At 73.6% G+C, this 49,412-nt stretch carries 46 protein-coding genes and 7 tRNA genes; 26 read left to right on the plus strand and 27 right to left on the minus strand.

Annotated elements, in window-relative coordinates:
- Positions 1-43 precede the first annotated feature (43 nt).
- The 4 genes from AC3EVP_RS09985 to pgsA form a co-directional block, all read right to left on the minus strand.
- Positions 44-592: a LemA family protein gene (locus AC3EVP_RS09985; RefSeq protein ID WP_435128180.1), complete on the minus strand. Its 549-nt coding sequence runs from the start codon at positions 590-592 to the stop codon at positions 44-46.
- A 61-nt stretch (positions 593-653) separates the two neighbouring features.
- On the minus strand, positions 654-1,793 hold the full coding sequence (locus AC3EVP_RS09990; RefSeq protein WP_335975747.1) for a glycosyltransferase family 4 protein: 1,140 nt from the start codon (positions 1,791-1,793) through the stop codon (positions 654-656).
- Positions 1,790-2,800, minus strand: coding sequence for a phosphatidylinositol mannoside acyltransferase (locus AC3EVP_RS09995; RefSeq protein ID WP_435128182.1), 1,011 nt, complete (start codon positions 2,798-2,800; stop codon positions 1,790-1,792). Before AC3EVP_RS09995 ends, AC3EVP_RS09990 begins: the two co-directional genes overlap by 4 nt.
- A complete protein-coding gene (gene pgsA, locus AC3EVP_RS10000; protein ID WP_335975738.1) occupies positions 2,797-3,474 on the minus strand; it encodes a phosphatidylinositol phosphate synthase in 678 nt (225 codons plus the stop codon). The genes AC3EVP_RS09995 and pgsA overlap by 4 nt, the downstream gene beginning before the upstream one ends.
- Before the next feature lie 185 nt (positions 3,475-3,659).
- Between pgsA and AC3EVP_RS10005 the strand changes: the two genes are divergently transcribed.
- Positions 3,660-5,903 carry an elongation factor G-like protein EF-G2 gene (locus AC3EVP_RS10005; protein ID WP_435128184.1) on the plus strand — a complete coding sequence of 748 codons (2,244 nt, stop codon included), beginning with the start codon at positions 3,660-3,662 and terminating at the stop codon, positions 5,901-5,903.
- Between the two features lie 57 nt (positions 5,904-5,960).
- A complete protein-coding gene (locus AC3EVP_RS10010) occupies positions 5,961-7,670 on the plus strand; it encodes a hypothetical protein (RefSeq protein WP_435128186.1) in 1,710 nt (569 codons plus the stop codon).
- Between the two features lie 213 nt (positions 7,671-7,883).
- Here AC3EVP_RS10010 and AC3EVP_RS10015 read toward each other — a convergent pair whose 3' ends face one another.
- A complete protein-coding gene (locus tag AC3EVP_RS10015) occupies positions 7,884-8,441 on the minus strand; it encodes an HIT family protein (RefSeq protein WP_335975724.1) in 558 nt (185 codons plus the stop codon).
- A gap of 66 nt (positions 8,442-8,507) precedes the next feature.
- On the opposite strand from AC3EVP_RS10015, the gene AC3EVP_RS10020 reads away from it, so the two are divergent.
- Positions 8,508-9,167, plus strand: coding sequence for a potassium channel family protein (locus AC3EVP_RS10020; protein ID WP_435128187.1), 660 nt, complete (start codon positions 8,508-8,510; stop codon positions 9,165-9,167).
- 43 nt (positions 9,168-9,210) lie between these two features.
- On the opposite strand, the gene thrS is transcribed toward AC3EVP_RS10020, so the two are convergent.
- On the minus strand, positions 9,211-11,193 hold the full coding sequence (gene thrS / locus AC3EVP_RS10025) for a threonine--tRNA ligase (protein WP_435128188.1): 1,983 nt from the start codon (positions 11,191-11,193) through the stop codon (positions 9,211-9,213).
- A 276-nt stretch (positions 11,194-11,469) separates the two neighbouring features.
- Between thrS and AC3EVP_RS10030 the strand changes: the two genes are divergently transcribed.
- Positions 11,470-11,907, plus strand: a complete 438-nt coding sequence (locus tag AC3EVP_RS10030) for a nuclear transport factor 2 family protein (RefSeq protein WP_435128189.1) — start codon at positions 11,470-11,472, stop codon at positions 11,905-11,907.
- A gap of 75 nt (positions 11,908-11,982) precedes the next feature.
- On the opposite strand, the gene AC3EVP_RS10035 is transcribed toward AC3EVP_RS10030, so the two are convergent.
- On the minus strand, positions 11,983-12,588 hold the full coding sequence (locus tag AC3EVP_RS10035; protein WP_435128190.1) for a TetR/AcrR family transcriptional regulator: 606 nt from the start codon (positions 12,586-12,588) through the stop codon (positions 11,983-11,985).
- A 144-nt stretch (positions 12,589-12,732) separates the two neighbouring features.
- Here AC3EVP_RS10035 and AC3EVP_RS10040 point away from each other — a divergent pair, with 144 nt between their 5' ends.
- The gene (locus AC3EVP_RS10040) at positions 12,733-13,446 is read left to right on the plus strand and encodes an SDR family NAD(P)-dependent oxidoreductase (protein ID WP_435128191.1); all 714 of its coding nucleotides are present in this window, start codon (positions 12,733-12,735) and stop codon (positions 13,444-13,446) included.
- Between the two features lie 39 nt (positions 13,447-13,485).
- On the opposite strand, the gene AC3EVP_RS10045 is transcribed toward AC3EVP_RS10040, so the two are convergent.
- The 3 genes from AC3EVP_RS10045 to AC3EVP_RS10055 form a co-directional block, all read right to left on the minus strand.
- Positions 13,486-14,106, minus strand: a complete 621-nt coding sequence (locus AC3EVP_RS10045; protein WP_435128193.1) for a GNAT family N-acetyltransferase — start codon at positions 14,104-14,106, stop codon at positions 13,486-13,488.
- A gap of 79 nt (positions 14,107-14,185) precedes the next feature.
- Positions 14,186-14,407 carry a DUF397 domain-containing protein gene (locus tag AC3EVP_RS10050; RefSeq protein ID WP_335975690.1) on the minus strand — a complete coding sequence of 74 codons (222 nt, stop codon included), beginning with the start codon at positions 14,405-14,407 and terminating at the stop codon, positions 14,186-14,188.
- Positions 14,404-15,228: a helix-turn-helix domain-containing protein gene (locus AC3EVP_RS10055; protein WP_435128196.1), complete on the minus strand. Its 825-nt coding sequence runs from the start codon at positions 15,226-15,228 to the stop codon at positions 14,404-14,406. The genes AC3EVP_RS10050 and AC3EVP_RS10055 overlap by 4 nt, the downstream gene beginning before the upstream one ends.
- Positions 15,229-15,355: 127 nt before the next feature.
- On the opposite strand from AC3EVP_RS10055, the gene AC3EVP_RS10060 reads away from it, so the two are divergent.
- On the plus strand, positions 15,356-16,039 hold the full coding sequence (locus tag AC3EVP_RS10060; RefSeq protein WP_435128198.1) for a hypothetical protein: 684 nt from the start codon (positions 15,356-15,358) through the stop codon (positions 16,037-16,039).
- Positions 16,040-16,072: 33 nt separating this feature from the next.
- Here AC3EVP_RS10060 and AC3EVP_RS10065 read toward each other — a convergent pair whose 3' ends face one another.
- Positions 16,073-16,672, minus strand: a complete 600-nt coding sequence (locus tag AC3EVP_RS10065) for a TetR/AcrR family transcriptional regulator (RefSeq protein ID WP_435128200.1) — start codon at positions 16,670-16,672, stop codon at positions 16,073-16,075.
- Between the two features lie 162 nt (positions 16,673-16,834).
- Here AC3EVP_RS10065 and AC3EVP_RS10070 point away from each other — a divergent pair, with 162 nt between their 5' ends.
- Positions 16,835-17,998: an epoxide hydrolase family protein gene (locus tag AC3EVP_RS10070; protein WP_435128202.1), complete on the plus strand. Its 1,164-nt coding sequence runs from the start codon at positions 16,835-16,837 to the stop codon at positions 17,996-17,998.
- Positions 17,999-18,095: 97 nt separating this feature from the next.
- Here the strand turns inward: AC3EVP_RS10070 and AC3EVP_RS10075 are convergent, their stop codons facing one another.
- A complete protein-coding gene (locus tag AC3EVP_RS10075; RefSeq protein WP_435128204.1) occupies positions 18,096-19,625 on the minus strand; it encodes an MFS transporter in 1,530 nt (509 codons plus the stop codon).
- Positions 19,626-19,651: 26 nt separating this feature from the next.
- Between AC3EVP_RS10075 and AC3EVP_RS10080 the strand changes: the two genes are divergently transcribed.
- The 4 genes from AC3EVP_RS10080 (at position 19,652) to AC3EVP_RS10095 (ending at position 24,494) form a co-directional block, all read left to right on the plus strand.
- Positions 19,652-20,041, plus strand: coding sequence for a winged helix-turn-helix transcriptional regulator (locus AC3EVP_RS10080; protein WP_335975672.1), 390 nt, complete (start codon positions 19,652-19,654; stop codon positions 20,039-20,041).
- A gap of 76 nt (positions 20,042-20,117) precedes the next feature.
- Complete coding sequence (locus tag AC3EVP_RS10085) at positions 20,118-20,861, plus strand: class I SAM-dependent DNA methyltransferase (RefSeq protein ID WP_435128207.1); 744 nt, start codon at positions 20,118-20,120, stop codon at positions 20,859-20,861.
- Between the two features lie 170 nt (positions 20,862-21,031).
- Entirely contained in the window at positions 21,032-22,144 is a 1,113-nt protein-coding gene (locus tag AC3EVP_RS10090; RefSeq protein WP_435128209.1) for a patatin-like phospholipase family protein, read from the plus strand.
- The gene (locus AC3EVP_RS10095; protein WP_435128211.1) at positions 22,131-24,494 is read left to right on the plus strand and encodes a protein kinase family protein; all 2,364 of its coding nucleotides are present in this window, start codon (positions 22,131-22,133) and stop codon (positions 24,492-24,494) included. The genes AC3EVP_RS10090 and AC3EVP_RS10095 overlap by 14 nt, the downstream gene beginning before the upstream one ends.
- A 112-nt stretch (positions 24,495-24,606) precedes the next feature.
- On the opposite strand, the gene AC3EVP_RS10100 is transcribed toward AC3EVP_RS10095, so the two are convergent.
- The 3 genes from AC3EVP_RS10100 to AC3EVP_RS10110 form a co-directional block, all read right to left on the minus strand.
- A tRNA-Val gene (locus AC3EVP_RS10100) sits at positions 24,607-24,678 on the minus strand.
- Positions 24,679-24,715: 37 nt separating this feature from the next.
- Positions 24,716-25,177 carry an SRPBCC family protein gene (locus AC3EVP_RS10105; protein ID WP_435128213.1) on the minus strand — a complete coding sequence of 154 codons (462 nt, stop codon included), beginning with the start codon at positions 25,175-25,177 and terminating at the stop codon, positions 24,716-24,718.
- A 102-nt stretch (positions 25,178-25,279) separates the two neighbouring features.
- Positions 25,280-25,351 (minus strand) — tRNA-Val (locus AC3EVP_RS10110).
- A gap of 343 nt (positions 25,352-25,694) precedes the next feature.
- Between AC3EVP_RS10110 and AC3EVP_RS10115 the strand changes: the two genes are divergently transcribed.
- A complete protein-coding gene (locus AC3EVP_RS10115) occupies positions 25,695-26,108 on the plus strand; it encodes an SsgA family sporulation/cell division regulator (RefSeq protein WP_003959770.1) in 414 nt (137 codons plus the stop codon).
- 193 nt (positions 26,109-26,301) lie between these two features.
- Complete coding sequence (locus AC3EVP_RS10120) at positions 26,302-26,877, plus strand: CGNR zinc finger domain-containing protein (protein WP_435128215.1); 576 nt, start codon at positions 26,302-26,304, stop codon at positions 26,875-26,877.
- Between the two features lie 56 nt (positions 26,878-26,933).
- Here the strand turns inward: AC3EVP_RS10120 and AC3EVP_RS10125 are convergent, their stop codons facing one another.
- Together AC3EVP_RS10125 and AC3EVP_RS10130 are read right to left on the minus strand one after the other, a co-directional pair.
- Entirely contained in the window at positions 26,934-27,590 is a 657-nt protein-coding gene (locus AC3EVP_RS10125) for a hypothetical protein (protein ID WP_435128217.1), read from the minus strand.
- Positions 27,591-27,705: 115 nt separating this feature from the next.
- A complete protein-coding gene (locus AC3EVP_RS10130; protein ID WP_335975646.1) occupies positions 27,706-28,188 on the minus strand; it encodes a hypothetical protein in 483 nt (160 codons plus the stop codon).
- A 184-nt stretch (positions 28,189-28,372) separates the two neighbouring features.
- Between AC3EVP_RS10130 and AC3EVP_RS10135 the strand changes: the two genes are divergently transcribed.
- Positions 28,373-28,873 carry a DsbA family protein gene (locus tag AC3EVP_RS10135; protein WP_435128219.1) on the plus strand — a complete coding sequence of 167 codons (501 nt, stop codon included), beginning with the start codon at positions 28,373-28,375 and terminating at the stop codon, positions 28,871-28,873.
- 50 nt (positions 28,874-28,923) lie between these two features.
- Here the strand turns inward: AC3EVP_RS10135 and AC3EVP_RS10140 are convergent, their stop codons facing one another.
- The 3 genes from AC3EVP_RS10140 to AC3EVP_RS10150 all read right to left on the minus strand — a co-directional run bounded on the left by AC3EVP_RS10140 (position 28,924) and on the right by AC3EVP_RS10150 (position 31,821).
- The gene (locus AC3EVP_RS10140; RefSeq protein ID WP_435128221.1) at positions 28,924-29,760 is read right to left on the minus strand and encodes a GNAT family N-acetyltransferase; all 837 of its coding nucleotides are present in this window, start codon (positions 29,758-29,760) and stop codon (positions 28,924-28,926) included.
- A 17-nt stretch (positions 29,761-29,777) separates the two neighbouring features.
- A complete protein-coding gene (locus AC3EVP_RS10145) occupies positions 29,778-30,599 on the minus strand; it encodes an aminotransferase class IV (protein ID WP_435128223.1) in 822 nt (273 codons plus the stop codon).
- 82 nt (positions 30,600-30,681) lie between these two features.
- Positions 30,682-31,821 carry a chorismate-binding protein gene (locus AC3EVP_RS10150; protein ID WP_435128225.1) on the minus strand — a complete coding sequence of 380 codons (1,140 nt, stop codon included), beginning with the start codon at positions 31,819-31,821 and terminating at the stop codon, positions 30,682-30,684.
- 223 nt (positions 31,822-32,044) lie between these two features.
- Here AC3EVP_RS10150 and AC3EVP_RS10155 point away from each other — a divergent pair.
- The 5 genes from AC3EVP_RS10155 to AC3EVP_RS10175 all read left to right on the plus strand — a co-directional run bounded on the left by AC3EVP_RS10155 (position 32,045) and on the right by AC3EVP_RS10175 (position 32,502).
- Positions 32,045-32,117: transfer RNA gene (locus AC3EVP_RS10155), tRNA-Gly, on the plus strand.
- A 32-nt stretch (positions 32,118-32,149) separates the two neighbouring features.
- Positions 32,150-32,223: transfer RNA gene (locus AC3EVP_RS10160), tRNA-Cys, on the plus strand.
- Between the two features lies 1 nt (position 32,224).
- Positions 32,225-32,296, plus strand: a tRNA-Val gene (locus AC3EVP_RS10165).
- A 42-nt stretch (positions 32,297-32,338) separates the two neighbouring features.
- Positions 32,339-32,410, plus strand: a tRNA-Val gene (locus AC3EVP_RS10170).
- 20 nt (positions 32,411-32,430) lie between these two features.
- Positions 32,431-32,502 (plus strand) — tRNA-Val (locus tag AC3EVP_RS10175).
- A gap of 780 nt (positions 32,503-33,282) precedes the next feature.
- Here the strand turns inward: AC3EVP_RS10175 and AC3EVP_RS10180 are convergent.
- Positions 33,283-33,531: a hypothetical protein gene (locus AC3EVP_RS10180; protein WP_335975628.1), complete on the minus strand. Its 249-nt coding sequence runs from the start codon at positions 33,529-33,531 to the stop codon at positions 33,283-33,285.
- 270 nt (positions 33,532-33,801) lie between these two features.
- Between AC3EVP_RS10180 and AC3EVP_RS10185 the strand changes: the two genes are divergently transcribed.
- From AC3EVP_RS10185 to AC3EVP_RS10195, 3 genes are all read left to right on the plus strand, one after another.
- Positions 33,802-35,019 (plus strand): serine/threonine-protein kinase, encoded by a 1,218-nt coding sequence (locus AC3EVP_RS10185; RefSeq protein ID WP_435128227.1) that lies wholly within the window; start codon positions 33,802-33,804, stop codon positions 35,017-35,019.
- Positions 35,020-35,341: 322 nt separating this feature from the next.
- Positions 35,342-36,559 (plus strand): acyl-CoA dehydrogenase family protein, encoded by a 1,218-nt coding sequence (locus AC3EVP_RS10190; RefSeq protein WP_435128229.1) that lies wholly within the window; start codon positions 35,342-35,344, stop codon positions 36,557-36,559.
- The gene (locus tag AC3EVP_RS10195; protein WP_435128231.1) at positions 36,538-37,770 is read left to right on the plus strand and encodes an acyl-CoA dehydrogenase family protein; all 1,233 of its coding nucleotides are present in this window, start codon (positions 36,538-36,540) and stop codon (positions 37,768-37,770) included. The genes AC3EVP_RS10190 and AC3EVP_RS10195 overlap by 22 nt, the downstream gene beginning before the upstream one ends.
- Positions 37,771-37,825: 55 nt before the next feature.
- On the opposite strand, the gene AC3EVP_RS10200 is transcribed toward AC3EVP_RS10195, so the two are convergent.
- Positions 37,826-38,533: an SDR family oxidoreductase gene (locus AC3EVP_RS10200; RefSeq protein ID WP_435128233.1), complete on the minus strand. Its 708-nt coding sequence runs from the start codon at positions 38,531-38,533 to the stop codon at positions 37,826-37,828.
- 60 nt (positions 38,534-38,593) lie between these two features.
- Between AC3EVP_RS10200 and AC3EVP_RS10205 the strand changes: the two genes are divergently transcribed.
- The gene (locus tag AC3EVP_RS10205; RefSeq protein ID WP_435128235.1) at positions 38,594-38,965 is read left to right on the plus strand and encodes a MerR family transcriptional regulator; all 372 of its coding nucleotides are present in this window, start codon (positions 38,594-38,596) and stop codon (positions 38,963-38,965) included.
- 39 nt (positions 38,966-39,004) lie between these two features.
- Here the strand turns inward: AC3EVP_RS10205 and AC3EVP_RS10210 are convergent, their stop codons facing one another.
- The 5 genes from AC3EVP_RS10210 to AC3EVP_RS10230 form a co-directional block, all read right to left on the minus strand.
- Complete coding sequence (locus AC3EVP_RS10210) at positions 39,005-39,820, minus strand: TrmH family RNA methyltransferase (protein WP_435128237.1); 816 nt, start codon at positions 39,818-39,820, stop codon at positions 39,005-39,007.
- Positions 39,813-41,141, minus strand: a complete 1,329-nt coding sequence (gene cobA, locus AC3EVP_RS10215) for a uroporphyrinogen-III C-methyltransferase (protein ID WP_435128239.1) — start codon at positions 41,139-41,141, stop codon at positions 39,813-39,815. The genes AC3EVP_RS10210 and cobA overlap by 8 nt, the downstream gene beginning before the upstream one ends.
- 189 nt (positions 41,142-41,330) lie before the next feature.
- Positions 41,331-45,107: a nicotinate-nucleotide--dimethylbenzimidazole phosphoribosyltransferase gene (gene cobT, locus AC3EVP_RS10220; protein WP_435128241.1), complete on the minus strand. Its 3,777-nt coding sequence runs from the start codon at positions 45,105-45,107 to the stop codon at positions 41,331-41,333.
- Positions 45,108-45,458: 351 nt separating this feature from the next.
- Positions 45,459-46,685 (minus strand): precorrin-6y C5,15-methyltransferase (decarboxylating) subunit CbiE, encoded by a 1,227-nt coding sequence (gene cbiE / locus AC3EVP_RS10225; protein ID WP_335975589.1) that lies wholly within the window; start codon positions 46,683-46,685, stop codon positions 45,459-45,461.
- 103 nt (positions 46,686-46,788) lie between these two features.
- Positions 46,789-47,439, minus strand: coding sequence for a GNAT family N-acetyltransferase (locus AC3EVP_RS10230; protein WP_335975585.1), 651 nt, complete (start codon positions 47,437-47,439; stop codon positions 46,789-46,791).
- A 210-nt stretch (positions 47,440-47,649) separates the two neighbouring features.
- On the opposite strand from AC3EVP_RS10230, the gene AC3EVP_RS10235 reads away from it, so the two are divergent.
- From AC3EVP_RS10235 to AC3EVP_RS10245, 3 genes are all read left to right on the plus strand, one after another.
- Positions 47,650-48,456, plus strand: coding sequence for a class I SAM-dependent methyltransferase (locus AC3EVP_RS10235; RefSeq protein WP_335975579.1), 807 nt, complete (start codon positions 47,650-47,652; stop codon positions 48,454-48,456).
- An 82-nt stretch (positions 48,457-48,538) separates the two neighbouring features.
- A complete protein-coding gene (locus AC3EVP_RS10240; RefSeq protein ID WP_435128244.1) occupies positions 48,539-48,907 on the plus strand; it encodes a hypothetical protein in 369 nt (122 codons plus the stop codon).
- On the plus strand, positions 48,900-49,397 hold the full coding sequence (locus AC3EVP_RS10245; protein ID WP_435128246.1) for a hypothetical protein: 498 nt from the start codon (positions 48,900-48,902) through the stop codon (positions 49,395-49,397). Before AC3EVP_RS10240 ends, AC3EVP_RS10245 begins: the two co-directional genes overlap by 8 nt.
- Positions 49,398-49,412: the final 15 nt, after the last annotated feature.

A 49,412-nucleotide genomic window follows, 5' to 3' on the forward strand; every position in this document is an offset into this window, starting at 1 on the left:
CCGAAAAGGGCCAATTCGGCGCAGGTGGCTCCCGCGGATGCTCCTATGCGGTGGTGGCGCCCTCCGCGGTGAGCAGGACCGGCGGCTCGTCGTCCATCTCGAAAGCGAGCGGGAACGGGGCGTGGCCGGCCAGTCGCAGCCAGCGCACCACGCGGTGGCGGCGCAGGGCGCGCGCGGCGCGCACCGCGTCGTTGTGGAAGCGCCGGGCCATCGGCACGCGGCGCACCGAGCGGGTCAGCTCGCCGACCGCCTCGGCGCCCCCGGGCGCCGCCTCGACCGCCGCGAGCGTGTCCGGCTCGGCGAACACCGCGCGCAGCGCCTGGCTCAGCTCGCTCTCGGCGACCTCCCGCCCGTCCGGCTCAGCCTGGCGGGCGGCGTGCGCGGCCTCGTACAGCACGATGGAGGCGGCCGGGTCCAGGACGCCCGCGGTCGCCAGTTCCTGGGCGACCGAGGCGCGGCGCAGCAGTTGCGCGTCGAGCGCGGCGCGCGCCGCGTCGATCCTGGCGTGCAGGCGGTCCAGGCGACCCGCGGTCCAGCTGAGGTAGAGCCCGAGCAGGATCAGTGCGGCTACGACGCAAATCACGGTGGTCACCGCGGCACCCTATTCCCCCGGGTGGCCGCGATCCGCCGCGACGGCGCCGTGCGGCGGGCGGTCAGGTGGCGGGGAAGCCCGGGCGGTCGGGGTGGACGGACTCCGTGCCGACCGTGACCGTTTCGTAGACCGAGAGGATCTCCGCGGCGACCACGGACCAGTCGAAGCGCCGTACGTGCGCCGAGGCGCGGCCGCGCAGCTCTTCGCGGCGGGCGTCGTCCCCGAGGAGGCGTACCGCGGCGTCCGCCAGCGCGGCGGCGTCGCCGTTGGGGAACAGTTCGCCCGCGCTGCCCTGTCCGAGCACCTGCGCGAAGGCGTCGAGGTCGGTGGCGAGGACCACCGCGCCCGCGGACATCGCCTCGACGAGGATGATCCCGAAGCTCTCGCCGCCGAGGTTGGGCGCCACGTACAGGTCGACGCTGCGCAGCAGCCGCGCCTTGTCCTCGTCGCTGACCATCCCCAGGAACTCGACGTGGCCGTGGAGTTCGGGCGGCAGCGGCTCCAGGGCCTCGCGCTGGTCGCCGCGCCCGGCCACCAGGAGGCGGGCGCCGGGGCGGCGCTCGATGATCCCGGGCAGCGCCCGCATCAGGACCTGGAGCCCCTTGCGGGGCTCGTCGATCCGCCCGATGAACCCGATGGTGTCGCCCTGCCAGTCGGGCCGGGGCCGCGCGGCGGCGAAGAAGCCGACGTCGACGCCGTTGGGGATGACGACCGCGTCGCCGCCGAGGTGCTCGACCAGGGTGCGGCGGGCGTACTCGCTGACCGCGATCCGCGCGCTGATCTTCTCCAGCGCGGGCTGGAGGATCGGGTAGGCCGCGATCATGGCCCGCGAGCGGGGGTTGGAGGTGTGGAAGGTCGCCACGATCGGGCCGCGGGCGGCCCAGCAGGCGAGCAGCCCGAGCGAGGGCGAGGTGGGTTCGTGGATGTGGATGACGTCGAACCCGCCGTCGTGCAGCCAGCGCCGGACCCGTGCGGCCGACAGGAAGCCGAAGTTCAGCCGCGCCACGGAGCCGTTGTACGGCACGGGCACCGCGCGGCCGGCGGAGACCGCGTACGGGGGCAGCGGCGTCTCGTCATCGGCCGGGGCCAGCACGGACACGTGGTGCCCGAGCGTGATCAGGTGCTCGGCGAGGTCGCGGATGTGGAACTGGACGCCGCCTGGGACGTCCCAGGAGTACGGGCAGACGATCCCGATCCTCAAGGCCGCTCCGTCCCGGGGCTCTCGTCCGGCGCGGCGACTGCCGGGTCGGTGGCGGTGGCCGCGGCCGTCTCGACGGTGACCGTCCCGGCAGCGGGCTCGGCAGCGGGTTCGGCGGCGGCGCGCTGCGGCAGGTCGCTCAGCCAGAGCCGTTGCAGCATGTGCCAGTCCTGGGGGTGCTCGGCGATCCCGGACTCGTAGGTGTTCGCCAGCACCTGGGTCATCACCGCGGTGCGGCTCGCCCGGTCGCCGTCGGCCGGGACCTCGACCGGCGGGTGCACCCTGCCCTGCATGACCGGCGACTGGTCGTACCAGAGGGTGACCGGCAGCAGCAGCGCGCCGGTCTGCTGGGCGAGCATCGCCGGCCCGGCGGGCATCCGGGTCTTCTCGCCGAAGAAGTCGACCTCGACCCCGCTCTTGGACAGGTCCCGGTCGGCGACGAGGCAGACCAGGCCGCCCGCGCGCAGCCGCCGCGCGAGGGTGCCGAACGCGGCGCCGCCGGTGTGCGGCAGGACCTCCATGCCCAGGCCCTCGCGGTAGGCGACGAACCGGTCGTAGAGGGTCTCGGGCTTGAGCCGTTCGGCGACGGTGGTGAACGGGGTCTCCAGCTTGGTGGTGACCCAGGCGCCGGCGAGGTCGTAGTTGCCCATGTGCGGCAGGGCGAGGATGACTCCGCGCCCGGCGGCGAGCCCGTCGGTGAGCCAGTGCACGTCCTGCGGGGCGAAGCCGGTGCGGATGCGGTCCTTGCTCCAGGCCGGCAGCCGGAAGGACTCCATCCAGTACCGCAGGTAGGAGCGCATGCCCTGGCGGGACAGCGCGCGCAGCCGCTCCGGGCCGGCGCCGGGCACCACGCGGGCGAGGTTCGCCTCCAGCCGCTGCACGCCCTTGCCGCGCTGCCGCCACGCGGCGTCGGCGACGGTCCGGCCGAGCGCGCGTGCCGCCGGCTCCGGCAGGGTCTTCACCGCGCTCCAGCCGAGCCCGTACAGGCCGTCGGTGAGGCGCTCCTTCACACGCTGCTCCCCTGGCTGACCGCCCGCTTCTCCGCCTCGGCGGCGTCGGCCTCCGCGGCCTCGCGGTGCACGGTGACGACCCGCTGGATCAGCGTGACCAGGCTGCCGACGGCGACGACCCACAGGGCGATCGGCAGCACCCACTGGATGCCGGGCACCCCGAAGGTGCGGTGGAAGCCGGCGAAGCCGCACAGCACCAGGGTGATGACGAGCCGCTCGGAGCGCTCGACCAGGCCGTTGACCGCGACCTTCAGGCCGATCGCCTCGCCGCGCGCCTTGGTGTAGGAGACCACCTGGCCGCTGGCGAGGCAGAAGATGGTGACCGCGCACAGCACGAGGTTGTCGCCGCCGCCGGCGTACCAGAGCGCCAGGCCGCCGAAGACGGCGCCGTCGGCGACCCGGTCCAGGGTGGAGTCCAGGAACGCGCCCCAGCGGCTGGAGCGGCCCGCCTGGCGGGCCATGTTGCCGTCGACCAGGTCCGAGAAGACGAACAGGGTGATGACGACGGTGCCCCAGAAGAACTCGCCCCTGGGGTAGAAGGCCAGTGCGCCGGCGACGACACCCGCGGTGCCGATCAGGGTCACCGTGTCCGGCGACACCCCCTTGCGCAGGAGGAATCCGGCGAACGGCGTGAGAACACGCGTGAAGAACGCACGCGCGTACTTGTTCAGCATGGCCTTCCCGACAGGTCGGTGGAGTTCGGAACGGGGACGGGCTGCTCGACAGTCCCCGCACGCGGCGGCCAAAACGGCCGCCGGATGGCCCATCGTAGCCAGACAGGTCCCCTGGTGCCCGGACGGGCGTACCGTCGAAGGGGAACTGTACGCACCCGCGGAGTGAACCTCGGGAGGCGGGACGCATGAGCGGTGGCGGTAGGAAGGACGCGGCACCTGGGGCCGCGGGAGGCGTAGCGGCGGCGGCTCCCGGCGGGAGCCGCCCGCGGCAGGTGCGCAATGTGGTGCTGGTCGGCCACAGCGGCGCGGGCAAGACCACCCTGGTGGAGGCGCTGGCCCTGGCGACGGGGGCGGTCGGCCGGGCCGGGCGGGTGGAGGACGGCGGGTCGCTCTCCGACCACGACGAGATCGAGCAGCGCCGGCAGCGCTCCGTCCAGCTCTCCCTGGTGCCGGTGGAGTGGGAGGGGGTCCGGATCAACGTCCTGGACACCCCCGGGTACGCCGACTTCGTCGGGGAGCTGAGGGCCGGTCTGCGAGCGGCGGACGCGGCCCTCTTCGTCGTCTCGGCGGCGCAGGACGGCGAGGGCGTCGGCGGCGCGACCCGGATGGTGTGGGAGGAGTGCGCCGCGGTCGGCATGCCGCGCGCGGTGGTGGTCACGCACCTGGAGTCGGCGCGGGCCGGGTTCGAGGAGACCGCCGCGCGGTGCGCGAGCGAGCTGGGCGGCGACGACCCGGACGCGCTGCTGCCGCTGTACCTGCCGGTGCACGGCCCGGCGGGCCCCGACGGGCACGCCCCGGTCACCGGCCTGGCCGGGCTGCTGACCGGCCGCGTCCACGACTACTCCGGCGGCGAGCGGGTCGAGGCCGACCCGGACCCGGCGCAGGCCGAGCGGATGGCGCGGGCCCGCGACCGGCTGATCGAGGGGATCATCGCCGAGAGCGAGGACGAGACGCTGATGGACCGCTACCTCGGCGGTGAGGACATCGACGTCGGCACCCTGATCGCCGACTTGGAGCGGGCAGTGGCCCGCGGCACCTTCCACCCGGTGCTGGCCGCCGCGCCCGCCGCCGGCGGCGCCCGGCAGGGCCTGGGCACCGTGGAACTCCTCGACCTGGTCACCCGGGGCTTCCCCACCCCGCCGGAGCGCGCCGTCCCGCCGGTCACCGACCCGGCCGGCCGCCCCCGCCCGCCGCTGGCCTGCGACCCGGACGGGCCGCTGGCCGCCGAGGTGGTCAAGACGACCTCCGACCCGTACGTGGGCCGGCTCAGCCTGGTGCGGGTCTTCTCCGGCACGCTGCGGCCCGACGCGGCCGTGCACGTCTCCGGGCACGGCCTGGGCGACCGCGGCCATGAGGACCACGACGTGGACGAGCGGGTGGGCGCGCTGTCGTCGCCGTTCGGGCGGCAGCAGCGCCCGGTGCCGTCGGCGGCCGCCGGCGACCTGGTGTGCGTGGCGCGGCTGACGCGGGCGGAGACCGGGGACACGCTCTCCGACCCGGACGACCCGCTGCTGATGGCGCCCTGGCGGCTGCCCGACCCGCTGCTGCCGGTGGCGATCGAGGCGCACGCCGACTCCGACGAGGACAAGCTCTCCCAGGGGCTGGCCCGGCTGGTCGCGGAGGACCCGACGATGCGGCTGGAGCAGAACCCGGACACCCACCAGGTGGTGCTGTGGTGCATGGGCGAGGCGCACGCCGAGGTGGCGTTGGAGCGGCTGCGCGGCCACTACGGGGTGCGGGTGGACGCGGTGGCGCACCGGGTGCCGCTGCGGGAGACCTTCGGGCGGGCCGCCAGTGCCCGCGGCCGGCACGTCAAGCAGTCCGGCGGGCACGGCCAGTTCGCGATCTGCGAGATCGAGGTGGAGCCGCTGCCGGTGGGTTCGGGGCTGGAGTTCGTCGACAAGGTGGTGGGCGGGGCGGTGCCGCGCCAGTTCGTGCCGTCGGTGGAGAAGGGCGTCCGCGCGCAGGCCGAGCGCGGGGTCACCGCCGGCTTCCCGCTGGTCGACGTGCGGGTCACGCTCTTCGACGGCAAGGCGCACTCGGTGGACTCCTCCGACGCCGCCTTCCAGACCGCGGGCGCGCTGGCGCTGCGCGAGGCCGCCGCCGGGTGCCCGATCCAGCTGCTGGAACCGGTCGACGAGGTCGGGGTGTCGGTGCCGGACGCCTACGTGGGTCCGGTGATGGGCGACCTGTCCGCGCGGCGCGGCCGCGTGCTGGGCTCCGAACCGGACGGTACGGGGCGGTCGTTGGTGCGTGCGGAGGTGCCCGAGATCGAGATCGGCCGGTACGCGGTGGAGCTGCGCTCGCTGTCGCACGGCACCGGCCGGTTCAGCCGCCACTACGCCCGCCATGAGCCGATGCCAGCGCAACTCGCGGCGAAAATGCACCACTTGGACCAGCCGGAACAGCAGACGGCGCGCGCGAGGTGACGCCCCGCCGGTAATGTGGTGACTGCTCCGAACGTGTGATGCGGCCTGTTACGGGGAATGGGCCGGTCGGAGCCGGTTGGCGCGCAGGGTGCGGTCGGATGGCGAGTGGGGGCTGCGGTGACAGACGGGTTCGACTTCAGCCCGGGGGCGCAGGTCCCGCTCCTGGGCACCGATGGCGAGACCGCGGCGACCCAGGCGCTCGCCTCGGCGGCGTACCGGGACTCCTCGATGGCGGCCCTGATCGAGATCAGCGACGGCGCGAAGGTGACGCCGCCGCGGCTGTCGCTGTTCGAACCGAACCTCGGTGAGGCCTTCGCCCGGGCCGTGCAGGTCAGGATGCTCGGCGCCGCGCGCGGCGAACTGGTCCAGTCCTTCGGCATCGAGCCGCAGACCGTCGTCGAGCACTGCCTCGCGGCCAGCCGGATCAGGCAGGAGCGCGACGACAAGCTCAGCATCGTGATGGGCGTGTGCGGGGTGCTGTTCCTGCCCGGCACCCTGCTGTGGCTGGGCGCGTTCCAGCTGCGCAGGTCGCTGGCCGCTCTGAAGGCGAAGGGCAAGCGGGCCGGCGCGCTGGGCGGCGCGGTGCTCGCGGTCGCCGCGCTGCTGGCCGTGCTGCTGGCGATCAGGCCGCCGCTCAGCGGGTTCTGGCAGCAGTACCTCCGCGTGATGATGATCGTGCCGGTGATCGGCTGGTTCCTCGCCCGCCGGATGTGCGAGCGCACCGCGAAGGACCTGCGGGCCCGCTGGGGCGACCTGGCCGGCGGCTCCGGGGTCGGTGCGAAGATCCCCGAGGCGGTGCCGCGCAACCCCAACCAGCTGCGGGCGGAGTCGCTGCGGCAGAGCCTGGCGAAGCTGTCCGCCGAGCAGAACAGCAACGTGGTCTTCTACGCCGGCCCCAAGGGGATACTCGGCATGGGCACCCGCTGGTGCAACTGGCAGATGGCCGAGGAGCTGGTCCCCCGCGAGGACATGAAGGAGATCAACCCGTTCCGCAGCTGGGACGTGGTGCGGGCGATCCACGACCGGCTGCGGATGCTGGAGCGCGGCCCCCTGCACACCGGCGGCTTCCCGAAGCCGTCGATACGGCACTGGGTGGTGGCGCCGATCAGCGCGGGCGCCGGCAGCATCTCCCGGCCCACCGGCACCGAGGTCGAGGCGTACACCGTCAAGGACTTCGAGGTGCAGCGGATCTGCAACACCCAGCAGTTCGGCAAGGGCAACCGGCACTACCTGGGCATCCAGTTCGTGCTGTGGGACGGCAACCTGGTACTGACCGTCATGGTCACCGTCACGGTGCTCGCGCAGACCCTCCGGGTCGAGATCACCGGCTACGCGCTCGGCCCGATCAAGGGGCTGTTCACCTCCAAGCCGTCGGCGCCGACCAAGACGGTCAGCAAGCAGGTGAAGTTCTGGGAGACCAGGACCATCTCGCTCCCGGTCGTCACCGCCGGCGAGGTCGTCCGGCTCACCGCCCGCGCCCCCTTCACCCGCTTCCCGGCGATCCTCGACCACCTCGGCGGCTCCCTGAAGCTCCCCGAGCCGTTCGGGCTGCGCCACACCTGGGCCGACCAGCCCTGGCAGCACCGCTTCATGGCCGACGACGCGCTGCGCGCCGTCACCCCCGTCGTCCGCGCCGTCCACGCCGCCGCGATCCAGGTCATGGACGAGAACGGGGTCGACGTCTCCCAGTTCACCAGCCGCTCCATGGCCCTCAGCGGCATGGTCCAGTCCGTCGAACCAAAGAAGGCGGACGCGTACGACGCCTAACGGGACCCTCCGGGGTGCCCCGTCCGCGGAGTTACGGGACCTTGCGGTCCGCTGTGGCTTGTCGCGCAGTTCCCCGCGCCCCTGGGTAAGTGCGGCCACCACGCGGGCTCGCCCCTGGACGAAGCCGAGCACATACAGGGGCGCGGGGAACTGCGCGACCAGCCCCCACCGGCAGGTGGTCCCGGAGCCGACAGAACCACCCACCCCGGAGGGTCAGTGCGGCCAGGCGTCAGCCAGAAGCTTGCGGGTGTCCGCGAGAAGCTGCGGCAGCACCTTCGTGTTGCCGACGACCGGCATGAAGTTCACGTCGCCGCCCCAGCGGGGCACCACGTGCTGGTGCAGATGCGCCGCGATGCCGGCCCCGGCCACGCCCCCCTGGTTCATCCCGATGTTGAACCCCTGCGCCCCGGACGCGGCGCGCAGCGCCGTCATCGCCTGCTTCGTCAGCCGCGCGACCTCCGCCGTCTCGCCCTCGTCCAGCTCGGTGTAGTCCGCGACGTGCCGGTAGGGCACGAGCATGAGGTGCCCGCTGTTGTACGGGTAGAGGTTGAGCACCGCGTACGCCCGCTCCCCGCGCGCGACGACCAGCCCGTCCTCGTCGGTCTTCGACGGGATCACGCAGAAGGGGCACCCGTCCCCCGCGTCGGGCCCGCTCGGCTTGTTCTCGCCCTGGATGTACGCCATCCGGTGCGGAGTCCACAGCCGCTGGAACGCGTCCGGACCCCCCGCCCCGCCCCGCTGCTCCGGCTCACTCGTCATGCCGTTCAGCATATGGCCAACCCCCTGGTCCGCGTGTCGCCGGGGCCGGGGCGCATCGCCGCCCGCGATCCTGGCGGAATGGCCGCCGACCCCCGCCTGACCCGCTGGGAGGACCGCAGCGAGCTGCCCCTCTTCGCGGTGGCGCTGCTCTTCCTGACCGCGTACGCCGTGCACGTGCTGGCCCGCGGCATGCCTGCGGCGGGGCACGAGGTGTGCCTCGGGGTGGTGTACGGCGCCTGGGCGGTGTTCCTCGTCGACTATGTGGTGCGCTGGCGGCTGGGCCCGTACGCCTCGCTGCTCGCGCATCTGCGCCACCACCTGCTGGACACCGCCGTGCTGGTGCTGCCGCTGCTGCGCCCGCTGCGTTTCGTGGACACCTACCAGGCGGTGCAGCAGCGCCGGGACGTGCCGAAGCTGAGCCTGTACGGGCGGGTGATCGCCTACACCGGGATCACCGCGGCGCTGCTGGGCTTCTCGGCGGCGCTCGCGGTCTACCAGGCGGAGCGGGGCGCGCACGGCGCGACGATCCGTACCTTCGGCGACGCGGTGTGGTGGATGTGCTCGACCATCACCACCGTCGGCTACGGGGACGTCACCCCCGTGACGGCGCTGGGCCGGACCGTGGCGGTGGGGCTGATGGTGTGCGGTGTGGCGCTGCTGGGTGCGGTGACGGGCGCGTTCTCGTCCTGGCTGTTCCAGGTCTTCGCGCGGGAGGACGAACGGCCCCCGGCCCGCTGACGTGGTGTCGGCGGGCCGGGGGGCGGGGTACGGGTTGAGCGGCTCAGACCTGCACGCGGCGCTCCACGACGTCCACGAGCTTCGCGAGCGCGTCCTCGCGCGGGATGTTGTTCTCCTGCGAGCCGTCGCGGTAGCGGAAGGAGACCGTGCCCTGGGACATGTCGTCGTCGCCGACGATGATCATGAACGGCGGCTTCTGCCGCTGCCAGGTCCTGATCTTCTTCTGCATCCGGTCGGAGGAGGCGTCGACCTCCACCCGCAGCCCCTTGCGCTTGGCGTCGACCGCGAACTCCTGGAGGTAGGGCACGTGGGCGTCGCCGACCGGGATGCCGACCGCCTGGACGGGGGCGAGCCAGGCCGGGAAGGCACCCGCGTAGTGCTCCAGCAGCACCGCGAAGAACCGCTCGATGGAGCCGAAGAGCGCCCGGTGGATCATCACCGGCTGCTGCCGGGTGCCGTCGGCCGCGGTGTACTCCAGCTTGAAGCGGGCCGGCTGCTGAAAGTCGACCTGGATCGTGGACATCTGCCAGGTCCGGCCGATCGCGTCGCGCGCCTGGACGGAGATCTTCGGGCCGTAGAAGGCGGCGCCGCCCGGGTCCATCACCAGTTCCAGGCCCTGCTTGCCGGCGGCCAGCCGCAGCTGCTCGGTGGCCTCGGCCCACTCCTCGTCGGTGCCGATGAACTTCTCGGAGTCGCCGCGGGTGGACAGCTCCAGGTAGAAGTCGCTCAGACCGTAGTCCCGCAGCAGGTTCAGCACGAAGGTGAGCAGCGAGTCCAGTTCGTCGGGCACCTGCTCCTTGGTGCAGTAGATGTGCGAGTCGTCCTGGGTGAAGCCGCGGGCGCGGGTCAGGCCGTGCACGACGCCGGACTTCTCGTACCGGTACACGGTGCCGAACTCGAACAGCCGCAGCGGCAGTTCGCGGTAGGACCGGCCGCGGGCGTCGAAGATCAGGTTGTGCATCGGGCAGTTCATGGCCTTGAGGTAGTAGTCCTGCCCCTCGAACTCCATGGGGGGGAACATGCCCTCGGCGTAGTGCGGCAGGTGGCCGGAGGTCTCGTAGAGCTTCGCCTTGGTGATGTGCGGGGTGTTGACGAACTCGTACCCCGCCTCCTCATGGCGGCGGCGCGAGTACTCCTCCATCTCCTTGCGGATCACCCCGCCCTTGGGGTGGAAGACCGCCAGGCCCGAGCCCAGCTCGTCGGGGAAGGAGAACAGGTCCAGCTCGGCGCCGAGCTTGCGGTGGTCGCGCTTCTCGGCCTCGGCGAGGAAGTCGAGGTGGGCCTTCAGCTCTTCCTTCGTGGGCCACGCGGTGCCGTAGATCCGCTGGAGCTGCGGGTTCTTCTCGCTGCCGCGCCAGTACGCGGCGGCGTTGCGCATCAGCTTGAAGGCCGGGATGGCGCGGGTGGTGGGCAGGTGCGGGCCGCGGCACAGGTCCTTCCAGCACAGCTCGCCGGTCTTCGCGTCGAGGTTGTCGTAGATGGTCAGCTCGCCGCCGCCCACCTCGACGTCCGCGCCGTCGTCGGCGCCGGCCGCGGCGCCCTTGAGCCCGATCAGCTCCAGCTTGTACGGCTCGTCGGACAACTCCTCGCGGGCGGCGTCGTCGGTGACCGCGCGCCGGGAGAAGCGCTGGCCGCGCTTCTGGATCTCCTGCATCCGCTTCTCGATGGCCTTGAGGTCATCGGGGGTGAAGGGCTGCGGGACGTCGAAGTCGTAGTAGAAGCCGTCCTTGATCGGCGGGCCGATACCGAGCTTGGCCAGCGGGAAGAGGTCCTGCACGGCCTGCGCCATCACGTGCGCGGTGGAGTGCCGCAGGATGTTCAGCCCGTCGGGGCTGGTGATCTCCACGGCCTCGACCTCGTCGCCGTCCGCGAGCGGGTACGCGAGGTCCTTGAGCACGCCGCCGACGCGGGCGGCGACCACGGAGCGCTCGCCCTCGAACAGATCGGCCGCGGTCGTGCCCGTCGTGACCAACCGCTCTTCCGGTTCGGCGGAATCGCGTCTGATGACCACACGGAGGTCTGACACCGGTCTGCTCCTGACTTGTCGCTTACGGGCGCGGGCGGGTCGTCCGCCGCCGCTGCGCTGAATCGTACCGAGCCGGGGCGGGCGGGCGCGAAGCCGCGGGTGTGTGGCGCCGGGGGCGGGGGGCAGGGAGGTGGGCGCTCGGGGTCGACGCGGCCGACGGCCGTGCCGCATCCTACTCAGGACCGCGAGTACGCGATCCGATGCGTGCTCGATCCGATGGGTACTCCCCGCTGAGTACCCCCCGCCCGGGACCCCAGGACCAGGAGCGCCGCCGCCATGACGTCGACCGACACCGCAGTGGACCGTTTCCGTACCGCCGTCGAGCAGCGCGACCTCGGGGCGATGACCGACCTGTTCACCGAGGACGTGCGGCTCTACAGCCCGGTGAAGTTCCGCCCCTTCGAGGGCCGGGACCAGGTGCTGGGCCTGCTCGGGGTCCTGCTGCGCACGTTCGAGGACTTCCGGTACGTCGGCCGGCTCGACGGCTCCGCCCTCACCCTCACCGACGACGGCGACACCCCGGCCGCGGTGCTGCTCTTCCGCGCCACGGTCAACGGGCGCGACATCAACGGCATCGACCTCATCCACCTCGACGACGCGGGCCGCATCCGCGAGTTCACCGTCATGGTCCGGCCGCAGTCCGCGGTCCACACCCTCGGTGAGGCCGTCCTCGCCGGCCTCACCGCCGCCGGCCTCACCCCGGCCCAGCCCTGACCGGGCCCTGACCCAGACCTCGACCCCGACCCCGACCCCGACCGGCCCTGACTCCGCTGCCGCCCTGCACTCGCGTCAGGTGCGGACGGCGGTCAGGCATTCGTCGTAGAGGTCGATGATGTCGCCGCGGCCGTTGTCGGCGACCCAGGCCATCGAGGCGGCGTCCAGGCAGGCGAAGGCCGTGGCGATCACCGCGCGGGCCTTGGCGCCCTTGTTGCCGGCGCCCATCCGGGGCTCGATGAGGGGCAGCAGGTCCTCCTGGAACCGCAGCCCCTTTTCGAGCCAGCCGGCGCGCAGCGACGCCGTGTTGTGCAGCAGGCGGAAGCGCCGCAGAGCCTGTTCCCGGCTGTCGTGCAGCGCCAGGAGGGCGGCGATCCCCGCGCGCAGGACCTCCCAGGCGTCGGCGTCGGCGGGCTGCGCGCCGACCGCGGCCGTCAGGACCTGCCCGAACCGCTCCTGGCCGCCGCCGCCGAGCAGGTCCTCCTTGGTGCCGAAGTAGCGGAAGAGGGTGCGCTGGGAGACGCCGGCCTCGCGGGCGATCTGGGCGATGGTCGTCTCGTCGTACCCCTGCTCGGTGAACAGCCGCAGCGCCGTCTCGAGGATCTCCTGGGACGCCAACTGCCGCGTGCGGTCCCACAGCGTGGCCGGTGCGCCCGTCGCCGGCGTGCCCTCCTTCTTCATGGCACCACCCTAGCCCAGCACTGCCATGTCGGCAGTCACCAGAGGTTTGGCAGTCACTGCCACACTGACGTACGCTGCCACACAGGCGCACCGCGCCCGTCCACCACACCCGTACGCAAAACCCGTACGCAAAAGGAGCGAATCATGCCCGCACCCGCGGCTTTCATCACCGGAGGAACCAGCGGCATCGGCAAGGCGACCGCCGAACTGCTCCACTCCCGCGGCTACCGCGTCATGGTCACCGGCCTCAGCAACGTCGCCGACGCGGGCCTCCCCCCGGGCATCACCGCCGTCCGGGCCGACGCACGCTCCCTGCCGGACATCGACCACGCGCTGGACCAGGCGCGCCGCGACCTCGGCTCCCTCGACCTGCTCTTCCTCAACGCGGGCATCTCCCGCCCGGGCCCGATCGAGTCGACCGACGAGGACACCTTCGACGCCCTCTTCGACACCAACGTCAAGGGCACCTTCTTCACCCTGCAAAAGGCGCTCCCCCTCCTCAACGAGGGCGCCTCGGTGGTCTTCACCGTGGGCGCCGGCGAAGGTGTCGGAGCCGCCGTGACCGCCGCCAAGGGCGCCCTGCTCCCCCTCATGCGGTCCGTCGCCCTCGAACTCGCCCCCCGCCGCATCCGCGTCAACGCCGTCAGCCCCGGCCTGATCGACACCCCCGCCTACGCCAAGATGGGCGTCCCCCGCGAGATGATCGACGCCTGGGCCCGCGACATCCCCCTCGGCCGCGTCGGCACCCCCGCGGACATCGCCGAAGCCGTCGCCTTCCTCGCATCCGACGCCGCCGCCTACCTCACCGGCGACAACCTCACCATCTCCGGCGGCCTGGGCATCCACGCCAACGCCTGAGCCCGACTCCGCCGCGTCGGCCCGTTCTCCGAGGGGCGGTCAGCGGGGGGAGGGGAGGCGGGACTCCAGGCGGGTGCGGCGGGCGGGCCACTCCTGGGCGGTGATGGAGAAGATCGCCGAGTCGCGGAGCTGTCCGTCCTCGCCGGGGGCCCAGGAACGGGACCAGTTGCGGAGTACGCCCTCGAAGGTGGCGCCGACGGCTTCGATGGCGGCGCGTGAACGGAGGTTGCGGGCATCGGTCTTGAGGTCCACCCGCGCCACGTGCCAGACCTCGAACGCGTGCCGGAACAGCAGGTACTTGGCCTCGGTGTTGACGCCGGTGCCCTGCGCGGAGCCCGCCAGCCAGGTGAACCCGATCTCGACCGCGGAGAGCGCGTCCGTGGTCAGCGCGAAGCGCGGGTCCCAGAAGGAGGTCGCGCCCACCGCGCGCCCGGTGGACCTGAGCACCTGCGCGTACGGCGCGAGCCGTCCGGACGCGGCGCGGGCGAGTTGCTCGTCGACGTAACGCCCGGCCTCATCGGCCCTGGGCACCCAGGTGAAACCGTACGACGAGCGGTCCTCCTCCGCGGCCACGGCCAGATCCGGGACGTGCTGGTGCCCCAGCGGCTCCAGCCGGACCAACTCCCCCTCCAGCACGGGCCATTCCCACACGAACCCCATCCCCCCGCGTCCCCTTCCGAATTCCACGAGGTGCCCCGTCCGCGCCGAACAGGGCACCCTTGTCCGTCACTCCGCGAAACTACGCGTTGTCGAATGCGCCCGAGGCGACGGCGCCCACGAACGACGCCCACGCGTCCTGGGTGAACACCAGGGCCGGGCCGTTCGGGTTCTTGCTGTCGCGCGTAGCGAAATGGCCGCCCATCCGGGTCACTTCGACACAGTCCTGATTCTCCGAGCCGCTGTACGAGGATTTGCGCCAGCCGGTGAGAACCGAAGCATCGGGTATACGGAAAGCATTCATTCGGCGCACCCTTTCAGGTAACGATGGATAACGTCGAGAGATTCGTTCGCCGGCAGGGCCTGGGAACGGGCCACGTCGAAGCGTTGGACGAGCGCCAGTACCCCGCTCGGGGACTCTACACCGTTGCCCGAAGCGAAGCTTTCGACCAGCCCCAGGGTGCTCCCGTCCCCCAACGTCAGCAACGTCAGGCTGCCGCCCATCATCGGGTGAAGCCCCTTGGAAAAGGGCAGCACTTGGAGCGTGATGTTCGGGCGGACCGCCATCTCGACCAGGTGCCCCAGCTGACGGACCGTCGTCTCCCGGCGGTGGCTGCCGCGCGCCAGCACCGCCTCGTCCATGATGGCCCAGTACAGCGGCGGGTCCTGGCGATCGAAGATGGCGGCCCGCCGCTGCCGGACCTGGGCCCGTACCTCCGCCTCCGGCACACGCTCCCCGGCGATGCCGACCGTGAACGACTCCCGCGTGTACTCCTCGATCTGCAACAGCCCGGGCACCGTACTGCTCGTGAAGACCTGGATACGCGTCGCGTCGCCCTCCTTCGCGACGATCTTCCTGCTGTAGTCCGCGATCAGGCTGTCCTGGGCCATGGCGAGCAGCTCCGTGATGAGGCCGTCGGAACGGAAATACGTGTCGAACGCTTCCGCGAGGGCCTCCGAGGGCAACTGCTCGCCGCGTTCGACTCGGCTGATGTACGTGTGGGGATAGCCGACGACGTTCGCCAGCGCCCGTTGGGAAAGGCCGGACGCCTCCCGTAGGCGGCGGAGTCGACGGCCGAGCATCGCGCGCGGGGTGGCAGCGGTGTCCTCGTCATGGAGTTCCATTGCTCGAACGTACCGTCAATCGGCTGTCCACACGGGGGCTTTGGTGACAGCCTTTCCATGGCACGGAATTGGGCGGGGCGGCAATGTGGTGGGCCCAGCAGAATTCGCGCCGCGAGGAGTTCGTTCCATGGCACCGACCCCTGCCGTACCGAGTCATGCCGTACCGACCCGTGCCGTACCACCCCATGCCCTGCCGGCCCGTCCGCTCGGCTCCTTTCCGTTGCGCGGGGTGGTGCCGTACATCACCGCGTGGTCGTCGGAGGCGGAGCAGCCGGCCGCGCTCGTGGTGCGGCGCGGGCGGCTCGGGTACGCGGACGAACACCCGCTGGACCGGGACCGTTTCGGCATCCTGTGGCGCCGGATCGGGGCGAGCCCCGGGGTCGGGACGCCGGAGTACGGCCGGGTGCACAGCCTGCGGCAGCGCCGTACGATGCTGCGCGCGCTGTGCCAGGTGTGCGGCGGCCCGGCCGACCGCGACCGCGACGGCGTGCTGTGGCTGATGGGCCGCGCGGAGTACGAACGCGAGCCCTGGCCCGCGCCGATCGAGTCCCCGCACCCGCCGGTCTGCACCCCGTGCGCCCGCAAGGCCGTACGGCTCTGCCCCCACCTGCGCGACCACTACGTCGCCGTGCGCGCCCGCCACTTCCACCTGTCCGCCGTCCACGGCGCACTCCACGTCCCCACCGTCGCCCGCCCGCGCGCCGTCGCCGTGGAGACCCTCCCCCTCTACAGCCCGCGGACCGTCTGGCTGCAGGCCGGCCAGTACATCACCCGCCTCGTGGACTACCGCACGGTGCGGCTGCCGGAGTAGGTGCGGCCGCCGGGTAGGCGCTCGCGCCGCGGGTCAGGGCCGGTCGTCGGCGAGGGCGAGGGCGCGCGCCTCGGGAACCCCCAGCATCAGCAGGCTCGTGATCGCCGCGGCTCGGGCGCCGAGCGTCCCGTTCGCCAGGTCGCTGTCCGCGACGGCGAACACCACGCCGTAGGCGAGCTGGCTCAGCACGGCGGCGGGCAGGTGCCGTGCGAACACCTCGGCGTCCTGGCCGCGTTGTACGAGGGCGGCGAGGAGTTCGTCGAGCGGACCGAGCAGGCCGTGGATCGCCTCGCCGTACTCGCCACGGCGCAGCGCGAGCAGTACGCGGTACCGGTGCGCCACCGGCCAGAGGCGGGCGACGAACGCCGCCCAGGCCGCGTCCGCCGCCGGCCCGGAGGCGTCGACCTCGGTGAGCACGGCCGTCATCTCGGTGACGGCCCGTTCCGTGAGGGTTTGGATCAGGTCCAGGCGCGAGGGGAAGTGGCCGTAGACGGTGCGCCGGACCACGCCCGCGGCGGCGGCGATGTCGCCCATGCCGGCGTCGGGGTTCTCCCCCAGCACGTCGAGGGAGACGTCGAGGATGCGGTCGCGGGTCTGCTGCGTCGCGCGGGCGCGGGAGGACTCGGTGGGCACGAGTCCATTGTTGCACACCGGTGTGCAACGGCGTAGATTGCACAGTGGTGTGCAACGAAGAGTTGCGCCGTACTGCGGGCCCGACCTGCGGGTTCGACCTGCGAGCCCGTACCGCAAGCCCGTACCGCAAGCCCGTCCTGCGAAGCCCAGGAGATGAAGGCAATGACCGTACCCACGCCGCCGACCTCGGCCCCCGTCCGCCCGTTCACCGTCTCGATCCCGGACGCGGAGATCGACGACCTGAAGCAGCGGCTGGCCCGGACGCGGTGGCCCGACCCGGAAACGGTGGACGACTGGTCGCAGGGCGTCCGCGTGGAGCACGCCAGGTCGCTGGTCGCGTACTGGGAGCGCGGCTACGACTGGCGGCGCTTCGAGGCCGACCTCAACCGCTACCCCCAGTTCCTCACCGAGATCGACGGCCTGGACATCCACTTCCTCCACGTGCGGTCCGAGAACCCCGGCGCGATGCCGCTGATCCTCACCCACGGATGGCCCGGCTCGAACATCGACTTCCTGAAGCTGATCGGCCCGCTGACCGATCCGGTGGCGTTCGGCGGGGACGCCGCCGACTCCTTCGACGTCGTGGTCCCCTCGCTGCCCGGGTTCGGCTTCTCGCAGAAGCCCGAGGGCACCGGCTGGAACGCCGCGCGCATCGCCGGCGCGTGGGCGGAGCTGATGAAGCGGCTCGGCTACACCCGGTGGGCCGCCCAGGGCGGCGACTGGGGCGCCGTCGTCACGACCGCGCTGGGAGCCACGCAGCCGGAGGGGCTGCTCGGCATCCACCTGACCACCCCGTTCGCCTTCCCCGCGGACATCCCCGACACCCTGTCGCCGGAAGAGCGCTACGCCGTGGACTCCCTCGCCCTCTACACCGGCGACCTCGGCGGGTCGAACCACCTCCAGGGCACGAAGCCGCAGACCGTCGGATTCGCCCTGGCGGACTCGCCCGCGGGCCAGGCGGCCTGGATCTACGAGAAGTTCCAGTCCAAGACCGACAACCGCGGGCTCGCCGAGGACGCCCTGAGCAGGGACGACATGCTCGACGCGGTGTCGCTGTACTGGCTCACCAACAGCGCGGCGTCGTCCGGACGTATCTACTGGGAGAACAGGTCGGGCAGTTTCGCGGGCCCGAAGCTGACGCTCCCGGTCGCGGTGACCGTCTTCCCGAAGGACATCCCGCTCCTGCCGCGCACCTGGATCGAGGCCACCTACAGCGACCTGATCCACTACGGCGAGGCCGAGCGGGGCGGGCACTTCGCGGCCCTGGAGCAGCCCGGCATCCTGGTCGACGAGATCCGCGCCGGGCTGCGCGGCCTTCGGTCCTGACGGCGCCGGGGCCTGCGGGCGGGGTCGGCGGGCGGCGCCGTTGCCGTAGCGCCGTTGCCGTAGCGCTGGGGCCGTACCGCGAACCGTCGGACCGGCCCTACACGGCGACCGGCTTCTCCTCGTCCGCTCGGCGCCGTACCGCCGCGGGCGACCGCAGCAGGGCCGCGGCGAGGAGGAGCGCTCCTACGACGAGGGCGGCGGCGACTCGGAAGGCGAGCCGGTAGCCGGCCGTGAGCGCCGAGGCGGTGCCCGCTCCGCCGCCCAGCAGGGCGTCCGTGTGCGAGGCGGCGAGCGTGCTGAGGACCGCGAGGCCGAAGGCGCCGCCGACCTGCTGCATGGTGTTGAACAGGCCCGAGGCGATCCCCGAGTCCCGAGGTGTGGACGCCGACATCGCGAGCGTGGCGAGCGAGGGCATCGCCAGGCCGAAGCCGAGGCCGATCGGCAGCAGCGCGGGCAGCACGTCCACCGCGTAGTTCCCGCCCGCCGGTACTCGGCCGAGCGCGGCGAGCCCTGCCGCGATGAGCGCGAGTCCCGGCAGGAGCACGGCGCGGGGCCCGAAGCGGCCGATCAGCTTGGGCGAGGCGCCGAGGGACAGTGCGCCGATCGCGACCGGGACCGGGAAGATGGCGAGGCCGGTGCGTATCTCGTCCAGGCGCAGCACCTTCTGGAGGTAGAGCACGCACAGGAACTGGAAGCTGAACATCCCCGCCACCAGGAGGGCTTGGATGCCCATCGCCGCGGAGACGTCGCGGGCGCGGAGCACGCGCAGCGGCAGCAGCGGGTGGGCGGCGCGTGCCTGGCGGGCGACGAAGCCGAGGAGCAGGGCGAGGGCGGTGGCGCCGCAGCCGAGGGTCGGTAGGGAGTTCCAGCCGTGGTCGGCGGTCCCGACGATCGTGTAGACGCCGAGCATCAGTCCGGCGGTGACCAGGAGGGCGCCCGCGACGTCGGTGCCCTGGTCCAGGCCGTTGCCCGGCTCGGCGGTGAGCACGCGTGCGGCTGCCAGCGCGGCGGCGATGCCGATCGGGACGTTGACCAGGAAGATCCAGTGCCAGCCGACGGCCTGGGTCAGGGCGCCGCCCGCGAGCAGCCCGAGCGAGCCGCCCGCGGACTGGACGAAGCTGTAGACGCCGATGGCCTTCGCCCGCTCCCCCGGCCGCGGGAAGAGGGTGACGACCATGCCGAGCGTGACCGCGGAGGTCACCGCGCCGCCGATGCCCTGGACGAAGCGTGCGGCCAGCAGCGTCGCCGGGTCCTGGGACGCGCCGCACAGCAGCGAGGCGGCGGTGAAGAGGACCAGGCCCGCGGTGAAGACGCGTTTGCGGCCGACGAGGTCGCCGAGCCGCCCGGCGAGCAGCAGCAGGCCCCCGAAGGGGACCAGATAGGCGTTGACGACCCAGGCGAGGCCCGACGAGGAGAAGCCGAGGTCCTGCTGGATGGACGGCAGCGCCACGTTCACGACGGTGCCGTCGAGGATGACCATCAACTGCCCGGCACAGAGCACGGCCAGTGCCGTCCAGCGTGACGCCGTCGGTGCGTTTTCCCGCACGGGGACCCCTTCCTTGGAGTAACTTGCCTGCGCAACCTGCTTGGTGCACTGGTTGTTACAGCGGCCATCGTCTGTAACCATGGCGCGCGGCGGAAGGAGGCACTTTCATGTCACGCGGTCACACGGATGTGTCCGACCAGGTCAACAACGAGGCGTGCCCGCTCACCGAGGTCCTCGACCACGTCGCGGGCAAGTGGAGCATCGGCATCCTCGTCGCCGCAGCCCACGGCCCGGTCCGGTTCACGGAGTTGGAGCGGGCCATTCCGGGGATCAGCCGGCGCATGCTGACGCTGAACCTGCGCAAGCTGGAGCGGGACGGCCTGCTGGTGCGGACCGTCTACCCGACGGTGCCGCCGAAGGTGGAGTACCGGCTCACGCCCATGGCCCGCGAACTGCATGCGAGCCTGACGGGGCTGGTCGGCTGGGCGGAGCGGCACCGGGCGGACATCACGGCCGCCCGCGCCACCTACGACGAGGCGGCGGCGTCGGGTTCCTGACGGGCTTACGGGAGCCGGGGGCCGGCTGCGGTAATTGCGTCGACAACTCCCCCGCCCGGCGGCAGAGTGGCCGCCCATGACGAGCAGCGAGCTGTGGACGCGTGCGATGGCCGAGCGGTACGACACCGACGAAGCGGACAGCTCCACACCCGAGGCCCTCGAACCGCTCCTCGCCCTCCTCACCGAACTGGCGGGCGACGGACCGGCGTTGGAGTTCGCGATCGGCACCGGCCGGATCGGCGTGCCGCTCCGGGAGCGCGGCGTGCCCGTCACCGGCATCGAACTGTCCGCGCACATGGCGGCCGTCCTGCGGCGCAAGGTCGACGCGGACACGCTGCCCGTCGTCCTCGGGGACATGGCCACCACCCGCGTCCCCGGCGAGTTCTCCCTCGTCTACCTCGTCTACAACACTATCTCCAACCTGCTCACCCAGGAGGAGCAGGTCGAGTGCTTCCGCAACGCCGCCCGCCATCTGCGGCCCGGCGGCCGCTTCCTCGTCGAGCTGCTCGTACCCCCGCTCCAGCTCCTGCCGCCCGGGCAGGTCGCGGTGCCCTTCGACGTCTCCGACCACCACCTCGGCTTCGACACCTTCGACCTGGCCGAGCAGATGCTCACCTCGCACCACTTCACCCGCGACACCGACGACGGCCGCTACCGCCGCGTCAACACCCGCCACCGCTACGCCTGGCCGGCCGAACTCGACCTGATGGCCCGCCTCGCCGGCCTCCACCTCGACCGCCGCACCGCCGACTGGACCGGCACCCCCTTCACCGCGACCTCCCCCAAACACATCTCCATCTACCGCAACCCCACCACCTGATCCCGGCCCAGGCGGCGGCAAGGTCGGCGGCTGACCGCGATATCACCGCGTCGGGCGACGAATTACGGGGGAACCGGGACAGCGGGAGACCGCGTCTGGCACAGTGCAGCGACAGCCGGCGCGGCGGTGCAGCGCGGCGCCGGCCAGGCGGCCGATCCAGATGGGGGATCATGCGAAGCGGTGATGTCGGGAGTGCGGACGCGTACTGGGACTCCGCCCACCCGGTCCTGGAGGTCTTACGGGCCCGCCGGGCCGAGGGCAGCCTCCCGGGGCAGCGGAGCGACGGCGCGAAAGTGGCGCTCGCCATCGAGGGCGGCGGCATGCGCGGCGTCATCTCGGCGGCGATGCTCACCCAACTCGAGGACTACGGCTTCAAGAACGCCTTCGACGCGGTCTACGGCTGCTCGTCCGGCGGCATCAACGCCGCCTACTTCCTGGCCGGCGAGACCTGGTATCCGCTGTCCATCTACTACGACGACCTGACGACCAAGCACTTCGTCGACTTCGCGCGGGCCCTGCGGCGGCTGCCGATCCTCGGCCTGGACTACGCCTTCGACCACGTGATGGAGCAGTTGAAGCCGCTGGACTACGAGGCGGTGCTCCGTTCGGACATCCCGCTGGTCGTCCCGGTTACGGACGTCGACGCGCTCGAGACGGTGCCGTTGCGGGACTTCTCCACCCGCGCGGAGCTCAAGGCGGCGCTCCGCGCCTCCGCGTGGCTGCCGATCGCCCTTCCGGGCACGGTCACCATGGCCGACGGGCGGCGCGCGCTGGACGGCGGGGTGCTCACCGCGCTGCCGTTCCGGCTGGCGGTCCAGGACGGCTGCACCCACGTGCTCTCCCTCAGCACGCGCCCGATGCGCCCGGCGAGCACCGGCTTCTCGCTCCTGCACCGCTACACGTACCTGTACCTCGAGCGCATCAAGAAGGGCCTGGGCCGCGGCTACCTGCTCGCGATCCGCGAGAAGCACCGGGACCAGGACTGGCTTCACCGTATGCGGACCGCTCCCGCCCAGGACGCACCCCAGGTGCTCGACCTCGCGCCGCTGCCGTGGATGACCGAACTCAAGCGCCACGAACTGGACAAGCACCTCCTGCTGGAGAACGCCCGGACCGCCTACGAGGTGGCGTTCTGCGCGACGGAGGGGCGACCGGTCGAACTCATCCGCCAGGGAAGTGTCCGGGCCATGCCCAGATTGACGATAGTGGACTCCACCGATGACCACTCAGCACGTGACGCTGGATCAACTGATCCCAGCGCTAAGGGACTTGACGGAATATAGCGACGCGCAGACCGCGAACCCGGTCGCTCTGCTGGGCCTGGCCGACACCGGTCGGCCGGAGACGTCCCGGGACCGGACCCGGCGGCTTCGCTCCTGGCGGCGCCTGCTCCAGGAGATCCCGCTGGACGAGCGCTCGTTCGACGACCGTTTCGGGCTCGACGGCAGGGCGGCCCTCATCGCCGCCCTGTCGGCCTGGTGCCGCGGCTACCGTGCCGAGAGCGACGAGCGCCGGACGCGGTTGGCCGGCCTTTTCGGCTTCACCGGCCTGCTGCTGGTCACCCTGCTCAGCCTCGCCGAGTCCGAGGCGCAGCGCTCCGCTGCGCACGCCCCCGCCGCGCCCGCTCGGCAGGGCCGGGCCCTGACCCACGACTGCGCGGACACCTGCGGGGCCCTGGTCACCGAGCCCGCCGTGGCGAGGGCCATCGCGGAGGTCTACCGGCCGGACCCGCCGGCCGGAGGGCGCCGCTCCGCCACGGCGGGCGGGCCGGCGGAGCAGGAGTGGGCCGCCGTGGAGCAGGAACCGCTGAGCTTCCACCGCCACGGCAGCACCTCGCTGATCCTGCGCGGCGTGACCTCCCGGGCCGTCCACGGCAACCGCCTGCCGTTCGCGCTGAAGCTGATCATCTACCCGTTCACCAAGTTCCCGATCATCGCGCACGCCACCCGGGAGTACGCGCAGCGCTACGGCAACCCGGCCACCGGCGCCCGGCACCTCGTGCACGTGTGGGCCAGCTTCGACAGCTGGATACTGATGGACTTCGTGGCGGGAAAGACCCTCGCGGAGACCGTCAACGAGGAGCGCGCGCGGGAGGCGGCGGGCGGCGAGGAGTCGCGGTCGCTGCGGCTGGACCGGCTCGGGGACAGAGGCCGCCGCCTGTTCGAGGCGCTGGAGGAGCTCCAGACCGTCGCCCGGGCCGGCCCCTCGCCCGGCCCCTCGCCCGACCGTTTCCCCGGCGTGCACGCGGACCTGTCACCGTCCAACATCATCGTGTCCGACGTCGACGGCTCCTTCCAGCTCATCGACCTGGGGCGCAACTACCTCTACACCCACACCGTCACCGGGACGACGGGCACGGACGCCGCGTACATCGCGCCGGAGGTCAGGGCGGGCGACAGCGAGATCGGGCGGGCCGACCTGTACTCGGTCGGCCAACTGCTCGTACTGATCGGCTGCGGCCGGACGAGCACCGACGGCGTCGTGCCGGACATCTTCTACATGCGGGCGATGCTGCTGGCGCGCTTCGTCGAGGACCTGGTCGACGCCGACCCCGGGCGCCGATTACTCATCTTCCCCGCGGGGGCGGGGCCGGACTTCTCGTTCACCGAGCTGAAGAACAGCTTCCTGGCTGAACTGGAGATGACGCAGGCCGCCGAGCGGGGGGCGGACGTCCTGCGGGTGGAGACGGGGCTGCGGGCCTCCCGCGAGTTGCTCCGGCCGCTGGCCGGCGACCCGGGCCGGGAGTGGCGGCTGTGGCGGATGCGCAGGCAGCAGAGCCTCCGGCCCGCCGCCAACCGGGGACTGCTCGCCAACTGGCTGCTCGCCTGGTCGTTCGTGGCCGCGGCTGTCTGGGCGGTCACCAACACGGTCGTCATCACCTGGCTGCTGCGCGACCTGAACCTGGGCTGGGGGAACCGCACGGTCGAGTTGGTCCAGCACCTCACCCACGACCCCACGGGGCTGCCCGTCATCGACGCGTGGCGGCGCGGGGACTACCACGTGCCCGACTGGCAGGCGAACCTTCCGGCGCGGATCGTCGGCTTCTCCTACGCGCTGGCCGCGCCGAAGTACTACGAGATCATCTCCTCCGGCCTGACGCCCCTGGTCGTCGGCCGCCGCGTCGGCGCCATGAGCTGGCTGGCGCTGGCGACCGAGGCGGTGATGCGCATGATGGCCCTGCTGCCGTGCGCACTCGTGCTGGCGGTCACGCTGGTGGAACCGCGGTGGTGGCCGGTCAACTCGGCGATCGGCCAGGTGTCCCTGTGCCTGACGAACTACATGACGCTCTTCTTCGCGCGTACGGCGATCGCCCGCTCCCGGCGCCTCGGGCTCAGTACCGTCCCCGCCGACGACAGCAAGATCACCGGGCTGTCCTCCTTCGCCCAGTGGGCGCCCACCTCGCTCTTCTACGCCGCGGCGGTGCTCACCATCGGGGTCCTGCTCTACACGCACGTCCTGGAGGACACCTACGTCTACGCGCTCGGCGCCGCGGCGACCAACATCTTCGTCTTCTACGTGATCAAGACCGGCATCGGCGGCCCGATGATCCGCGTGGTGATCGTCCGCTCCCACCTGGCCGCCGAACGCGTGGCCCGGGCCAGCGCCCTGCCGCCCCCACCGCCCCGCCCCTGAGCCCTCCCCAACTCCGGCCCCCCGACCGCAGTTGCCCGCCCCCGACCGCAAGCGCAAGCCGCGCCGCATGGCAAAAGGGGCCGCCTTGGTGGGCGGCCCCTTTTGGGTGGGGTGGGCGATACTGGGATCGAACCAGTGACCCCTTCGGTGTGAACGAAGTGCTCTCCCGCTGAGCTAATCGCCCCGACGACGTGAACAATACAGGGCGGGCCGGGGGTGGTTCAAACGCGATGGGGCGTGGCGGCGAGGTGGGCGCGCAGGCCGCGGCGGCAAGAGCGCATCATGGCGGCGTGGTTGGCGCGGAAGAGGGGGCGGCAGGGCAGGGCGAGCCGTCGCATGAGGGGCTTGCGGACGGTGACGTCCTGCTCGAAGAGGAGGTGGGTGGCGCCACCGGGGGCGGGGTGGAGGGTCCAGCGGACCCAGCCGTCGAGGTCTCCGGACAGGGCGGCTTCGAGGACGCGGGCGCGGGGGTCCTGGCGAGTGGCGCGGGCGGTGACGGTGAGGTCGTAGGGCAGGGCGGAGCGGAAGCGGAGGAGGCCGGTGGTCTCGGACGTACGGTGGACCGCGCGGACCTGGGGCCACCAGTCGGGGTAGGCGTCGGGGCGTTCGAGGACGCGGTAGACGGCGTCGGGGCCGGCGTCCAGGCGCCAGGAGCTGCGGAATCGGTAGTGGCTCCAGTCCATGGGCCCAGTGTGCGCCGGGAGTTGGGCGGCGGAGCACATACAAGCGGAGCACATACAAAAGGTCCCGGGCCGTCGGATGGACGGCCCGGGACCTTTTCCGGGTGGGCGATACTGGGATCGAACCAGTGACCCCTTCGGTGTGAACGAAGTGCTCTCCCGCTGAGCTAATCGCCCCGGTGCGTGCCCAACATTACCGCACCCGGCGGACCGCTTCGGACCACCCGCGCCGCCGCGGATGATCTTCCCGGAAACCGCGCCCCGGCAGAGCGGTTCCGAGTCCGCACACACGAGCGGACCGCGCCCCGAAAACGTCACTCCATGTAGCGATTGCGCGACTCCCCCGGACTGGCCAAACCGTCCTGAAACGGCTCCGTACGGGTCGTACCGCTGCGCCGGACGAGGTACCGCAAGCCCCACAAACACCTCAGAGGGGTTTACAACGTCGCCGCAGGTGGCATGTCGATTTCGCCGACGTGCGAATCCCCGAGCGCACACTGAGCGAAAGGCCCTGGCGCTTATGAACACCACGGTCAGCTGCGAGCTGCACCTGCGCCTCGTTGTGTCGAGCGAATCCTCACTGCCCGTGCCCGCGGGCTTGCGGTACGACACGGCCGATCCGTATGCCGTGCACGCCACCTTCCACACCGGAGCCGAAGAGACGGTCGAATGGGTGTTCGCCCGCGACCTGCTCGCCGAGGGGCTGCACCGCCCCACCGGCACCGGCGACGTCAGAGTCTGGCCGTCCCGCAGCCACGGTCAGGGCGTCGTGTGCATCGCCCTCAGCTCCCCGGAGGGCGAAGCCCTGCTCGAAGCCCCGGCGCGGGCCCTGGAGTCCTTCCTGAAGCGGACGGACGCCGCGGTCCCGCCGGGCACCGAGCACCGCCATTTCGATCTGGACACGGAGCTCTCGCACATCCTCGCGGAGAGCTGAGCCCCGTATCCCATACCGTCCGCGGCCGTCCTACTCGGGGGGACGCCCGGACACCACCCGCGCCGGACCACCACCAGCGGACCGGCGCCGCAGGCAACGGAGCCGCCGTCCGTGGGAAGCAGACCCCCACGGCGGCGGCTCCCGCGCTAGAGTCCTGGGATTCAGCCGCCGGCCAGCGGGCAGGAGCGATCCCGTGCTCATCAACCACGACACCAGGTGCGCGCTCGACTGCGTGGTGGACCTGGTCAACTCCACACCGCGGACCGAGGGCCGCGAGGGCCTGGCGGACGTCGCCGACCTGCGGGCCTTCGTCGAGCGCAACAAGGTCAGCGACGTGGCCGTCCTCGACGTCGAGGACATCGCCGCCGTGCACGCCGTCCGCGACCGGTTCGCGCAGGTGTTCGCCGCGCCCGACGACGCCAGTGCCGTGGCCCTGCTCAACGCGATGATCGCCGAGGCGGGCACCACCCCCCGGCTCACCGACCACGACGGGTACGACTGGCACGTGCACTACTTCTCGCCCGGCGCCTCCCTGGCCACGCACGTCGCCGCGGACTGCGGGATGGCGATCGCGTTCCTGGTGCTCGCCGGGGAGCGCGAGCGGCTGCGGCGCTGCGAGGCCCCCTCCTGCGGCCGCGCCTTCGTGGACCTGTCCCGCAACCGCTCCCGCCGCTACTGCGACAGCCGCACCTGCGGGAATCGGCTGCACGTCGCCGCGTACCGGGCCCGCCGGCGGGAGGCGGAGGACGCCGGCCCGGTGCAGGCCTGAGGCCCGGCCGGGCGGGGTCGGCCACGTAAACGCGTACGGGCGCCGTACGAGAGCTGCTACAGGGTCAGCAGGTCCCACCCGGCTCCGGCGCCGATGAGCCCGCCCACCACGCACAGGAAGAGCATCAGAGGCGGCTGGGAGAGGGCGTACAGGCACCCCTGGGGCTCCACGAACTCCCCGCGCCGCCGGGCCGCACGCCGCGCGGCGCGCCAGGACTGCGGCTTCTGCGCAGGGGCCGCGGGGGCCGGCACGGCCGCGGGTACGGCCTCAGGCGCGGGTACGACCGCGGGCACGGGCCCGGGTACGCCCGCGGGTACGGCAGGCGCCACGGGGATGGCTGGTACGACGGACGGTACGACCGTACGGCCCGGTGCTTCCGACACGCCCGGGATGCCCGGCCGCACCGGAAATCCCGGCCGGACCGGGAAACCCGGGTGGACAGAACGGCCGGGTGCAACCGTACGAACCGGTTTCCGGGCACTCACCGCCGGCTCGGCCGGCACCGCGAGCGCGGCCCGCCGCGGCGCCGGCGGCAGCGCCGCCCGTACCGGCGCGGCGGGCAGCACCGGCACCGGCCGGACGACGAGGAGCGGGCGCGCCGGCTCGGCGGCGGCGAGGGTGACGAGGGCAGTGAGGGCGGCGAGGGCGGAAACGGGCGGTTCGGCACGGTCCGGCCGCGGAGGGGCGATGACGTCCCCGTGGGTGGGCAGCACACCGCGATGATCGCGCAGCGCCGCACGTCGCGCGGCCCAACACGCGGACTTTACAAGGGCGTTTACCAGCGTCTCGGATGCCGGGACCGACTTGCGCGCAGGGCCGGAAAACCCCTCAGATCCCGCGCCGCTTCAAGATCTCCTCGATGTCCGCGAACTCCGACAGGCCGCTGTCTCCGGCACCGCCCGAGCGCCGCCGGCCCCCGCTCAGCGCGGGCGCGCCAGCGCCCGGCACGGCGGCGGGCGACGACGCGCCGGCCGAGGAGGCGGCACCCGCGGCGCCCGCGGCACCGGCCCCGCCGCGCCGCCCGCGCCGGCCGGACACCAGCCGGGTGATCCCGAACAGCACCGCGGAACAGGCGATGACGCCGAAGCCGAGCCACACCGACGGCTTGAAGACGAGGTCCACCGCCCAGTCGCCGGTGGCGGTGCCGACCTTGCGGCCCAGGGTCACCAGCCCGGCCAGCGCGAGACCGACCGGCAGCAGGGAGATCGCGGCGATCCGCGTCGCCGCCAGGAACCGGCGGCGGTAGGCGGTCACGATCGCGATGGCCAGGCCGCCCGCGGACAGGGCGGCGCACAGCGTGTCGGTCAGCATCCGGCGGCTCCTGCGGCTGCGGTTCGGCCCGGGGGCCGGCCGGGGCCCCGCGAGCGTGGTCCCTCCCATCCTGCCTCGCCCGAGCCCCCCGGGGCCATGACGGGGCGCCCCCCGCCCCGGAATATGGGGGGCATCTCCGGGTTCGGCTGTCGGGCGCCTCCTCCGCAGGTGGGAGACTTGTCGTATGACCGACACCCCCTCCCCCGCTGTGCTCGACGTCTGGTGCGAGTTGCAGTGCCCGGACTGCCACAGCGCCCTGGCCGACCTGCGGGCGCTGCGCGAGCGGTACGGCGCCGCGCTCGACATCCGCTTCCGGCACTTCCCGCTGGCCAAGCACCAGCACGCGCAGGCGGCCGCGCAGGCGTACGAGGAGGCGTTCGCGCAGGGCAGCGGCTGGCCGTACGCGGAGGCGGTGCTCGGGCGGGTGGCGGAGCTGGCCGACCGCGGTGAGCCGGTGCTCGTGGAGGCGGCCGGCGAACTCGGCCTGGACGCCGAGGAGGTGGAGACCGCGCTGATCGACGGCCGGCACCTGCTGGTGGTGGACGCCGACGTGGCAGAGGGCAAGGCGATCGGCGTCACCGGTACCCCGACGTACGAGATCGGCGGCGAACTCCTGGACGGCTCCAGGTCGCAGGAGGGGCTGCGCGAGCGGATCGAGCAGATCGCGGACCGCCTGCTCGGCTGAATCGCAACGGAGGCAGCCGCGGCGGGAGGAGTTGCCGCGGAAGCGCCCGGCTACAGCAGCGGTTTGCTGAAGTGGCGGTTGGTGGTGCGGTAGCCGAGCGACTCGTAGAGCCGGCGCGCGGGGGTGTTCGCGGTGAAGACGTTGAGCCCGAGGGTGGTGGCGCCGCCCTCTCGGGTCAGGCCCTCCGCCACGCGCATCAGGGCACGGCCCAAGCCGCGTCCGCGGTGCTCGGGGGCGACCTCCACGGAGCTGACCCAGGACGGGTCGGCGAGGCGTATCCAGGCCAGGTGGCCGGCGGGCGCGCCGTCCCGTTCGAGGACCAGCACCAGGGCGCCGGGCGAGTCCAGTCCCTCGGGGAAGGCGCTGTCGAAGCCGGCCGCCTCCTCCCGCTCGGCCTGGTCGTGCGGCACCCCGGTGCCGGTGAGGACGGCGATGTAGCCGTCGCGTTCGCGGGCGCGCCAGGCGGCGTACTCGTCTTCGCGCATCAGGCGCAGCGAGGTGTCCGGCGGCAGCACCGGGCTGTCCTGGGCGGGCGGTTGGGGCAGCGTGAGCAGCATGGTGCGGTTGCGCTCGGTGTAGCCGAGGGACGCGGCCATCCGCAGGGCGTACGCCATGTCCGCGCCGACCGTGGTCTCCACGCGGGTGCAGCCCCACTGCCGCAGCACCTCCTCGGCGGCGAGCGCGGCCACGGTGCCGCGCCCGCGGTGGCGGTCCGGCTCGTCGATCCGCAGCGCGTCGATCCGGCCGACCGTCGGGCCGTAGCGCCGGTCGGTGCCGACCAGGACGGCGCCGACCGGGCGGCTGTTGACGCAGACGGTGTAGGTGGCGGAGCGCGAGCCGTCGGCCCCGGTGCGGACCGGGTCCGCCGGGCGCAGGGTGGTGGTCACCGCGGTGCTCCTGAGGATCAAGGATTGGGGTGGGCGGCGGCGCGTTCGGCGAAGACGCGCATCGCCTTGGCGGTGACCGGCCCGGGGGCGCCGGGCAGTGTCCGGTCGTCGACGCGGTGCACGGCCTGGATGTCGCGCAGGCTGGAGGTCAGGAAGACCTCGTCGGCCTCCGCGAGGACGCTCAGCGGCAGTTCGGCCTCCTCGGCGCCGGCCCACTCCACCACGAGCGCGCGGGTGATGCCGGCCAGGCAGCCGGAGGCCAGCGGCGGGGTGAGCAGCCGCCCGCCGACCGCGACGAAGACGTTGGAGCCGGTGCCCTCGCACAACTGCCCCTGGGTGTTGGCGAAGAGCGCCTCGGAGGCCCCGGCGGCGTGCGCGCGGGCCAGCGCGACCACGTTCTCGCCGTAGGAGGTGGTCTTCAGGCCGGTCAGCGCGCCCTTCTCGTTGCGGGTCCAGGGCACGGTGACCACGGCGGTGGTGTCGGGGCGGGCGGTGGCCGGGCCGAGCGCGACCACGAGGGTGGGGCCGGCGTCGCCGCGGTCGGAGCCGAGCGGGGACAGGCCGCCGGTGTAGGTGATGCGCAGCCGGCCCATCGGCATCGGGTTGGCCTCCAGCACCGCCGCGCAGGCGCGGGCGACCTCGTCGAGGTCGGGCTCGGGCAGGCCGAGGCCGGCGGCGGACCGGGCCAGCCGGTGCAGGTGGCGGGTGGTCGCGAAGGCCCGGCCGTGCTCGGCCTTGAGCGTCTCGAAGACGCCGTCGCCGACCGTAAGTCCGTGGTCGAACACCGACACCGTGGCGTCGGCCGCGTCCCGCAGCCCGCCGTCCACCCAGATCCTCACCGCACTGTCCTTTCACCGCCGTGTGCCGCGCCCGGGCCGGGCGCCGCGTCCTCGAAGGCCGCTGAAGGGCCCGCCGTGCCCTTCATACCCCGCGGGTGCCGCTTGTCCCGTGTATGCCGCCGCTGGGCTGCGCCGGTGCCTCGCGCGCCGCGGGGTACACCTCCGACGCTACCGCCAGCAGCCGCTCGGCCTTCAATGCGGTCTCGGCCCACTCGCCGCCCGGGTCGGAGCCCCAGGTGATGCCCGCGCCCGCGCCGAACCGCAGCACGGGCCCGCCCGGCACGTCCCGGTCGATCCAGAACGTGCGGATGCCGACGGCGAGTTCGGCGGTGCGCCGGTCGGCGTCCACCCAGCCGATCCCGCCGCAGTACGGGCCGCGCGGGGCGGTCTCCAGCTCGGCGATGATCCGCAGCGCGCTCGACTTGGGCGCGCCGCTGACCGAGCCGGGCGGGAAGGCGGCGCCGAAGAGCTCCGGCCAGCCCGCGCCGGGCCGCAGCCGGCCGCGGACGGTGGAGACCAGGTGCACCAGGCCGGGGTGCGGCTCGACCGCGCACAGGGCGGGCACGGTGACGGTGCCGGGGGCGCAGATCCGGCCGAGGTCGTTGCGCACCAGGTCCACGATCATCACGTTCTCCGCGTGGTCCTTGGCGAGGAAGTCCGCGGCGGTGCGGGCGGTGCCCTTGATCGGGCCGGACTCCACCGTGTCGCCCCGGCGGCGCAGGAAGAGCTCGGGGGACGCGGTGGCGATCTCCACGCCGTGGGCGGGCAGCCGGATGACGCCCGCGTACGGTGCCGGGTTGCCGTGGGCGAGGACCGCGCCGAGCGCGTCGATGTCGCCGTACGGCGCGGGGAGCGGCGCGGTCAGCACGCGGCAGAGGTTGACCTGGTAGACCTCGCCGGTGGCGATCCTGGCCCGGATCTCGCGGACGCCCTGTTCGTATCCGGCCCGGTCCATGGAGGAGGTCCAGCTCCGCGGGTCGGGGCCGCGCCAGCCGGTGCGCGCGGCGACGTCGGCGGGGGTGGCGGCGGGCGGCGGCGCGGGCCGGGGGGCGTGCCGGACGTCGCCGAAGCGGGCGCAGACCGTACGGCCGTCGAAGTCCGCGGCGACGGCCCAGAAGCCGGACGAGTCCAGCGCGGCCACGTCGTCGGTGACATCGCGCAGGTCGGTGGCCAGCAGCGGGCCGAAGCGGGCGATGGGGGGCGGTTCGCAGGAGGCGTGCACGGGATTCCCGGGGGTCGGGCGGAGTGCCGGGGACGGGCCGGACCGCGCAGGTGAGCGGCCTGCGGGGCGCTCCGCGGAGGCGGCCGCGGGGCTCCCGCGACCGGCCGCTTCGCCGTCGACAGCTTGTCATTGCCCCGGCACGCTGCGGAAACCGGTTTTTGAGCTGGACCGGGAATCCGCTAGAGTTCAACTCGTCGCCGAGCAGTCCACGGTGGCGGCACCTGCGGACGTGGCTCAGTTGGTAGAGCATCACCTTGCCAAGGTGAGGGTCGCGAGTTCGAATCTCGTCGTCCGCTCGATGTGGGGGATCATCCCGAACCCCCGCTGTGGTGGAGTGGCCGAGAGGCGAGGCAACGGCCTGCAAAGCCGTCTACACGGGTTCAAATCCCGTCTCCACCTCCAAGGACGATTAGCTCAGCGGGAGAGCGCTTCCCTGACACGGAAGAGGTCACTGGTTCAATCCCAGTATCGTCCACTGGCCCCCGACCGGGGCCGCTGCTCCACCGTTCCACCCCCCGCGCGATTAGCTCAGCGGGAGAGCGCTTCCCTGACACGGAAGAGGTCACTGGTTCAATCCCAGTATCGCGCACGCACCGCCGGCACCATCCCGGACGATTAGCTCAGCGGGAGAGCGCTTCCCTGACACGGAAGAGGTCACTGGTTCAATCCCAGTATCGTCCACCCTATTACCGCGTGGCCGCGGCTGCGGTCACCTTTACTGGCCCACGGCCGAGATGACGGCAACAGGCGCGCGGAAACCGCCGTCGGGGCGCCGCCCCGCTCCCCCGGTCCTGAACGAGCCGATGTGACAGCCGGGTTGGCGTGCACTCCTCGAATAAGGTGCCGAAAATCTCGTCATCACGACATGAGGGCCGGTGTTCCCACAGGGTTACCGGCCCTCACGTTTGCTGCCGAGCCGAGTACCGGTCGGGGCGGGTTCGTCGGAAGGCGCGGAAGCGCCGAACCCGCCCCGCATGGCCCGGCCGCGTGGGCGTCCGTACGCGGAAACAGCGCTGTGCCCGGGTATCGGCTGATACCCGGGCAACCGCTGCCGTCCGTCCTACCCCCGTCCCCACGGGGTTGACCGGTGAGTCCCGACCCGGACCGCTCTTCCGGGCCTGAAGCGTGGTGTGACGCCCCAACAGGCCGATCACGGACGACGTCTGTGCGATCCCGCCGCGGGTGCGGCGGTGACCGAAATCCGTGTGCACTTCGTGGAGCGGCGGGCGCTTGACCTCGGGGGACGAGTACCCGCCCGCCGCTCGACTCCTAATCTACGGTCCGGGCCGGGCCGGGTCGTCATGCCTCCGGACAGCTTTCCGGCCTCCCGCAGGATGACGTCCCGACGGCTGCCTACTCCCCTGGGTGGACACCGTCTCCGCGGCTCTCAGGGGTGTCCCGGAGGCCGTCCGGGCGCGGTCGGGCCCGCGGGCCGCGGACAGCCGGGCCCACGGGACGGGCTCACGGGGCCGGGGCGGGTGCCGGGGCCGGGTCCTCCCTGGGGACGGGGTGCTCGACGAGCGCGAGCACCCGGGTGGCCATGAAACGGGCGGTCCGCACCGGCGTACCGCTGCGGGTGACCTCGCTCACCTCGACCACACCGCGCCGCACCGCCGTCTCGACCCGGCGGCCGGCGCGGGTCGCGCTCACCTCATACGTGCGGGTGCTGTCTCCCGCGTCGACGACTATCTCCACACGATCACCCTTCACGGCGTCACTCCCCCTTGGTGGACTGCCCGTTGGCGACTGCACGGGAAGGGGCGCAAGGCGGTGCCCGAGGCCGCCGCTCCCGGCCCCGGCCTGCCGCTTCCGTCATCTCCCGCATCTTCAGAATGCCACCGGGCACTGACAATTCACGGCCCGTCGCCTGCGAGGCATCACCGCACACGGGGACTTGAGTACGTAAGCTGTGGACGGCCGACCGGCCAGCGAAGCGGAGCGGGGGCCTGGCCACCACCGCCGGAGGTAGGGGACACACACATGGCGATGATGCGGCTACGGCGCGAGGACCCGCGGGTCGTCGGCTCGTTCCGGCTGCATCGGCGGCTCGGCGCGGGCGGCATGGGCGTGGTGTACCTGGGCGCGGACAAGCGCGGGCAGCGGGTGGCGCTCAAGGTGATCCGGCCGGAGCTGGCGGAGGACCAGGAGTTCCGGTCCCGGTTCGCCCGCGAGGTGTCGGCAGCCCGGCGGATCAGGGGCGGGTGCACCGCGCGGCTGGTCGCCGCGGACCTGGAGGCCGAGCGGCCCTGGTTCGCGACGCAGTACGTGCCCGGGCCGTCGCTGCACGACAAGGTCGCCGAGGCGGGCATCCTGCCGGCCGCCGAGGTCGCCTCGATCGGGGCGGCGCTGGCGGAGGGGCTGGTGGCCGTGCACGAGGCCGGGGTGGTGCACCGCGACCTCAAGCCGTCGAACATCCTGCTGTCGCCCAAGGGGCCGCGCATCATCGACTTCGGGATCGCGTGGGCGACCGGGGCGAGCACGCTGACCCACGTGGGGACGGCGGTCGGCTCGCCCGGGTTCCTCGCGCCCGAGCAGGTGCGGGGTGCGGCGGTCACCCCGGCCACGGACGTGTTCGCCTTCGGGGCGACGCTGGCGTACGCGGCGACCGCGGACTCGCCGTTCGGGCAGGGCAGTTCCGAGGTGATGCTCTACCGGGTGGTGCACGAGGAGCCCGACCTCGTCGGGGTGCCCGACGCGCTGGCGCCGCTGGTCCACGCGTGCCTGGCGAAGGACCCCGAGGAGCGGCCGAGCACCGTGCAGTTGTCGGAGCGGCTGGCGGAGATCGCGACGCGCGAGGCGCGGGGGCTGTCCGCGGTGCGGCCGCCGCGGCCGGAGCGGCCCACCGGGCGGCGGGCCGAGGAGTACGCGCAGCAGCGGACCGAGCGCGGTGCCGCGGTGGCGCCCGCGGGCCGCCCCTCCGGGGCGCGGACTCCCGCGGCGCGGCCGTCCGGCGGCTTCCCGGCCCCCGGTACTCCCGCGGGCAGGCCCGCGCCGCGCACTCCCGCGGGCCGCACGCCCGCCGGGCGGACCCCCGCGGGCCGCACCCCCACCGGCCGTACTCCGGCGAACCGCACGCCCGCGCCGCGCCGTCCCGGCGTGCCCGACTCCCGTCGGCGGCTGCTGCGCCAGCGGGTGTTCGTCTTCGTCATCGTCACCCTCATCGCCGCGGCCTGCATCGCGGTCCTCCAGGCGGTGTAGCTCCCCCGACCCCGCGGGTCTCCCTGGTCCCGGGGCTCCTTCGCGGTCCCCGGGTTCCCCCGGTCCTTGGGTCCCCCCGCTTCCCCGGCGTCCCCGGCGTCCCCGGCGCAACGGCATCCGGGGCCCCTGTGCTGGTGGGCGCCCTGCCGCGCCGCGCGGTGCCCGCGCGGGCCCGGGCGATGCGCCGGGGCGGGGCTCCGGCCGGCCGCGGCCCTTCGCCGTATGCGCTCACCGCTCCCCATGGGGGTAGGCAGCGGCGCCCGGGTCGGGTAGCTTTCCAAGCGCTTGCTTAGAGTGGTGGTGACGGAAGGGCGGCTGCGCGATGGGTCAGGGCAAGGAGGCAGGGGACGGCACCGTGGACGCCGCGGCGCTGCGCGCCAAGGTGGCGGCGCTGCTGGCCGCGCACCCGCCGGAGGCCGTACGGCCGGGGGAGTTCCTGCGGGCGCGGTTCGACGCGGGGCTGGCGTGGGTGCACTTCCCGCCGGGCCTGGGCGGGCTGGGCGCCCCGCGGTCGCTGCAAGCCGTGGTCGACGCCGAACTCGCCGCCGCCGGGGCGCCCTCCAACGACCCGCGCCGCATAGGCATCGGCCTGGGCATGGCCGCGCCGACCATCCTCCGCTACGGCACCGAGGAGCAGAAGCAGCGCTTCCTGCGGCCGCTGTGGACCGGCGAGGAGGTGTGGTGCCAGCTGTTCTCGGAGCCCGGCGCCGGTTCGGACCTCGCGGGGCTCGGCACCCGGGCGGTCCGGGAACCGGACGGCGGCGACTGGATCGTGGACGGCCAGAAGGTGTGGACCTCCAGCGCCCACAACGCGCGCTGGGCGATCCTCATCGCCCGTACCGACCCCGAAGCGCCCAAGCACCAGGGCATCACGTACTTCCTGTGCGACATGACCGACCCCGGTGTCGAGGTCAGGCCGCTGCGCCAGATCACCGGCGAGGCCGAGTTCAACGAAGTCTTCCTGACCGGGGTGCGCATACCCGACGCCCACCGGCTCGGCGAGGTCGGCGACGGCTGGCGGGTCGCGCAGGCCACGCTGGCGAACGAGCGGGTGGCCATCGGCGGCACGGTGCTGCCCCGCGAGGCGGGCATGATCGCCGGGCCCGCGGCGGCGTGGCGGGAGCGGCCGGAGCTGCGTACGTCCGAGCTGCACGACCGGCTGCTGTCCGCGTGGGTGGACGCGGAGGTGGCGCGGCTGTCCGCGGAACGCGTCCGGCAGCAGCTCGCGGCGGGCTCCCCCGGGCCGGAGGGCGCGGGCCTGAAGCTGGCGTTCGCGCGGCTGAACCAGCAGATCAGCGGGCTGGAGGTGGAGCTGCTGGGCGAGGACGGGCTGCGCTACTCGGACTGGACGATGGTCCGCCCGAAGAGCGTCGACTTCTACGGCCGCGACGCCGGCTACCGCTATCTGCGGGCGAAGGGCAACTCGATCGAGGGCGGCACCTCGGAGATCCTGCGCAACATCATCGCCGAACGGGTGCTGCGGCTGCCCTCGGAACCGCGGACCGACAAGGACGTCGCATGGAAGGACCTGCCCCGATGACCGCCGCCCCCGCCCGCCCCGCGCCCGCCGGCTCGCCCGACCTGCTCTACTCCGACATCGAGGATGACCTGCGCGGCACCGTCCGCGCGCTGCTCGCCGACCGCTGCCCGCCCGAGGCGGTGGTCGCCCGGGTGGAGGGTCCGCAGCCGTACGACCCCGAGCTGTGGCGGCTGCTCGCGGCCGAACTGGGGCTCGCCGGGCTGCTGGTGCCCGAGGCTCTGGGCGGGCAGGGGGCGGGTGCGCGTGAAGTGGCCGTCGTCCTGGAGGAGTTGGGCGCGGCGGTGGCGCCGGTGCCGTTCCTGGGCAGTGCGGTGCTGGCCACCTCGGCGCTGCTGGCGTGCGACGAGGCGGCCGGCGGTGCGGCGGGCGTGGCCGGCGGTGCGGCGGGCGTGGCCGGCGGTGCGGCGGGCGGTACGGTCGCGGCGCTGCTGCGGCGGCTCGCCGCGGGCGAGGTGCGCGCCACCCTGGCCGTGCCGCTGGCCGCGGCGCCCGGCGGCGGCTTCCCCGCCACCGTACGGGCCGACGCCGAGGGGCGCCTGACCGGGCGGGTGACCAGCGTCGCGGACACCCCCGGCGCGGACGTCCTGGTGGTCCCCGCGGTGGGCCCGGACGGCCCCGGGCTGTACGAGGTGGCCGCCGCGGACGCCTCGGTCGCGCCCTTCACCTCGCTCGACCTGACCCGGCCGCTGGCCGACGTCTCCTTCGACGGTGCCGCGGCCCGCCCGCTGCCCGCCGCCGATCCTGCCGCCGCGCTGGAGGCGGCGCTGCTGGCCGGCGCGGGCCTGCTCGCCTCCGAGCAACTGGGCCTGGCGCAGTGGTGCCTTGACGAAACGGTTCGCCACCTCGGGCAGCGGCACCAGTTCGGCCGGGTGGTCGGTTCCTTCCAGTCCCTCAAGCACCGGCTGGCCGACCTGTGGCTGGAGGTCGTCTCCGTACGGGCCGCCGCCCGCGCGGCCGCCGACGCCCTCGCGACCGGCTCGCCCGACGCCCCCGTGGCCGTCGCGGTCGCCCAGTCCTACGCGGCCCGTGTCGCCGTCCACGCCGCCGAGGAAGCGGTCCAGCTCCACGGCGGCATCGGGATGACCTGGGAGCATCCCCTCCACCTCCGCCTCAAGCGCGCCAAGGCCGACGAGATCGCTCTGGGCACTCCAGGCCGCCACCGCGCCGCCCTGGCGCCCCTCCTCCACCTGCCCCCGCCGCCTCCGCAGTGAGCCTTTGCCGACCTGCGGAATGACGGTCGCGGCCGGGTGGCGTCCCGGACCGCGGTCAGGGGTTCAGCAGTTGGTGCAGCTGCTCGTCGAACTCCCTCGGGTCGCGGCTCAATGACGCCTTGACCAATTCGGTGAACTCGTCGACCACCACCTCGACGGCGCCGGCCTCGACGCCGTCGAGGGTGATGCGGGCGACATCGGCCGGGTCCATCTTGGGCACGTCGTAGCCCTTCATCATGTCGGTGTCGGCCGCCCCGAGATGTACCGAGGTGACGAGCGTGCCCTGACCGGCCAACTCCTGGCGCAGCGCCCGGGTCATGCTCCAGACCGCTGCCTTCGAGACCGCGTAGGCGCTGCTGCCGGGGAAGACGAACCATGACGCCGAGGAAGCCATGTTCACCATCGCGCCCCCGCCGTTCGCCGCGAGGACCGGTGCGAAGGCGCGGGCCATCGACAGCGTGCCCCAGAAGTTGACGTCCAAGGCGGCACGGACCGCCTCCAGGTCGCCGAGCAGGGCGCCGCCTCCGGTGCCGGCGTTGTTGACGAGCAGGTTCACGTCGCCCGCCGCTCGGGCTGCGGCGGTGACGGCGTCCGGGTCGGAGATGTCCAGGGCGAGGACCTCGACGCCGTCGAGGTCGACGGACTCGGGACGACGGGCGGTCGCGTAGACTTTCGCGCCTCGCTCGAGGAGTTGGGCGGCGAGGTGGCGGCCGATGCCGCGGTTGGCTCCGGTGACGAGCGCGGTGGCTCCGTTGATGTTCATACGACGTACGCTAGAACCTCACGTCAACGTGAGGATCAAGTCCGGAGCGACGGAGGTGCCATGCGGATCGGAAAGGTGGCCGAACGCGCGGGAGTCAGCGTCCGCGCGCTGAGGTACTACGAAGAGCAGGGGCTCGTCGTCGCCGACCGCAGCCCCAGCGGCCACCGGCAGTACCCCGAGTCCGCCGTCGCGCGGGTGAAGTTCATCCAGCTCCTCTACGCCGCCGGCCTGGCCAGCAAGGCGATCCGGCAGATCCTTCCGTTCCTGGACACGCTCGTCGCGACCCCGCAGATGACGCGCCGGCTCATGGACGAGCGCGCCCGCATCAGGTCCCAGATCGACGCCCTGACCAGGTCCCACGATCAACTCGACGAGCTGATCCGCCTCTCCGCCGCCTACGAGGACACCCCGGCCACCTGCTCAGCGGCCTAGCCCCGCCGGTCGGCTGCGCTGAGCGGGGGGTGAGGGGGGTCAGGGGCGGGTGGCGTAGAAGGCGACGGCTGAGGCGGCGGCGACGTTGAGGGAGTCGACGCCCGCGGCCATGGGGATGGTGACGCGGGTGTCGGCGGCCCGCAGAGCCGCGGGGGTGAGCCCGTCCCCTTCGGTGCCGAGCAGGAGGGCGAGCCGGGCGGGGCGGCGGGCGGCGAGGTCGTCGAGCGGGACGGCGTCGTCGGCCTGGCAGAGCGCGGCGAGCGTGAAGTCGTGCGCGCGCAGGAGTTCGAGGTCGTACGGCCAGTTGTCCAGCCGGGTCCACGGCACGGAGAAGACGGCGCCCATGGAGACCTTGACCGCCCGCCGGTAGAACGGGTCGGCGCAGCGCGGGCTGAGCAGGACCGCGTCCACCCCGAGCGCGGCGGCGGAGCGGAAGGCGGCCCCGAGGTTGGCGTGGTCGACGGTGTCCTCGAAGACGGTGACACGGCGCGGCCCCGGCCCGAGCCCGGCCAGCAGCTCGTCCACGGTCCGCAGCGGGGTGCGGGCCATCGAGGCGAGCGCACCGCGGTGCACGTGGTAACCGGTGACCTGCTCGGCGAGCTGCGGCGTGACCTCGTACACCGGCGCGGTGGCCGCGGCGATCACGTCGCGCATCGGACCGAGCCACTTCGCCGACAGCAGCATCGAGCGCATCGGGTAACCGGCGGCCAGGGCGCGCCGGATCACCTTCTCGCCCTCGGCGATGAACAGGCCCTCGGCCGGTTCGCGGCGGCGCCGCAGCTCGACGTCGGTGAGGGAGGTGTAGTCGGTCAGCCGCAGGTCGGCCGGGTCCGTGACGGGGACCGGTTCAGCCACGCGTCCCGCCGCCCGTATCGGAACCGGAGGAACCCGACGCGCTGGGCGCAGTCGACCCCTCGCCCCCGGGCCCGTACGTACCCGCCGCCCGCGCCGCGTCCGCGACCGCCCCGCCCACGGCCACCACCTCGCCGATCACGATCACCGCCGGCGGCCGCACCCCGGCCGCCACGACCCGCTGCCCGACGTCCCCGAGCGTCGCGTCCACCCGGCGCTGCGCCGCGGTCGTGCCCTCCTGGATCACGGCGACCGGGGTGTCCGCGGGCCGCCCCTCGGCGACCAGCGCCGCCGCGATGGACGCGATCCGCTCCACCGCCATCAGCAGCACCAGCGTGCCGCGCAGCTTGGCCAGCGCCGCCCAGTCCACCAGCGACCGCGGGTCCTCCGGCGCGACATGCCCGCTGACCACGGTGAACTCGTGCGCGACGCCCCGGTGCGTGACCGGGACCCCCGCGGCGGCGGGCACGCTGATCGCGCTGGAGATGCCGGGCACCACCGTCACCGGGATACCCTCCCGGGCCAGCGCCTCGGCCTCCTCCATGCCGCGCCCGAAGACGTACGGGTCGCCGCCCTTGAGCCGCACCACGGCCTTGCCCGCCTTCGCGTGCTCGACCAGCGCCGCGTTGATCGCCTCCTGCGCCATCGCCCGGCCGTACGGGATCTTCGCCGCGTCGATCACCTCGACGTGCGGCCCGAGTTCGTCGAGCAGGTCGCGCGGGCCGAGCCGGTCGGCGACCACCACGTCCGCCTCGGCCAGCAGCCGCCGTCCGCGGACCGTGATCAGGTCCGGGTCCCCCGGGCCGCCGCCGACCAGCGCGACCCCGCCGGTGCGGGCGCGGTGGTGCGGCGCCCCCAGCGTGCCGTCGCGCAGCCCGGCGACGACCGCGTCCCGCACCGCCGCCGAGCGCCGGGGGTCGTGCCCGGTCAGCACCGCGACGGTGACGCCCGAACTGCGGCCGGTCGCCGGGGTCCACGCGGTCGCCGCGTCCGCGTCGTCGCTGCGTACGCACCACACGCGGCGCTCCTCCGCCTCGGCGCTCGCCGCGGCGTTGGCGGCAGGGTCGGTGCTCGCCACCAGGACGTACCAGGCGTCCGCGAGGTCGCCCGCACGGTAGGTGCGGCGCTCCCAGCGCAGTTCGCCGGCTGTCGCCATCGCCTCGACCGAGGGGGTCGCCGACGGCGAGACCAGCAGGATGTCGGCGCCCGCCGAGACCAGCGCGGGCAGCCGCCGCTGGGCCACCTGGCCGCCCCCGATCACCACGACCCGCCTCCCGGCGAGCCGCAACCCTACGGGGTACGCGGGGGCGTCGTCGTGCGGCATGAGGGCTCCTTGATCGTGCAGGGGTTCATAACTCTACGGCGCGGCGCCGCGCCGGTCGTACGGCACAGCGCCGCCCGGTGGCGCGGGCGGCCGCGCCCCGGTACGGCAGAGCGGTAAGGCGCCTCGCTGCCCGCAGCGCGGCTCACTGCGGCGTGCCGCAACCGGACCCGGCGCGGGCCCGGTTGCCGGCTACCCCTTCTCCGTGACGCCCGCGGCGTCGAACGTGGCGACCTCGTGCATGGCCCGCGCAGCGCTCTGCACCAGCGGGAGCGCGAGCAGCGCCCCCGTGCCCTCGCCGAGCCGCAGGTCCAGGTCGACCAGCGGCCGCAGCCCGAGCGTGGTGAGCGCGGCGACGTGCCCGGGCTCGGCGCTGCGGTGCCCGGCGATGCAGGCGGCCAGCACCTCCGGGGCGATCGCGCGGGCGACCAGGGCGGCGGCGCCGGCGCTGACGCCGTCGAGCACGACCGGGGTGCGCAGCGCTGCGGCCCCGAGCATCAGCCCCACCATCGCGGCGTGTTCGAGCCCGCCGATCGCGGTGAGGACGCCGATCGGGTCGTCGGGCTCGGGCCGGTGGAGTTCGAGCGCGCGCCGGACGACGTCGATCTTGCGGGCGTGCATCTCGTCGTTGATGCCGGTGCCGCGGCCGGTGACCTCGGCGGGGTCGGCGCCGGTGTAGACGGCGACGATCGCCGCGGACGACGTCGTGTTGGCGATGCCCATCTCACCGGTGAGGAGCGCCTTGTTGCCCGCGGAGACCAGGTCGCGCGCGGTCTCGATGCCGACCTCGATCGCCTTGAGGACGTCCTCGCGGCTCATGGCGGGCCCGGCGGTGAAGTCCGCGGTGCCCGGGCGCACCTTGCGCGGCAGCAGCCCCGGGGTGGCGGGCAGTTCGGCGGCCACCCCGACGTCGATGACGCAGACCTCGGCGCCGACCTGGTTGGCGAACGCGTTGCAGACCGCGCCGCCGCCGAGGATGTTGGCCACCATCTGGCCGGTGACCTCCTGCGGCCAGGCGGTGACGCCCTGGGCGTGCACGCCGTGGTCCCCGGCGAACACCGCGACCGCGGCCGGCTCGGGGATCGGCGGCGGGCACTGCCGGGACAGCCCGCTGAGCTGCGCGGAGATGATCTCCAGCATGCCCAGCGCACCGGCCGGCTTGGTCATCCGCTTCTGCCGCTCCCACGCCTCGCCGAGCGCCTTGGCGTCCAGCGGGCGGATGCCCCGCAGGGTCTCCTCCAGCAGGTCGTGCGGCTCCTCGCCGGGCAGCGCGCGGTTGCCGTACTCCTCGTCGTGGACGACCCAGGACAGCGGGCGGCGCTGCGACCAGCCCGCCTGCATCAGCTCGGGGTCCTCGGGGAACTCGTCGACGTACCCGACGCACAGGTAGGCGACGACCTCCAGGTGCTCGGGCAGGCCGAGTTCGGCGACCATCTGGCGCTCGTCGAAGAAGCTGACCCAGCCGACGCCGATCCCCTCCGCGCGGGCGGCGATCCACAGGTTCTCCACGGCGAGCGCGGAGGAGTACGGCGCCATCTGCGGCTGGGTGTGCCGGCCGAGGGTGTGCCGGCCGCCCCGGGTCGGGTCCGCGGTGACCACGATGTTCACCGGGGTGTCGAGGATCGCCTCGATCTTCAGCTCGCGGAACTGCCGGGCCCGCGCCTTCGGCAGCGACTTGGCGTACGCGTCGCGCTGCGCCATCGCCAGTTCGTGCATCTTCTCGCGGGTCTTCTGCGAGCGGATCACCACGAAGTCCCACGGCTGGGAGTGGCCGACGCTCGGCGCGGTGTGCGCCGCCTCCAGCACCCGCAGCAGCACGTCGTGCGGGATCGGGTCGGGGCGGAAGCCGTTGCGGATGTCGCGCCGCTCGCGGATCACCCGGTGCACGGCGTCGCGCACGGCCGGCTCGTAGGGTTCCGCGGCCGGCTTCCTCGCCGCCGCGGGCTGCGCGGCGGCCGGCTGCTCCTGCTGCTCGGGCTCCTCGTGGTCCGAGGCGTCCTGCTCCTGCTCCTGCTCCTGCTGTGCTGCTTCCTGGTCTTCCTGGTCTTCCTGGTCTTCCGGCTCTTGCGGCGCTTCCGACGGTGCCGCGTCGGCTGCCTCGTCCGGCGCTGCGGCGGGCGGTTCGGCGGGCTGGTCCGCGGGCGCTTCGGCGACGGGCTGCTCGGCCGCGGGCTCGGCCGCCACTACGGCAACGCGCTCGGTCTCGGGCTCGGGCGCCGCGGGCTGCTGGGCCGGCTGGGCGGCGGCCGGGGCGGCCCGGCGCTTGCCGCGACGCCCGCGGGCGGCGGGGACCGGTTCGGCGGGTGCCTGCTCCGGCGCGGCGGCCTCGGCCTGGGGTTCGACGGGGGCCGGGGCCTCCGCGACTTCCGCCGGTACAGGGGCCGGTACGGCTTCGGGCGCGACGTCGGCCGCTGCCGCCACGACGGGCTCGGGCGCCTGCTCCGGCGCCTGCTCCGGGGCCGCCTCGGGTGCGGCCGGCTCCGGCTGGGCCGGTGCCTGCGGCGGCTGGAGCACCGTGAACCCGGCGCCCTGGGACGCCTCGGGACCGCTGCCCTGCGGGGGCACGACCGGTTCGGGCGCGGCCACTTGCTCCGCGGGGACGGGAGCGGGGGCGGGCGCCGCCGCCTCGGGCGGTACTGCCGCGGCCTGGGCGACCGGCGCTGCCGCCTGGGGTGGCACCTGCTCGCTCACCTGCGGCTGGACCTCGGCCGGAGCGTCGGGTCGGCCCTCGGGCCGCGGTGCGGCCGGGGGCTGGGCCTGCGGTGCGGCCTCGGCCTGCGGCTGGGCGGGCGCGGCGGCCACCGGCTCCGGCTCGACCGGCACCTCGGGCCGCGCCACGTCCGCCGGCGCCGCCTCGGCCTGCTGCACCTGCTCCTGCTGGACGGGCTGGACCTGCTCCTGCGGCACCTCGGGCGCTTCCACGGCGCCGACTGCTTCGGGCGCCTGCGCTGCCGCCATGGGCACCGGTGCGGCCTGCTCGGCCGGGCGCGGCACGCTGTCCGCGTGCGGGATCAGCGACTGCTGCGAGGCACCGCCGGGCGCGGCGGGCCACGGGTTGCCCGGGGTGACGACCGCGGCCGCGTCGGGCTCGCCGGTCTGCTGGGCCGGGATGGCGTTCAGGTCGTCGCGCGGCACATCGAGGTACTCCGGTCCCGACGTCGCGGGGCCGGGCACCGTGACCGCGGGGCCGCGGTCGGCCAGGGACCGTACGGAGACGCCGCCGCTCGGAGTGTCGGTCACGGGCGGGCCCATGTGCAGGGGGCGGCGGGGCGGGGCGGGCTGCTGGAGCGCGGGCGCCGGCTCGGCCGGTGCCGTCCACCCGGGAGCGGTGGGCTGCGGCTGCGGCGCGGCCGCAGTGTCGGCGGCGTCGGCCTGCGCGACCGGGTACGCGGCGGCGTCCGGCACCGCGCCGGGCTGCGGCGCCTGCACCGGCTGGTCCTGCAACGACTGGTCCGGCAGCGGCTGCGGCTGCCCGGGCTGGAGTTGGGTCGGGTCCTGCTGGGGTTGCTGCGGCTGCTGGGCGACGAACACCTGCGCGCCCTGGCCGATCACCGGCTGCGCCACCGTCTCCAACGGCACCTCGAGCGGCACCTCCACGGAGATCGGCCGGTCCGCCGCGGGCTGCTGCAAGGACACCGGCTGCTGCACGGCGTGCGCGACCTGCGGGACCTGCTGCTGCACCGGCGCGGGCGGCGGCACCGGCTGCGGGTCGCTCCAGGAGCCCTGCGTCCCGGGCATCAGCAGCACTTCGTCCTCGTCGTCGAGCCCCTCACCGGGCGGCGCCGGGTGGTCGAGGTAGGCGTATCCGGGCGCGGGCTGCTCGCCCGCGGGTGCGGCGGCCCAATCGGCCTGCTGCGGCGCGCCGTTGCCGGGGAAGGCCGTGTGCGGCGGGAGAAGCGCTTCGGCGCCTGTGTCCGCGCCAGCGTTCTCCGGCAGCCCCTCGCCGGGGATCTGACCGGTGTCCGTCATGCGTGCCCCTCGCCCATCGGTTTCGCTCCTTCCAGCCGCTGCGCCCTGCATGACCCGACCCCCTACGACGTCTAACGAGCGGGTCCGGCATGCGGCACGTCGGACCCGGCCGCCCGGAGTGCCGGGTGACCCGTCAACGTGTGATGACGGCACAACAGTCGGTCAGCCTACCCCGGGTCCGACCGCGTTCAGGCCCTTGGTCCACACGGCGGGACGTATCTCACACCGACCTGCAAAGTACCGCTGCCACCAGCGGAAACGTGCTGCGCACCCGTCCCGTTGGCCTTCCGGGGAAGGCAACGGCGGGGCCTTGTCAGGGGAGTCGGGCGATCACCGCGGCGGGGCCCGCGGTCAGCGCCGGGAGCCACACAGCGCGAAGTTCACCGCTCGCTCACGCTCGGCCCAGTCGCTGTCCAGTTCGACCGTCTGGAGCACGGAGCGCTCGACGTCGTAACCGCCGTCGGTCAGCGCCCGGGTGATCGCCTCGGCCTCGTCCCGGTTGCCGGCGGCGGCGACGATCCGGGCCGGCCGCCGGGCCGCGCAGGCGGCGGCCACCGCCGGGTCCGCGGTGCCGAGCCGGACGACGTCCGGCTCGGGCAGGTCGTCCAGCGCGGCCGGCGCAGTGCCCTGGACCACCTGGAGTTGGACGCCCACGCGGCGCGCCGTCGCGGTGATCCAGTCGCACGCGTCGGCGTCCTGGTCCACCGCGATGACCGCGGCGCCAAAACCGGCCGCCTCCACCGCGACGGACCCGTCGGCGGCGCCGATGTCCCAGACCAGGTCCCCGGACCGGGGGCCGAGCCGGGCGAGTTGGAAGGCCCGCAGCTGCGCCGGGAGCCGGCCGCCGTACTCCGCCGCGGGCAGCGCCCAGCCGCGCGTGTCGCCGGGGAAGCCCGGGTCGCGCCCGGCGATCCAGCTGCCGCCGGAGTGGGTGACGGGGGCGCCGAGCGCGGCGATGCCCTGGCCGCGGGAGCCGAGCCCGCCGACGACCAGCACCACGTTCGGGTCGCGCCATATGTGGTCGGCGACCTTGTCGGAGGTGAGGACCGTCACCTCTTCCCGCTCGGTGCCCAACTCCTCGCAGATCACGAAGGTGCGGTGGACTCCGGTGAGCAGCAGGGCGAGTTCGGCGGGTCCGGCGCCGGGCGCGGTGAGCACGGCGACCTTGGTGTTGGCGCGGCAGACGTTGACCGCCCGGCGCAGGGTGCGGGTGGTGGCGACCACCACGCGGGCGTCGTCCCAGGGCATGCCCGCCCTGGCGAAGGCCCGGGCGACCGCCGACACGGCCGGTACGACCTCGACCTCCAGGCCGAGTTCGGGGGCGCGCAGCGCCCGCACCACCCCGAAGAAGCCGGGGTCGCCGTCGGCGAGGACCACCGCGGTGCCGCGGTGCCCGGCGATCCGCCGTGCCGCGATGTCGATGCTGCCCAGCACGATCTGCTCGGCGCCCTTGGGGACGTCCGACAGCGCGAGGTGGTGGCGGGTGCCGGCCACGAGGGTGGCCGCGTCGAGCGCGGCCCGGGCGGCCCCGGGCAGCGGAGTGCCGTCCCATCCGATCACGGTGACCCTGTCGGCCATCGCCACCCGCCTCCAAGCCGTCATGAGGGTCCCCGGAAAACTCTAACCCGGGCCCTGACCGCCCGGGGCGGTCCGTTCTTCCGCGGTGGGAACCGCGGGGTGTTCAGCGCCAGTCGGCGTAGCTCAGCTCGTCGGGGCGGACCTCGTCGCCCGGGGTGCCCGGCTCCTCCAGGTCCTCCCGCAGCAGGCTCCACACGAGCAGGTCGGTGCGGACCTCGTCCCACGCCCCGGCCGGGTCGGCGTCGGGGCGGGCCCGGACGATCCCGGCGCTGCGCAGCACTCCTTCGCTGACGCACCCGATCTTCTGCGCGACCTGCTGGGAGGCGGTGTTGTCGGCCGCGGTGCGCAGCTCGACGCGTTCGAAGCCCTGGTCGCGGAAGAGCCAGCGGCACATGGTGAGGACGGACTCGCAGGCGTAGCCCTCGCCGCGGGCCCAGCTGGCGGTGAGGTAGCCGGCCTCGGTGCCGCGGATGCGCCAGTCGGTGTTCTGCAGGGTGACGGTGCCGACCAGGCGCTGGGTGAGCATCTCGGTGACGGCGAGCACGAGTCCGCGGCCCTGCACGCGTTCGGCGGGGGCGCTCCGGGTGACGAACTCCAGGGCGTCGGCCGCGGTGTAGGGCTGGGGCACGTTCGTCCACGCAGCGATCAGCTCGTCGTTCATCATCTCCACGAGTGCGGGGATGTCGTCCTCGTCGTACGGGCGCAGCACCAGCCGGTCCGTACTGAGTGAGATGTCCGGAAAGGTGGAGGTCATTCGTGCTCCGTAACCAGGGCATGGGTGGATGGCACAGCATGCAGCATCACGCCCGGCGGGCGCCGGGCAGGGTCCGCGCGGCGGGCCCGGCGCGGCGGGCCGGGGGTGAACTGGCTTCCAGGGTAGGGGGGATGGGCGGGTGGAAGGGGTGTCTCGCCGTTCGGTCGGGGTATCCGTGAACGTCATCCGATCCTGCTACCGTCAGCCCGCGTGAGAGTGCACCACGCAGCAGGAGTCGGCTATCAGCGGGCCGCGGGGGTCTATGAGCGCTCCCGGCCCTCCTATCCGCTCGCGGCGCTCGCGGACCTCGCGGACGCGCTGCCGCTGGAGCGGGGCCGTACGGTGGTCGACCTGGGGGCCGGCACCGGCAAGTTCACCAGGCTGCTGGCGCTGACCGGGGCCGAGGTGCTCGCGGTGGAGCCGGTCGCGGAGATGCGTGAGCGGCTGGCGGAGCTGCTGCCGGGGGTGGCGGTGTCGGCGGGGACCGCGGAGGACACCGGGCTGCGCGGGGGCTGCGCGGACGCGGTGGTGGCGGCGCAGTCCTGGCACTGGTTCGAGGCGGACCGGGCGCTGGCGGAGGTGGAGCGGCTGCTGCGGCCGGGCGGCGCGCTGGTGCTGGTGTGGAACACCTACGACACGTCGGTGCCGTGGGTGCGGGACTACCAGGACATCTACTTCCGGCTGGCGCCGAGCGACCTGCCCAGTCCGCCGCTGGCCGCGGGCCCCGGGCCGCACGCGCCGGGCGAGCTGGCCCGCGCCTGGCGGGAGACGTTCGCCGCGCGGGCGGGCTGGGGGGTGATCGAGGAGCGGCACTGGCCGAACCCGCACTCGACGACGGTCGCCGACGTGGTGGACCGGATGATGTCCTCCAGCCACATAGCCGTGCTCGGTCCGGACCGGCAGGAGCGGGTGCGGGCGGAGCTGGAGGAGGTGCTCGGCTCGCATGACGCGACGCGGGGCAGCGGGGCGATCGAGATGCCGTACACCACGGACGTGTACTGGGTGCGGCACGGCTGAGCGGCACGACCGCGCGGCAAGGGCGGTGCGGGGCGGTGGCCCGGCGGTCGGGGGGACCTCGCGCCCGTAATACAGTCGTCGCATGCTCGATGGGGTCATCTGGACGGTCGCGGTGCTGGCGCTGCTGCTCGCGGCGTGGTGCGGGTGGGCCGCGTACCGCGACTCGGCGACGAAGGACTGGCACTTCGCCGGGATGGCGGTGGTCACCCTCGCGGTGCTGGTGCAGCTCGTGGTCGCGGTGGTCCAGCTCACCCGGGGCGACCGGCCGGCGCACGGCCTGGCGGTGTTCGTGCCGTACCTGGCCGGCGCGGTGTGCGTGGTGCCGGCGGCGGCGTTCATGTCGCTCGCGGAGCGCACCCGTTGGGGCTCGGCGATCGTGGCCGCCGGCGGGGTGGTGCTGGCGGTGCTGGAGCTGCGGTTGGACCAGATCTGGGGAGCGGGACATGGCTGAGAGCGGGAGCACCACAGTGGAAGGCGGCAGCGACGTGACGTCACCCCATCCGGCGGCGGCCAGGGCGCGGATCGGCACGGGCCCGGGCCGGCTGCTGCTGTCGGTCTACGCGGTCTTCACGGTGGCCGCGCTGTCCCGTTCGATCGTGCAGCTCAGCACGAAGTACCACGAGGCGCCGCTGGCGTACGTCCTGTCCGGCGTCGCCGGGATCGTCTACGCGGTGATCACCGTCGCGCTGTGGCGGGGCGGTGACGCGGCCCGCCGGGTGGCGCTGGCCTCCTGCTCGGCGGAGCTGGTCGGCGTGGTCACGGTCGGCATCCTGACCGTCGTCGACTCCTCGGCCTTCCCCGACGCGACGGTGTGGTCGGACTTCGGCGTCGGCTACGTCTTCCTGCCGGTGGTGCTGCCGGTCGCCGGTCTGCTGTGGCTGCGCCGCTCCGCCCGGCAGGACGCGGAGGCGGCGTCGACCGACGCGGGCGACGGCGAGTGATCCGGGGGACCGCAG

This window comes from Actinacidiphila sp. bgisy144 (assembly GCF_057708105.1).

Excerpts from the sequence above, each read along its gene's own strand:
- pgsA (WP_335975738.1), bottom strand. The coding sequence starts at position 3,474 with ATGCTGAACAAGTACGCGCGTGCGTTCTTCACGCGTGTTCTCACGCCG.
- AC3EVP_RS10005 (WP_435128184.1), top strand. The coding sequence starts at position 3,660 with ATGAGCGGTGGCGGTAGGAAGGACGCGGCACCTGGGGCCGCGGGAGGC.
- AC3EVP_RS10010 (WP_435128186.1), top strand. The coding sequence starts at position 5,961 with ATGGGCCGGTCGGAGCCGGTTGGCGCGCAGGGTGCGGTCGGATGGCGA.
- AC3EVP_RS10015 (WP_335975724.1), bottom strand. The coding sequence starts at position 8,441 with ATGCTGAACGGCATGACGAGTGAGCCGGAGCAGCGGGGCGGGGCGGGG.
- AC3EVP_RS10020 (WP_435128187.1), top strand. The coding sequence starts at position 8,508 with ATGGCCGCCGACCCCCGCCTGACCCGCTGGGAGGACCGCAGCGAGCTG.
- AC3EVP_RS10030 (WP_435128189.1), top strand. The coding sequence starts at position 11,470 with ATGACGTCGACCGACACCGCAGTGGACCGTTTCCGTACCGCCGTCGAG.
- AC3EVP_RS10035 (WP_435128190.1), bottom strand. The coding sequence starts at position 12,588 with ATGAAGAAGGAGGGCACGCCGGCGACGGGCGCACCGGCCACGCTGTGG.
- AC3EVP_RS10040 (WP_435128191.1), top strand. The coding sequence starts at position 12,733 with ATGCCCGCACCCGCGGCTTTCATCACCGGAGGAACCAGCGGCATCGGC.
- AC3EVP_RS10045 (WP_435128193.1), bottom strand. The coding sequence starts at position 14,106 with ATGGGGTTCGTGTGGGAATGGCCCGTGCTGGAGGGGGAGTTGGTCCGG.
- AC3EVP_RS10050 (WP_335975690.1), bottom strand. The coding sequence starts at position 14,407 with ATGAATGCTTTCCGTATACCCGATGCTTCGGTTCTCACCGGCTGGCGC.
- AC3EVP_RS10055 (WP_435128196.1), bottom strand. The coding sequence starts at position 15,228 with ATGGAACTCCATGACGAGGACACCGCTGCCACCCCGCGCGCGATGCTC.
- AC3EVP_RS10060 (WP_435128198.1), top strand. The coding sequence starts at position 15,356 with ATGGCACCGACCCCTGCCGTACCGAGTCATGCCGTACCGACCCGTGCC.
- AC3EVP_RS10070 (WP_435128202.1), top strand. The coding sequence starts at position 16,835 with ATGACCGTACCCACGCCGCCGACCTCGGCCCCCGTCCGCCCGTTCACC.
- AC3EVP_RS10075 (WP_435128204.1), bottom strand. The coding sequence starts at position 19,625 with ATGGTTACAGACGATGGCCGCTGTAACAACCAGTGCACCAAGCAGGTT.
- AC3EVP_RS10080 (WP_335975672.1), top strand. The coding sequence starts at position 19,652 with ATGTCACGCGGTCACACGGATGTGTCCGACCAGGTCAACAACGAGGCG.
- AC3EVP_RS10085 (WP_435128207.1), top strand. The coding sequence starts at position 20,118 with ATGACGAGCAGCGAGCTGTGGACGCGTGCGATGGCCGAGCGGTACGAC.
- AC3EVP_RS10090 (WP_435128209.1), top strand. The coding sequence starts at position 21,032 with ATGCGAAGCGGTGATGTCGGGAGTGCGGACGCGTACTGGGACTCCGCC.
- AC3EVP_RS10105 (WP_435128213.1), bottom strand. The coding sequence starts at position 25,177 with ATGGACTGGAGCCACTACCGATTCCGCAGCTCCTGGCGCCTGGACGCC.
- AC3EVP_RS10115 (WP_003959770.1), top strand. The coding sequence starts at position 25,695 with ATGAACACCACGGTCAGCTGCGAGCTGCACCTGCGCCTCGTTGTGTCG.
- AC3EVP_RS10130 (WP_335975646.1), bottom strand. The coding sequence starts at position 28,188 with ATGCTGACCGACACGCTGTGCGCCGCCCTGTCCGCGGGCGGCCTGGCC.
- AC3EVP_RS10135 (WP_435128219.1), top strand. The coding sequence starts at position 28,373 with ATGACCGACACCCCCTCCCCCGCTGTGCTCGACGTCTGGTGCGAGTTG.
- AC3EVP_RS10185 (WP_435128227.1), top strand. The coding sequence starts at position 33,802 with ATGGCGATGATGCGGCTACGGCGCGAGGACCCGCGGGTCGTCGGCTCG.
- AC3EVP_RS10190 (WP_435128229.1), top strand. The coding sequence starts at position 35,342 with ATGGGTCAGGGCAAGGAGGCAGGGGACGGCACCGTGGACGCCGCGGCG.
- AC3EVP_RS10195 (WP_435128231.1), top strand. The coding sequence starts at position 36,538 with ATGGAAGGACCTGCCCCGATGACCGCCGCCCCCGCCCGCCCCGCGCCC.
- AC3EVP_RS10200 (WP_435128233.1), bottom strand. The coding sequence starts at position 38,533 with ATGAACATCAACGGAGCCACCGCGCTCGTCACCGGAGCCAACCGCGGC.
- AC3EVP_RS10205 (WP_435128235.1), top strand. The coding sequence starts at position 38,594 with ATGCGGATCGGAAAGGTGGCCGAACGCGCGGGAGTCAGCGTCCGCGCG.
- cobA (WP_435128239.1), bottom strand. The coding sequence starts at position 41,141 with ATGCCGCACGACGACGCCCCCGCGTACCCCGTAGGGTTGCGGCTCGCC.
- cobT (WP_435128241.1), bottom strand. The coding sequence starts at position 45,107 with ATGACGGACACCGGTCAGATCCCCGGCGAGGGGCTGCCGGAGAACGCT.
- cbiE (WP_335975589.1), bottom strand. The coding sequence starts at position 46,685 with ATGGCCGACAGGGTCACCGTGATCGGATGGGACGGCACTCCGCTGCCC.
- AC3EVP_RS10230 (WP_335975585.1), bottom strand. The coding sequence starts at position 47,439 with ATGACCTCCACCTTTCCGGACATCTCACTCAGTACGGACCGGCTGGTG.
- AC3EVP_RS10240 (WP_435128244.1), top strand. The coding sequence starts at position 48,539 with ATGCTCGATGGGGTCATCTGGACGGTCGCGGTGCTGGCGCTGCTGCTC.
- AC3EVP_RS10245 (WP_435128246.1), top strand. The coding sequence starts at position 48,900 with ATGGCTGAGAGCGGGAGCACCACAGTGGAAGGCGGCAGCGACGTGACG.